Raw genomic sequence first — 57,671 nt, forward strand, 5'->3', positions numbered from 1 at the left:
TTCAGGTTGTTTTTTTCATGTTATAATAATTAATAGCTGTCATTTCGAAGGAGTGTGCGACTGAGAAACCGCAAGGTTCAGTAGCGATATCGAGAACTACTCCAGCGTCAAAGTCCTAAATTCTCGATACAAATTATGCTCTTTTCAATCGCAAAATTCACTCGAATTGACAATTTGCGTCATTTCGAACTGAAGTGGAACGGAAGTGAGAAATCTCAAGGTTCAGCGGAGCTAAATCTTTTAGTTGGTGGTTAGGAGCTTTAAAGGGTAGTAGTTACTCCTATTGAAGAGATTCCTCCTCCTTTGTCGTTCGGAATGACGTTTAGGTTGTTTTTTTCATGTTATAATAATTAATAGCTGTCATTTCGAAGGAGTGTGCGACTGAGAAACCGCAAGGTTCAGTAGCGATATCGAGAACTATTCCAGCGTCTAAGTCCTAAATTCTCGATATAAATTATGCTCTTTTCAATCGCAAAATTCACTCGAATTGACAATTTGCGTCATTTCGAACTGAAGTGGAACGGAAGTGAGAAATCTCAAGGTTCAGCAGCGCTAAATCTTATGGTTGGGTGTTAGGAATTTTCAATAGTGTTTGTAACTAGAATTAAACAGATTTCTCGCTATCGCTCGAAATGACGTTTATCTATTATAGTAATGACATGAAATACGGAATGATATTTAGCAATGCTTACAAATCGTAATTAGGCGTATCGGGTGATTGGTGCATGAAGTGCATGTCTAAATCAGTAAGGGTGTCGGAAAAAGAGTACAAGTTTTCTTTTTTAGTGAGTAAGGCATCAATAATTGTAACTGCTTTTTTCAAACGAGTTTCTTTATCTCCTTTTAACAACACATACGGACGGTTGTATTTTTTCAACGCATTTTCAAACGCTTTAAACATTTCCAAACGTTGCTCGGGTCTGTCGCGTAAATCATCGGCCTCCCAAGGCGTATCGATATAGGTCAAGAAATAAATATCGTAGGTGTTTGCAATAGCAGCTTCATCTAATTTCGGATCTACGAATCCGCCATAATACGCTTCAGAATATACTTTGGTTTCTAACAAATCGGTATCGCAGATGAGTACTTTATCCGCTTTTTTAGCCAATTCATTTTCCAAGCCCATTTGTCCTTCAGCAATCGGAATTAAATCGTGTTGTTCACAAGTTTTACGTTCGTTGTTCCACTTGTCTTGCAAGTATTCACGCGCAAATTCGGGAGCCCAAACGGTATTGTAATGACGTGCTAACTGACCAGAAAGTGTAGTTTTTCCTGTGCTTTCAGGTCCAAATAATACCACCTTTACAAGGTTGATGGGGTGTTGTGTAAGTGCTTTTTCCATGCTAAATATCCTGCAATTGCTATAAAGGTAAATAATAAATATTGAAAACTGGTAAAGGTAAATCCTTTGTAAAAGTACAGTGGAACGGAGATAATATCGCCAATAATCCAATAAATCCAGTTTTCTATTTTTCGTTTTGCCATAAGCCACATTCCTACAAAGAAAATGGCAGTGGTAACCGTGTCTACATAAGCTGTCCAGCTTGTCCATTTATCAAAAACGGTATACACAGCATAGACGAAAACTAAGGTGGTTATAAATATGGCTACGCTTTGTTTTTTTTCTTTAAGTGTGGTTCTGGAGATAGGAGTTACATGGGTGGCGTCTACTTTGCGTGTCCAGATATACCAACCGTATACACTCATAATAAAGTAGTACCCGTTGATCATCATATCGCCTAATAATTCCCATTTTAATAGGAGGTATACAAAAATAGCGGTGCTTATCATCCCCGTTGGGAATACCCAAATTTTATTCTGTTTTGAATACCAAACGGATAAAAAACCAAAGATTACGGCAACAATTTCCAGCCAAACATCAATAGGGTTGTACTCAGCATACTGCCCAAAAAGGAAATCAAAAAGTTGGCTCATAATCGCTACGATCGGTTTTTACGATTTTCATGAATAGCAATCCGTTATCAATCAATTCAAAGGCATTTTTCAATTCAGAAGTAACCAAACGCATCACGGTATCATAATCTCCATACACTTGTGTGCTTAACGGATTTTCTAAAACGGTTAATCCCGAGGCTCTTAGTTTTTTGATGAAATTGATAATGGGTTCTTCAAATTCGTTCTGAAGCGGACTTAAGGTCAATTCTACGGATATTTTCATGGTTGTTCCTAATTAGAAAGATGCAAAGTTACTAAAGTTAAGTTGTTGTTGCGTGGGAAAGGTTTTGGGAGTTTTTTTAAGTTTCAAAGATGCAGATTGTTGTTGTGTGGGAAAGGTTTTGGGAGTTTTTTTAAGTTTCAAAGATGCAGAGTTTTTGGGTTGCAGAGTTTTGGAGTAGTAGGGTATGATGCCTTTTTTAACAGGCACACACGCAAGTAAAACCTTCTATTTCCAAGAACTGAATGCCGTATTCAAAAGTTTCTCCTTCGTATAGAATTTTTCCAGTTGTCACGTTCGTTTCAAAAGAAAAATCTTCAATATAGATGTTCTCTAAGAAGCGGAGTTTTTTCTTTCCGTAGATTTTATACAAGCTTTCTTTGGCTCCCCAAACAATGGTGAGTTTGCTTACCAAAGCATCGTGATTGGCAATGGATTTGTATTCTTCTATCGGAGTAAACTTATGTGCTATTTTTACAATTTTGTCGCGTTGCATTTCAATATCAATCCCAACAGGTTGTGTATCAGAAATAATAATTGCTGAAAAGATAAACGAATGGGTTATTGAAATGAATTTGCCGTCTTTTAAGTGTGGTTTTCCGTAGCCATCATACAGTAAATCGTCATCGGTATACCCAACTTCTTTAAGTAAGTGACGTACACTCATGAAGCCTCTTTGGTGTAAATCGGACTTCATGCCGTTTACTCTTTGTTGATTTCCGCTTGTTAAAGAAACACCGTTAGAAAGTTGCTCAAAAGATTCTTCAATCTTCCAAATCAATGCTTTAGCATGGTTGTTTACCGTTAATGTTTTGTAAAGAGGCATATTTTAGAAAGTTATTTCGTAATTTTGCGACTCAAATTTAAGATATATAAATATACAAAAATATGAGCACAAAAACTGCAACATATATTCCTTACAAAGTTAAAGATATTTCTTTAGCTGATTGGGGAAGAAAAGAGATTGAATTGGCAGAAGCTGAAATGCCAGGGTTAATGAGTTTACGCGAAGAGTATAAAGATGAGCAACCTTTAAAGGGTGCAAGAATTGCAGGATGTTTACACATGACGATTCAAACTGCGGTTTTAATTGAAACGTTACAAGCTTTAGGGGCTGAGGTTACTTGGAGTTCTTGTAATATCTTCTCTACACAAGATCAAGCTGCTGCTGCTATTGCTGCTGCTGGAACTCCAGTGTATGCTTGGAAGGGACTTACAGATGAAGAGTTTGATTGGTGTATAGAACAGACGTTATTTTTTGGAGAAGATAAGAAGCCATTAAACATGATTTTAGATGATGGTGGAGATTTAACCAATATGGTTTTAGATAAATATCCTGAGTTAGCTCCTGGAATTAAAGGTTTATCTGAAGAAACAACTACGGGTGTGCACCGTTTATACGAGCGTATGAAAAACGGAACGTTACCAATGCCTGCTATCAACGTAAATGATTCGGTTACTAAATCGAAATTTGACAATAAGTATGGATGTAAAGAATCTGCTGTAGATGCGATTCGTCGTGCAACAGATATTATGTTAGCTGGTAAGCGTGTAACTGTTTGTGGTTATGGAGATGTTGGTAAAGGTACTGCTGCTTCTTTTAAAGGAGCTGGTTCTATCGTTACTGTTACAGAAATTGACCCTATTTGTGCGTTACAAGCGGCTATGGATGGTTTTGAAGTAAAAAAACTAGAAACGGTTGTTGGTAATTCTGATATTGTAATCACTACAACAGGAAACAAAGATATCGTAAGAGCTGAGCATTTTGAAGCAATGAAAGACAAAACAATTGTTTGTAACATTGGTCACTTTGATAACGAAATCCAAATGGGTTGGTTAAACGAAAAGTATGGTAGTACCAAAGATACTATTAAACCTCAAGTTGATAAATATAACCTTAACGGAAAAGACATCATTGTTTTAGCTGAAGGACGTTTAGTAAACTTAGGTTGTGCTACGGGTCACCCAAGTTTTGTAATGTCTAACTCATTTACAAACCAAACCTTAGCACAAATCGAGTTATGGAATAATGCTGATGCGTATAAAAATGAGGTGTATATGTTACCAAAACATTTAGATGAAAAAGTAGCAAAATTACACTTAGCTAAGATTGGTGTTGAGTTAACTGAGTTACGTGAAGACCAAGCGAAATATATTGGTGTAACTGTTGAAGGTCCATATAAACCAGAACACTATAGATACTAAATTCTTAGAATCAAGAGTCAAGAATCAAGACTTAAAAAATCCCGCAACTATGTTGCGGGATTTTTTTATACTGTTTATAAAAGTCTTATTCAGTAGGAATACGCTCATCAATCATTTTTAATGGCATATCTTCCATTAAACCAATTAGGTCTAAGATATCTCTTACTTTTTCTTCTTCTTCCGCTTGTTCTGTTACAAACCATTGTAAAAAGATTTCAGAAGTAAAGTCCCCTACTTTTCTTGCGGTTTTAAATACGTGGTGAATTGATTTGGTAACTTCTATTTCTGCATCTAAAGAAGCTTCAAAAATAGCTCGTAAGCTTTCAAATTCGTGAGCAACTTCAGTAGCTACAGGTGACATTGCACTACCACCATTATCGTTAACAAATTTAAAAATCTTCATCATGTGCTCTCTTTCTTCTTCCGCTTGCTTATAGAAGTATGAAGCGCTATTTCTAAGCTCTCTTTGATCGCACCACGATGCCATGGCTAAATATTTAGAAGATGCTTGTTGCTCCATTGTTATTTGGTGGTTTAGCAAATCAACTACTTCCACATCTAAAATCATGTCTCTTCTTATTGCTGTTTCCATAATATTTTGTTTAGTTTTAATAGTATAAAGATACAGATTATAAGGCTCTAAAAAGAATAGAGAACCTAATTTAAAGCTAGTCTTAGTAAACGGAATTTCTACTTAAAAACAGCTAAAAGAAGTTCTCTGAGCTCTATAAGTTGAGGTACATCTAAGAATAATACATGCTTATTGTCTGCTGCAAAAAGAAGTATGAAGTTGTCACCGTTAATAATGGTTTCTAACGATTCGTAAGAAGTGTGTTGCAGTACTTTTTTTCTGAAGGCTAATAGTTGGCAAAAAGTAAAATCAATTACTTTATAGCCTAAATCTAGTTGATAACAGTTTCTGCTACCACAAGATAATTTAAACGATAATTCTTCAACTAAAAAATTCATTCGGCAAATATAATTATTTTTAATGAATCTAAAGAAGAATAATTTAAAGCAATAAAAAAGCTCGCAAATTTGCGAGCCTTGATATTATAAACGTCTTTTAATACTAAGATATTAAATATTCAATGATTTGAATAACTCAACTAATTTAGGATTAGAAGGTCTTGGAGCATTAGAATCTACAATGTTTCCTTCTGGATCTAATAAAATAAATCTTGGGATTCCTGATACTCTGTAGGCATCCATAAAAGCTTTATCTTCTTTAGCGTATAACTGAACTCCTGATAATTCTTTATCAACAATCATTTTCTTCCAAGCTTCGTAATCTTTTTGTCTGTCAACAGAGATACTTACAAACTCAATATTTTTGTTGTGGTATTTTTCTTCTACTTTCTTTAAGAAAGGAATTTCGTTTTTACATGGTTGACACCAAGTAGCCCACAAGTCGATATAAACATATTTACCTTTTAAGTCATCTAAAGAAGTAGTACCACCAGCATTGTTTTCGTAATCAACAAACTTAGGAGACTCCATACCTTTAGCTAATTTTTTCGCTAAATATTGTTTGTCGTTATATACTTTTGTTAGATAGTTTTCAAGGCCTAAAATATTTTGCTTTTGACTTACTACGAACGCAGAGTCTAACGAAGTTCCTTCAAATTTCTTATTAAAGTCATCAACAAAAGATGAAACTTTAGATCTGAAATCTAACTCTGGTAAGTCCATTAATTCTTTGTCTCCAAATATTTTTTCTTGCTCTAAAGAGGCTTTAGCCAAGAAAGCACTTTCTTCGAAACCTGTACCTGTATAAGTTATAGTTTCGTCAAATTCTTTGGCGTCAAGAGTCATGTTAATATCCGCTCCATTTTTTAAGTATAAAGTAGCATATTCCTTACCGTCAAAAAGTCTGTAGAACCCATCTTTTACATTCATAGTGTCTTTGAAAGTTCCGTTTTCATCAACTTTAATAACTCTATTAAACTTAAATTGAGGGCTAGAAATAACCACTGAATCAGAGTTTTTGTTGGTGATTTTTCCAGAAAAAGTTACATAATCTTTTTGCTCCTTTTTACATGAAACTAAGGCAATAGAAATTGCCAATAAGTAAATTAGTTTTTTCATTAGGGTGTATGTTAAATTTTGCTATCCAGCATTTTTATAAACGCCTAAATTAGTGATTTTATATGAAAATACAATTTTTTAACGTTTCTCTAACTGTTTTCATAGTTGGCTATTTAATAACACTATGACTCAATAATTAAGTTTTAATTTTAACCTAACCAACCTTCACGATCTAAACTTCTATATTGAATTGCTTCAGTAATATGTTCAGACTGTATGTTTTTTGAGGAAGCTAAATCGGCAATGGTACGAGATACTTTTAAAATCCTATCATAGGCTCTAGCGGATAAGTTTAGTTTTTCCATGGCAATTTTTAACAAGTTTTTACTTTCTTCTGATAGCTTACAAAATTCTCGAATTTGTTTTACATTCATTTGAGCATTGTAATGAATGTTTTCAAAGTTTTTAAATCGATTTGTTTGAATTTCTCGGGCAAGCGTAACTCTTTTTCTAATATCTACACTGCTTTCTCCTTTTCGTTCATCAGATAGCTTGTCAAACGGAACTGGGGTTACTTCAATATGAATGTCAATTCTATCTAACAATGGACCAGAAATTTTACTTAAGTAGCGTTGCATTTCGGCAGGGGAGGAGGTAACAGGTGAGTCCGGATTATTAAAATATCCTGAAGGACTAGGATTCATACTTGCTACCAACATAAAACTACTAGGGTAATTTACTGTAAAACGAGCTCGTGATATGGTAACTTCTCTATCTTCTAAGGGCTGACGCATGACTTCTAAAACCGTACGTTTAAATTCTGGAAGCTCATCTAAAAAAAGCACACCATTATGTGCCATAGAAATTTCTCCAGGTTGTGGGTATTGTCCACCGCCTACGAGTGCAACATCAGAGATAGTATGATGAGGGCTGCGGAAGGGACGTTGATACATTAAACCTGTATTCTTTACTTTTCCTACGACAGAATGTATTTTGGTAGTTTCTAGTGCTTCGTGCAAAGTCATAGGAGGTAAGATTGAAGGAAGACGTTTGGCTAACATTGTTTTTCCTGCCCCTGGTGGTCCTATAAGAATAATATTATGTCCACCAGCTGCTGCGATTTCCATACAGCGTTTTATAGATTCTTGTCCTTTTACATCAGCAAAATCAAACTCAGGGAAGTCAATATGTTTGTAAAACTCAGCTCGCGTATCAACGGTTGTAGGTTCAATTAGTTTGTTTCCATCAAAATGATTGATAACTTCCATAATGTTGTCTACTCCTAAAATATTTAAGTCATTTACAATGGCAGCTTCCTTGGCATTTTCTTTTGGGAGAATAAAGTGTTTGAAACCTTCTTCACGTGCTTTGACAGCTATAGGTAAAGCTCCTTTTATAGGTTGCAAACTACCGTCAAGAGAAAGTTCTCCCATAATGATATATTCGTCAATATGTTCTGATTTTATCTGGTTTGAGGCAGCTAAAATTCCTACAGCTAAGGTTAAGTCATATGCAGCACCTTCTTTACGTATGTCGGCAGGTGCCATGTTAATAATGATTTTCTTTCCTGGGAGTTTGTAACTGTTGTTCGCTAAGGCAGCAGAAATTCGATACGAGCTTTCACTTACTGCTTTATCGGGTAAACCAACTAAATGATATCCTATACCTTTATCAATATTTACTTCAACAGTAATTGTGGTTGCTTCAATACCAAAAACAGCACTTCCATAGACTTTTACTAGCATATTTTTCTCTTTTCGCTAAAGATAGAGAAAAAAATAAAATTTATTGTAATCGCATTTGTTTTGGGTTCCAATGAGTTGGATCATTCTTTTTTAAGAAACATTTTAAAAGGTTGTTATTCTGATAATCTGTATAATCATCATAAATTAACGACGTTGGCTTTTTACTTAGTTTATTAAAAGAAATGGAAAAAGAGTTGTTATCAATGTCTTGTTGACTTACGATAAAAAATGATAATCCATTTAAATCTAGATTTTTATTAACTGTTGATGAATCATAAAAAGTAGAAGAGGGGTTAGAAAAAGTATAAATACTTTTAGGTGCTTTCTCCTTTTTATCAACTTCTTGGGCTGTAGTAGAAAATATGACTGCTATTAGAAAAACGGTAGTAATACTATTTTTCATAAAGTTAGATTTATAAAAAATAGTACCAATAATTATGCCTCTTTTGATTTAGGGAAAATGTATTTATACATTTTACGGATACCAATAAATATTAAAACCACTAACATAACAGCCACTACAGGTAAAAAAATAGAAAAGAGAGACATTATGATAGAAGAGCTTGTTTCTACAGTAGAAATAACAGGGTTTGCAACACCAGCTGTTGTTGCGGTAGAGGTTAGTCGAGTAGAGGCGGCAGTTCCTTTAATAGCAGAGGCTGTTCCTCCACCAGCAATAATTGCTAAAGCCCAAGTGATTACTGGAGATAAATCAGTTATTGTTGAAGCCATAACTGCGGTACCAGCAATAGCTGCTAATGGAATTGCTATTGTATCGAGTAAATTATCAAACCAAGGAATATAATATGCAAATACTTCTAAAACAGTGGCTACTCCTAAGGTTATGATAGCTGTTGAGCTTGCTACCCAAGCCCAGTTTTCATTTAAAGGGATAATATTATAATATCCAGCAAGGCTCAAAGCAAACAATGGTAGAAAAACTCTAAAACCTACAGAAGCTGCTAAACCAATTCCTAAAAATATGCTGATAATTGTTTCTGGTGTCATGTGTTTTTTATTGAAAGATATAAAAAAAAGCCTCTTTTTTAAAAAAGAGGCTTTTAAATATATAATATTTATACCAAAATTAGTTAGAGTTAAATCTGTCTAAACCAGTTTTTAACCAATTGTAGTAAGTTGCATGATCTGTATATTGTTGAGGTGAGTTTAATACCTCTAATTCAGGGCTCATTAATACATAGAATGGCTGAGAAGCTGTTTTAAAGTTGGCTGCCTGTAATGTAGCCCATTTATCACCATAAGTTCTAATTCTTTTTACTTTTCCGTTAGATTTAATAAAGTCGAATTGTTGTTCTTCTGGTAATGTTCTTTGATGATCATCTACATATAATGAAATTAATACATAGTCATCATTAATTAAAGAGTAAATGTTTGGTTGACTCCAAATATTTTCTTCCATTTTACGACAGTTTACACAAGCCCATCCAGTAAAGTCTAGTAACACTGGTTTGTTAACTGACTTTGCATAAGCAACACCTTCATCAAAATCTTTGAAACAGTTTAGGTTAAGAGGACAGTGGTTGTCTTTTTGGTAAATACTATGGAATTTAGGAGGTGCAAAACCACTTAATAATTTATTTTGACTCCAAGCTGGTTTTTCCATAACTCCTGGAGCTAAATATACAGCTAAACCTAAAGAACCTAATCCTAATAACACTCTAAAAAGAGTTATTTTACCGTATTTTTTACCAATAAACCCAAATAAGTAAAGTGCTAATAAAAATGCAATTAAAGCCCATATTCCAATAAATATTTCTCTTTTTAATAATCCCCAATGACCTACTAAATCTGCATTTGATAAGAATTTAAAAGCAAAAGCTAATTCGATAAAACCTAAAACAACTTTAACAGTGTTTAACCACCCACCAGACTTTGGTAATGTGTTTAACCAGTTAGGGAACATTGCAAATAAAGCAAATGGTAACGCCAATGCTAAACCAAATCCAACCATACCTACTGATAATTGTGTTGCTCCTCCACTTAACGATCCTGCTAATAATGACCCTAAAATAGGGCCTGTACAAGAGAACGATACAATAGCTAAAGTTAGTGCCATAAAGAAGATTCCGAGTATTCCTCCAACATTAGAGGCGCTATCAGCTTTATTACTCCAAGAACTAGGTAATGTTAATTCATAAAAACCGAAGAATGAACCTGCGAAGAATATTAGAATAACAAAGAAAAATAAGTTTAACCAAATATTTGTTGAAATACTATTTAAAATTTCAGGATCTAATGTATCTAAGAAATGGAAAGGAAGACTTATTAATCCATAGATTAACACGATAAAGAAACCGTATAAAACAGCACTACCAACACCTTTTCCTTTTTTCTCTGTGCGTTTTGTAAAGAAAGATACAGTTAAAGGAACCATTGGGAATACACATGGAGTTAAAAAAGCTAACAATCCACCAACGAAACCTAATAAGAAAATGTTTAATAAGCTATTGTCTTCGTCTTCTCCTGAACTATTTGTATCAGTTGAACTTTTTAATAAAACAGTATTCTTTAAATCTAAATTTAAAGATTGAGACAGCTCCTTACTTTTATCATCTACTTCTGCAACAGTTTGTGCTACTTTTTCACCTGTTAATGAGAATGTGAAATCTTCATCAAAAGGCAAACAGTATTCTTTACAAACCTGTGCATCAAGATTTAATGTAATTTTTGTTAACGTAGAGTCAGAAACAGTGATTCTTTGTATTATTTTACCTTCGTCGACAAAAAATATTTCATCTTTTCCCCAGATTTCACTAAACTGAGTTTCTGTTTCGCTTTCTTTGGCTTTACCATTTAAGGTGTATCCAGATTGCCCTTCTGCTGGTGCAATTGTCATAGGTAGTGATGCGTCTTCTGGGTTATACTGAGAGTATAAGTGCCAGTCTTCAGCAATTAACACGTCAAAAATTAAGTCGTACTCAGTATCAGAGATTTTCTCTACTTTAGGAGTAACAACTACGGGATTATCGTCAGATTGAGAATATACCGCTAAACCTATGAATAATAAAAATAGAGTAAAGAATTTTTTCATTCTATTGTAGTTTGATGGGGTTAATTAAATACTAATTTTTAATAGTTTGGTTGTGTTTTCTGTTGGTAAAAAGCGTCTATCTTGTCGTTTTCCTACTATCCAAATAATCTCATTTTTACTGGAACAGAGCAACCAAATTTTATTTTTGTTTACAATTGATATTTTTTCGTCTTTAAAATACTTACTTACTTTTTTACGCCCTAACATTCCTTTAGGATAAAAAAAGTCACCGGATTTCCACCGTCTAAGTTTTAGCGGGAAGTTAAGCAGTTCATTATCAACGTAAATACTTTTATTGTCAGCATTAGTTTTTTTTTGAACCCTTTTTAGTAGCAGCTTGATTGGTGCTGTAATTTCTTTGTTTTCCTCCCTTATAATGAAATATTCGTCCTCAAAAGAACTTTTTTCATTAGTGCGTAAAAGTAATAAAAAATCTCTGTCTTTCAACAAAGTATAAAATTTTGTTAAAATCTGCTTACCAGACTGAGCGTAAACTAAGTTATAAACATCGTTCCATTCCGTGAATTTATAAGGCTTTAACAGCTGGTAGAGGTATGCTTTGGGATTGGATAACTTTAACAGTTTCTCGATATTTATTTTTAATAAATCACCTTCTTTTGAAACGATTTCATTGGTGATTTCTTCTATTTTATCAATAACAATTTGCTGAGATTCTTTTAAATAACCAATTGTTTTATTGAAGTTGTCTAAAAAACTGGGGTTCAGCTCTTTTAGTGCAGGTGTTATTTGATGACGAATCTTGTTTCTTACATATTTTGTTTCAGCATTACTTTTATCTTCACGCCATTCAATATTGTTCTGTTTTGCAAAATTTAGAATTTCTTCGCGTGAAAAAATAAGTAAAGGTCTAACAACATTTTTATTAACTGAAGGGATGCCTGTCAAGCCCTCTAAACCTGTGCCACGAGATAGGTTAATTATAAAGGTTTCTAAATTATCGTCAGCATGATGTGCTGTTAAGGTATAATCAAAAGTATTTTTTTGATTTAGTTTATCAAACCAATCGTAACGTAATTCTCTAGCTGCTAATTGTGTTGATAATTTATTTTTAGTAGCGTATTCATTGGTATTAAAGTTTGTTGTAAATGTTTGGATATTCAAGTTTTTTCCTAACCTTTTAACAAACACTTCATCTAAATCACTTTCTTCTCGTCTTAATTGAAAATTACAGTGTGCTAATGAAATATTAAATTGTAGTTTATGTAAAAGGTGTGTTAGTACTACACTGTCAACACCTCCAGAAATAGCTATGAGTAATTTTTTCTCTTTTAAAAAGGGAAATTGTTCGTTAATATGTGTTGCTAATTCTTGAAGCATATAGGTAAATAACTATTGTAATTGAGTGTTTAACCAGTTTACAACATCTTGTAACATTTCTTCTTTACATAAGTCATTTTGTAACTCATGATATCCGCCTTCATATAGTTTAATACTAGCTTTAGGTGTATTGTTAGCAAATGCTTCTGTTCCTTTATAATCAATGATTTTATCTCCTGTACCATGCAATAATAGCATTGGAGTTTTTAAAGAGGAAGCATTTTTAATAGCCCATTTACCAGCATCAATAAAAGATAAAGAGAAATTAGGGCTTATTTTATCGTGAACCAATGGGTCATTACTATATTTTTTAACTTCAATAGGGTCACGTGATACATCGTTTGCGTCTAATTCGTTACCTAAGGTAATTGAAGGAGCAATTTTTTGCATTACTTTTCCTAACGAAAGCTTCCATGCGGGTGGTTGAAAAGCCAAACGTAAAAACGGACTTGTAGCTATAACTCCTTTTAGGTTGTGTTCTTTTCTAAGTGTGTAATTAACGACAGTATTTCCTCCCATAGAATGCCCGTATAAAAAGATGGGTTTGTCGCCAAAAACCTCTTTGGCTTTATTAATTAATTTAGTTACACTTTCTAATACATAGTTGTAACCTGGATTATGTCCTCTTTTTCCTGTTGTCTTACCATGACCGAAGTGGTCAAAAGCAATTACACCAAAATTATTATCGGTTAGCTTTTGGGCAACGTGTTCATATCTACCAGAATGCTCGCCCATTCCGTGAATTAATACTACGACAGCTTTTACGCTTTCTGGTTGCCAATATTGACCGAAAAATTCAGTTTTTTGAAAGTTGAATGTAAATATATTGTGTGTCATCTAATCTCTCGTAATGTTTCCGTCTTCTAAAATATTAAAAATAATAGTAGAAGGGGTGTCAGAAATATACTCTACCAATTCAATACTATTTTTATTAAGAGTAGAAGTAGTTTTTAACATACCTTCTGCTATTTCATCATAAGCTAATACTTGACTATTGATAATATTAAATTTATCATCATAGTTTACTAACATAGAAATTAGTTCAGTGTTATTAGGATAAAAATAATATACTACTGATTGAAAGTTTTCTGATATTTTAGGAAGATAAGAAACCCCAATTTTAGCTTTTTCATTGTTTAATTGCTCTTCAAAAATAGAAGGAAGTTTTAAAAGTTCTTGTTGTGGCTTGGTTAATAATTTGCCTTCAGCATGATTACTAAAGTTTGTACTGTCAATTAAAGGAACAGTTTTAGTAGGGTAGTTGTTTAAAAATGAATACTTGTTAACTTTACAAGATGTCATTGATGCAATAATAGCAACGAAAAGTATAATTTTAATTGTGTTTTTCATTTTATGGGGATTTAGTTTTTTTAAGTTATGTGCTATAAATATAACTAACTTTTGTTTGTTAGTACAAACTTCATAGCCTTGGCTTTGAGTAAACATTCTTCATATTCTTTTTCTGGGGTAGATTTAGCTGTAATAGCTCCACCAACGGAGTATGAAACGTATTTGTTTTCTGCATTGTATAAAATACTTCGGATAACTACGTTAAAATCGAAGTCGCCATTTGGAGTAAAATAGCCGACTGTACCAGAATATAAACCGCGTTTGGTTTCTTCTAATTCTTCAATAATTTTCATTGCCGAAATTTTAGGGGCCCCAGTCATACTTCCCATTGGAAAAGTGTCTTTAATTACATCAACTGGGTGTGTGGTGTTTTCAATTTCTGAAACTACGGTAGAAATCATTTGGTGTACTTGTTTAAACGAGTATACTTTACATAGTTCTTCTACTTGAACACTTCCTTTTTTAGCTGTTCTTGATAAGTCGTTACGTACCAAATCTACAATCATAATATTTTCTGAGCGTTCTTTTTCATCACGAGCTAAATCAAAAGCAATTTTATTATCTTCAATAGGATCAATCAAACGTTTTGCTGTTCCTTTTATAGGTTGTGATATGATTTTTGATTCTTCTTTTCTAATATATCGCTCGGGAGTTGCGGATAGTAGGTAATGATTGTCGTTTCTAAAAAACGTTGCAAACGGTGGTTCTGATATTTTGTTTAGCTGTGTATATACTTTATATGGGTTTATAACTGTGTTTTCTGCATAGAATTCTTGACAGAAGTTAGCTTCATAAATGTCTCCTCTATGTATATGTTCTAGTACTTTTTCTACTTTTTGATGGTATTCATCTTTATGGATACGTAGTTTTATTTTTACGTCATCTGTTTCTTCTTGTTCGTGATTTTGAATAGTAGGATTCGTTTCAATGATGTCTTCAAAATCTTCTTCTAATTCATCATCAATCATTTGTAAGTAATGAAATTCAACTGTATCTCCTTTGATGAAAATTAACTTTTGAGGTTGAAAAAAATACAGATCAGGAAAATGAAGCCCGTCAAAGTTGTTTGAACTTAGTTTTTCAGTATCATTTTTAACATCATAGCTAATGTAGCCAAAGATATAGTCTTTGGTGAAAGATTGATATTCTTTTAGTTTATCAAAAGCATTATAGTAATCTGTTTTAATAGAAGTAAACTCTTCTACAGCTAAAGCACAATCAAAAGAGCTGTATTGTTGTTCATAGTTGTTAGAATCTAACCAAACAGCAGTTTCAAATTGTGTAGCCCAAACAAATAGTTTTTGTTTGAATAGCTCAGGGGTGTCTATAGAAAAAATACGGACGGTTCTTGACATCGCCACAAAAATAAGAAACCCGATAGAAATACTGCTATCGGGTTTGAGTTTTTATGAGGTGTGTGTTTAGCTTTTTATTTGTTTGCTTAGGGCTTCAATAAGTTGTGGTTGGTCTTCTAATGCTATGGATGCGACTGCGTAAAAGTCTCTCATCCAGTCTTCAATTTTAGCAAAGGCTTGGTCTTTGGTTTTGGTTGCATCTTGTGATTCTCCTTTTTCTTTAAGGTAGTTGGCTCTTGTGCTTTCTAAATTGTTTATTTGTGTTATAGTATTGGTTATTTCTTCTTGTGATATGTTTAGTGTTTGTAGCTGTTCTTGAATTTCTGCACTTGTGTTTGCTGTGCTATAGAATTTTTTTAAGGTTTCTAACCAGTTAATATACACTTGTGGTTTGGTTCCTGTAACGGCTAACTTTTCGAGTGTTACTGGTTTTTTTCGGAAAATTATTTTGGCTTTTTTACGGTGTAGGTTATAGGTTTGGGCTAATTGTTTTTTTTGATTGCTAAATATAGTATAGGCTTCGAAGGTTTCGTCGTCTTCGTTTTTGTTGGTGTTGTATGCGTTATTGGCGTGCTGCCATAGTTGGTTGCCTATTTCTATTTTAGTTGTGTCGTAGCCAAATTGTGCCATTTGATTGGCTATTTCTGTTTGGTTTAGAACGTTTGTTAAAGCAATACGATACTTTTCGAGTATTTGAGCTTCTGAGGTTTTTCTTTTTGCTGTCATAATTTTATTTTTATGGTTATTTATTTTTCATCGTTTTTGTATTCCTACGGGTTGTTTATGCTTTCCTTCTACTTGGTTTTCTTTTCCTACTAGTTATTTATTAGTTCCTACTGGTTGTTTGTGTGTTCCTTCTTGTTGGTTTTATTGTCCTACGGGTTCTTTTTGTGTTATTGTTTGTTGTTTGGCTGTTTTTTGCTCTTATTTTTCTTGTCCTACGGGTTGTTTGTGGTTTTTTAGTTTCAGAGTTTCAGAGTTTCAGAGTTTCAGAGTTTTAATTTTGCTTTGGTTTTTGATTAACATTGTAAAAGAGTACAAGAAGGAGAATAATGGTTTGTATAATATGGTCTATCTTTTCTAGTTAAGTTAATTCTTTCCAATAGTCACTATAAAAATTTGAGGTTTCTAATAATTGCTTATGATTTCCTTTTATGGTGGTTTCTCCTTTTTCTAATACATATATAGTGTCGGCATATTTTTTTAGGGTTTCTAAACGGTGGGAAATAAACAGCACGCCCATTTGCTCTTTTAATCTAGTAATTAATTGGATACTGAACTTTTCAGTTTTTCTATCCATAGCAGCAGTGGCCTCGTCTAAAATTAGTAGTTGTGGTTTTTTATATAAAACACGTGCTAGGGCTATGATTTGTTTTTGTCCTCCTGATAAATTCACTCCTTCTTCTCCTAGTATGGTAGTATATCCTTGTGGAAATTCTTTAATGAATTCTTCAAAACCGTGTTCTTGACAAAATTTTACAACATTTTCTGGAGTGTCTTCTTTTCCTAATAAAATATTGTCTAATACATTGCCGTTAAAAATGGTGATTTCTTGTGGAACAACTCCTACTAAGTTTCTCCAACTAGTTAGCTTAATATCGTTAAGAGCTTCTTTTTTATTGACAATTATTGTCCCGTTTTCAAAATCGTAGAATTTCTGTAGTATTTGTCCTAAGGTGCTTTTACCGCTTCCGCTTTCTCCAACAATTGCTGAGAGCTCTCCTTTTTTTATGGTAAGGTTTACTTTTTTTAGTAGTTGACTTCTGCCTGCAAAACGGAACGATAGGTCGTTTATTTGTAAGTGTTCAAAGTTTGTGAGTTCTATTGTTCCTTGTTTTTCTTTTTCTATCGATGTAAACTCAAACATACGGTTAAAAGCTATTTTTGCTTCGTTTATAGGTATGGTAATTAATGCTAAATTGGTTATTGACGGTAATAGCGAGCCTGCAATACCTAATATTGCCATTAGTTCTCCTAATTGCATTTGTTTTTGATATACTTGGTATGAGGTATATGATAAAATAGCCATTAAAAATAAGACTCCTGCAATACCTGAGAGTAGTGCTAAGCGTACATTTATTTTACCTAAATCAACAATTTTATTTTGCAGGTTGCCAAATACTAATTGATTTATCTTTTGAAAGAATGATTGCCTGTTGTAGTTTTTTATAGTGGCTATACCTTGCATTGAGCTGATGTAGTTGCTTTCGTTTAAGGCATAACTTTGCATGACTTCTTTTTGTGATTTGATAATTTTATGATTGAATCGGTATATTATGAAAAAGTAAATAGGCAAACTAACCAAGGCGATAATACCTACTTTCCATGAGTAGAAAAATAAAAAACCAAATGATACTAATACAACTAAAGCATCAATAACTACATTGCTGGCTATGAACTTGATTACTTTTTGCACTCTGTTTGTGTCGTTTAATCGCGCTACTAATTCTCCTATTTTACGGGTGTCAAAAAAAGGTTTTGGTAAATGGAGTAAAGAGGTGTAGAAAGAGTCAATTATTCGGTTATTAAAGTCTTTTGATTGTCGTATTAATAATAATTCTCTTAAGGTAGTAAAGCCCACTCTTACCAGTAACAAAAAGGTTAGAAGCCCAATGCCTGATATTAATTTTTTGGTGTTTTGTGATGGTAAAATATCATCGATTAGTTTTTGAGAAAATACTGACATTGCCATTCCTAATACGGCAATTCCTACTCCTAGTACGATACTTATAGTTAATAATTGCTTGTCTTCTTGTAATAGTTGTAAAAACCATTGTTTTTTTGATTTTTTTGTTTCTTCTGCTTTTATAAATTTTTCGTTAGGGCTTAGGGTTAAGCAGGTTTTAGAAATCCATATTTTTTCTAGTTCTTCTTTAGTAAGGGTTGAAATTCCTTTTCCTGGGTCGCCTATGATGAATTGGTTATTTTTAAACCCATAACAAACCACGTAGTGTTGTAATTTGTTTTCTAGAAGTACGTGTAGTATTAATGGGGCATCATGATCTATCAATGCTTGTATGTCTGCTTCGTTACCTTGTGAAGTAAAGCCTATTTGGTTGGCAGTTTGATATAGCCCTAATAAGGTAGTTCCTTGGCGTGTTGTACCGCTTAATTCTCTTAATTTTTCTATGGAGTTTGCTCCTCCATAATATTGAATTAACGATAATAAACAGGCAACTCCACAATCGGATTGGTCATGTTGTAGTACATGGGTTTTATGAATGTGTTTTTTGTTCATAGCTCTTTTATTTTCTGGTTAAGTAGATTATACAATTTTAAAACATCGCCTTTTTCAATAGAAGCAATATTAAAACTTAACGGTTCTTTTATTCTTCTTTTATAAATAATGAGAGAGTTTTCTGTTAGCTCAACTTTAGCTAGTTCGCTAAAATTGATTTGTTTACCAGTGAATGATTGTATTTTAATCAACATACCTAGCTTGTTATAGCGAACATAGTTTTTGTACCAGAAAACTTTTGAGAAATATATGGCGAGACTAAAATTTAATAAAGCTAAAAGACCACTACTCCATTTACTGTTTTCAGTAGTTAGAAAAGTAAAAAATCCTAAAACTATTAATAAAAGAGCAAAGCTTAATACAGTTAACCGATTAATATTGCCGATATAATCAAAATGAATTTTTTCTTTCATTATAATTTTTTGATAGTAAGGTTTCTGGTTACACAGGAATGGTTTTTCTGTTACGGAATGACTTTTAAAATATCTTCTATTTTTGTAGCTCCTTTAAACCTTTGTACTAGTTGTTGGTTTTTGTTGTAAACAACAATATAGGGTATAGAGTTTACATCGAAAATAGTAGCAAACTTAGCCTTGGTATCTTCTAAGAAAGTAACATTTTTTTGATTATCTAATTTATAGCTTTTAGAAAACTGCAATATTTGTTCTTTTTTTCAAAAGAAACGAATACTAATTGTGTGTGTTTAAAATCTTGTAAACGTTTTTGAATTTTTGTAGCTTCTGATTGACAATAATCACACTCGGAATTAAAGTATACAAAAACCGTGGGTTTGTTTTGTAAGTTGTTTTGCGTAAAAATTTCTCCGTTTAGGGTTGTAAAGGAAAAGTTAGGGATGGTTTTAATACGCTCAGCAACTTCTTTTTTATGGTTGAGCTTGGTAGTTATTTTATAGCCTAAAAAAGTAACAATTGCTACCAATACAATTCCTATAACTAATTTGAGTTTTTTCTTCATAATACTATTTTTTACTGAAATTTTTATCATTTCGGCTATGCTTAAGGAGCGCTTTTAAATAACCTAGGTTAAGTTTAAGGTTAAAAACATTACTAACCCTAACCAAATGACTAAACCTGTGCCATAACTAGCTGCGGTGATTTCAAAACTTTTCCAATAGTTGTTTTTTAGTAGTTTGTGTACTCCATATACCAGTACAAAAAAGTAGGCTATTTCAAATAAGTTAATGGTTTGTAAAGGGTATATAAGCCAAGGTTCTATATTTTCAATATCTAAAAAATTAATATAGCTTAGAGGATAAAACTGTTGAATGTCTTGTAAGGTATAGTCTGTTTTTATAAATAAAAAGTATAGTAGTTTTACAAAACCTACGAATACTAGGACAAACTCTCCTAACAAGGCAACTTTAAATAGCTGCTTAAATTTTATCTTATTTTCTGTGTCGTAGAAAAATAAACCTATGTTTAAGCATAAGGCAACTAAGCTTGTTCTTATTAAAATTAGTATTGGAGCTATGGAATAGGTAAGCCATGATAGCTTTTTTTGACTATCAATTAAATTATAAATTTCTTTTTCCGTAAACTGTTCAGAATAATATTTAAAGATTATTTCTTCTGTATTTAATAAGTTAACCGAAATAAACGTTGTAAAATATGTTAGTATTAATACTAATATGAATCTATATTTCATTAACATTTTATATCTTCTTTTTGTTATTGTAAAGATTAAAAATGAAGATTATGATTAAAACTGCATAAATAATTTTTAGTAAAAAATCATTTAGTTTAAACAGAGAGAAAAAGTCTAGAATAATTAAAACTAAGATAAAAATCAAAATAAAAAACTGAAACTTATTTTTCATTTTCATAAAATAAAATTTTGTTTATATTGGGTATCTTTAAAGATACCCAATAATATTAAATTAAAATACATGCAGCAGATACACTGACTAAGGCTACTAAACCTGCTTGACCAGCAGGGTTCCAAATATTAGCTAAAACTCCAGCTTCATAGACTACAGCTCCTGCTGCAAATCCTTTACAAAAAGATCCCCAAAAATCACCACCTTCAATTAACTCCATTTGATTTAATTCTATTGTTCTCATAATATAGGTTTAATTATTTCCACAAACTCCAACTGCTGAGCCAAATAAAGCTGTAGCTCCTAATATGGCTAATCCAAATCCTGCTCCTGCTCCACTGGCTGTTAAAACAATACCTACAGTATAAAGTCCAGCAGAAAACCCTAAACTGTCTTCACAGCTTAAACCTCCTTGAAGGCTTTCCATTTGATTTAATTCTAATGTTTTCATAATAACATAATTTTTAATATAAATGCTATTATAAGTAGTATAATTTTAACCATTTGAATAGCATTTAATAATTATAACTTTTCCATGATTTCTTTTAAGTCACTCATAGCTTTATGACCATTTTTGCGCAAAAATATTTTTTAGCACCTTTACGGTAATAACTTTTAGGTTTGTTAAGAAATAATGTAGAATTTCGGTAATCAGCAATTTCGGTAATCAGCAATTTCGGTAATCAGCAATTTCGGTAATCAGCAATTTCGGTAATCAGCAATTCTTTTTTTTTATTTCTTTAGCAAGGCTAATTTAAAAACATATTTTTATAAAACAAACATTTTTTAAATTTTGTGTTGTTTTTTAATATTTAATTTAGTGTTTTGTTTGTTTTTTGGGGTTTTATTGTTGAGTAATGTGTGGTGTGGGGGTATAGAAAAATAAGAAACCCGATAGCAGTATTGCTATCGGGTTTGAGTGTTTATGAGGTGTGTTTAGCTTTTTATTTGTTTTCGTACTCTTTTATTTTATTTTCAACCTCTTCTAAGGTACCTTCAAAAGTTTTTTCTTCAGTTGTTTCTTCACCGTTTTTAATAATTGTAGTAGTAATAGTAGCTTTAGCAGTACCATCATCATTCTTTTCAATAGTTACTTTAACGATGTTTTCCATTTTATTTTCTGTAGTGAATTCAGCATCAGTAGAAAGTTTTACCTCATGCTTTTCTCCATTCTTGTCAATCCAGACTTTACTATTTTCTGTGTCTTCATGAATTTTAGAAGAAGTATGTCCACCTAATATTGGAGCAATTACTAATCCTACTAAACACGTAAGTTTAATTAAAATATTCATTGATGGTCCAGAGGTATCTTTAAAAGGATCACCTACAGTATCTCCTGTCACAGCAGCTTTATGTGCATCAGAACCTTTGTAAGTCATTTCTCCATTGATTTCAACACCAGCTTCAAATGATTTTTTAGCATTGTCCCAAGCACCACCAGCATTGTTTTGGAAAATGGCCCACATTACACCAGAAACACAAACACCAGCCATATAACCACCTAAAGGTTCAGCGCCAAACAATAACCCGATAAGAATAGGGGTGATTATGGTAATTAACCCAGGTAAAATCATTTCTTTTAAGGCAGCTTTGGTTGAAATATCTACACATTTTGCATATTCAGGAGTACCCGTTCCTTCCATGATTCCTGGAATTTCTTTAAACTGACGACGTACTTCGTGTACCATTTCCATAGCAGCTTTTCCTACGGATTGCATTGCTAAGGCAGAAAATATTACTGGAATCATTCCACCAACAAATAACATGGCTAATACATCTGCTTTAAAAATGTTAATTCCGTCAATTCCTGTAAAAGTAACATAGGCAGCAAACAACGCTAAAGCAGTTAAGGCAGCGGAAGCAATGGCAAACCCCTTACCGACAGCAGCAGTGGTATTTCCTACTGAATCTAAAATATCGGTACGCTCACGAACGTGATCTTCTAGTTCACTCATTTCAGCAACTCCACCAGCATTATCGGCAATAGGTCCGAAAGCATCAATAGCTAATTGCATAGCGGTTGTAGCCATCATTGCTGAAGCTGCTAAAGCAACTCCGTAAAATCCAGCGAAATAATATGAGCCATAAATGGCAGCAGCAAATAATAAAACAGATAAAAAAGTAGATTTCATGCCTACCGCTAAACCTGCAATAATATTGGTTCCAGCACCTGTAGCACTGTTTTGTACGATAGCTAACACTGGTTTTTTACCTAAACTGGTATAATAAGCTGTAACCATTGAGATTAATGCTCCTACAGCTAAACCAATACAGGCAGCCCAAAACACATTGATAGCTGCTACTTCTTTAAAGCCTTCTCCGAAGAACTTCATTTGCATTGTTTCAGGAAGCATCCATTTAATCAAAAAGAAACTAGCTATTAATGTTAAAATAATAGCAACCCAGTTTCCAGTATCTAGTGCTTTTTGTACTTGTGCTTCTTTTGCTGTATTGTCTTTGATTCCTACTAAAAAAGTTCCGATGATTGATGCTACGATACCGACTCCTGCAATTACTAAAGGGAGTAATATTGGTCCCATTCCGTTAAAGGCATCAGAAAAAGGTGAGGTTATGGACATGTCTCTAATAACATAATTTCCTAGCACCATAGCTGCTAATACGGTTGCTACGTACGAACCAAATAAATCGGCTCCCATACCTGCAACATCACCAACATTATCACCAACGTTATCAGCAATGGTTGCTGGATTACGAGGATCATCTTCGGGGATTCCTGCTTCTACTTTTCCTACTAAATCGGCACCAACATCCGCAGCCTTGGTATAAATACCTCCACCAACACGAGCAAATAAAGCAATTGATTCAGCTCCTAAAGAAAACCCAGCTAAGGCTTCTAAAACAACAGTCATTTCATTATAAAAATTACCTCCATTTGTAATAAATTGACCGACGAAGATTAGAAAGAATAGACTTAACCCTAAAACGGCTAAACCTGCTACTCCTAATCCCATTACGGTTCCACCACCAAAAGACACTTTTAGTGCTTGAGGTAAACTAGTTTTGGCAGCTTCTGCGGTTCGTGCATTGGCATCGGTTGCTATACGCATTCCTATATTTCCTGCTAAAGCAGAAAAAATTGCTCCTATAATAAAAGCAGGAACAATCATGATACTTGTAGTTTCTACTAATTGAGAGATTCCAAATAAAGCTAATGAAGCAATAACTACAAAGATTAATAGTAGTCGATACTCGGCAGCTAAAAAAGCAAGAGCTCCTTCTTTAATGCTTTTAGAAATGGATTGCATTTTTTCATTTCCAGGATCTTGCTTTTTTACCCAGACCATTTTTATGTACATAAAAATGAGCCCTAAAATTGCCAATGCTATTGGCACATATATCATGTTTTGTTTCATGTTATTGTTATTTGATTAGTTATAAGTGTTCGTAAATATAACAAAATCAATAATTAAACAAAAAACCTCTCAGTTGTAACTGAGAGGTTTTTTGTTTTATATAAGATGAATTTTACATATTAAATGATAAAATCTCCATTTGTTTTATGTTCGCTATTTTCATAACGCTCTAAACATTTATCTAAAATTTCGTATGCTTCATCTGCATCACCCCAGTCTCCAATATCAACTTTTTTCTTTTCTAAGTCTTTGTATACTTGGAAAAAGTGTGTGATTTCTTTTTGACGGTGTGGGTTTAAGTCAGTGATGTTGTTATATCTGTTCCAAATTGGATCAGATACTGGTACACAAACAATTTTTTCGTCTGGTCCTTTTTCGTCTGCCATATGGAAAACACCAATTGGTTTTACTTCCATAACACACATTGGAAAAGTTGGTTCAGCACCTAAAACTAAAACATCTAAAGGATCTCCGTCTAATGCTAAAGTTTGAGGAATAAATCCATAGTCTCCAGGATACATCATTGATGAGAATAACATTCTATCAAAACGGATTTTTCCTAAATCAAAATCGTATTCGTACTTGTTTCTACTTCCTTTTGGTATTTCAATTAAAACATCAACTGTCTTTCTTTCTTTTGCGGTCATATATTCTAAACTTTTCTTCGTTTTCTAAAATCGGTTTGCAAAAGTAGTGATTTATTAGTTTTTTTAAAGAAAAAATAAAGGTAATTTATGGTTAAATGTATGATTATAAGCCGGGTTTAATACCTATACGGATTGCGAACTTAGGTGTTGGAGCAACAATTGAGCCAGTAGGTGGTGTATAATTACTTCTCCAAATAGCGTCAATCCTTAGAAAACGCAAGTTACCATATCCAATATTTTCTAATCCAACACTGTATTCATAATATAGTTTGTTTGGAGCATTGTAGTTAACGTTAGGTGCTCCACTACTATTAACTAATCCATCGTTTATAGCTCTATTTTGTTGAGAAATGTTTCCGTAAGCAGCTCTAAAAGAAACTAAACTTCTTAGTTTTAATTTTTTTAATAGCGGTATTCTGTTCAAAATATAACCATTAAAATGGTGTTCAAAATGTCCTGCTAAATATTCATCGGCAACAAAATCGTAATAATTAAGTAAAGCAAAAGTGTCTTTAACTAATGAGAATGTTTGGTTGGCAGGAATTGGACTTAATAAGGCAACTGGAACTGTACCAAATGTTTTTCCCGCTTCAAAACTAGCGTCTAAAGTACCAAACTTACTTAGTAAAATTGGTTGACTATATTTGAATTGGATTTTATCATAACTATGGGTTCCATTAAAAGGCCCTTTATAACCTCTTCGGTAGTTTAGTACAAAAGTAGGGAACACGTTTTTTCCAAAACGTCTTTCTACACCTAATCCGTATACAAACCTCCCTGGAGTGAATGAAACATAAATATCGGAAGCAACATCGGTTACTTGTGATTGAACGTTTCCGTTTTCATCTCTATAATTCATAGAGAAATCTTTCTCAGAAGCTGAAGTTATTTTTGAATGAGAAAAATTAAATCCTAAATGTAGGTTTTGTTGAATTTGATAATCGAAGTTCGTAGCTATTTTTTCAATATCTGATAAAAAGAAATTGTCTCCTCTTGAAAATAATGCAGTTGTTCCAAAGCTTCTTCCTAAAAGTTGCGTTGTGTTTAGTAGAGTACTACCCAATTGTTCAATGTCATTTTGGTAAGCAACTCCAACAGCAATTCTAGGTTTGTAAGATAAAAGGTAACGTGCTTCTGCACCATATTTTACACGTTTATCTTTAAAGCCGTAAGCAACATGACCACCTAAACGAAAACGATCGTCTTTAGTTATGAAAGTTCTAAATCCCATTTTGGTTCTAAAACCCTCTACTTGATTGTTGGCAAAAGCAGTCCATAGAGGCCCAATTTGAACACCAATTTTTGTGTTTATATAACCACTAGCTACTGTGTTTATTAATCCTGTTAGGTTTTTTATTTGTTTCTTTTCTTTAACACTTTCAATTAGTTTGTGTGTTTTTTTACTTTCATCGGTTTGAATATTCTCCCAGTATGAATCTTCTTTTTCATATTGATCAGGTCTAATCTTTTCAATAGTTTGTTCGTAAAAATTTTTAGGAAGAGCTTTGTTTAAGACGTAATTCTTAAAAGTAATATCTTTTTTAATCGTTAATCCTTTGTTGCTTTCGTTTTTATCAATGAATGTAAAATCACCTTCATAGGCATTTTTAGTGGGAATGTAAATACTGTCATTTTGTACTTCAAATTCTTTTTCAAAACTAAGTCCTCTTACAAAGTTCAAGTTAATACTTTTATGAACTTTCATTTTTAGTTTTTTGATAGAAAAGTTTTTATCGGCTACCCAAAAATTTCCTTGAAAGGCTAAATCTCCATCTCTTCTTGGGAAGAAATATATGTTGTATAGTTTTTTATTGTTGTTAACAATACTATCGTACAGAACATAGTCATATGTAGAAAATCCATCAGTGGATAAAGGGCTGATGAAGGGTTTTTGAAGCAGTGTTATGTTGTTTTTAAAAACATCAATATTTTGAAAAGTGTTAGCCATTCGGTCAAAAATAAAACCTTGAGCACCTAGTCCTTCAGATTTCTCAGCTTCTATATCTTCTCTAACATTCTTATTTTTATTATCGCCATACACATTGGCAACTTGTTCATTTAAATAAATAGGAATATAGTAGTTTATTCCATCGCTATCATATTTTATTTCTTGAAGGGCTTGTTTGTATTCTTTCTTGAATATTTTTTTCAAAAACAAAGTGTCTAAGTTGTTGAGACCAATTTCTATAGATGTATTTTTCTTATATTGATAGTGGTCAACTAAGTCAAGTCCATTTTTTCGTTTACGCTTCCATATTTCTTTTAAAATTCTATAAGCAGGATTTTCTTTTTTCTTTAAACGTTTTTTAGGTTTGGTAACAATAACGACTTCTGCTAACTCATTACTTTCTTCTTTTAAAACGATGCTTAAAAACTTTGTTTTTTGGCTGACTTTTATGGTTTGGGTTTGAAATCCTACAAAAGATATTTCAAGTACGCCTCTGTATTTATTTGTCTTTAAATAAAACTTACCATTATCATCAGTAGTGGTTCCGTGTGTGGTGTTTTTTAGAATGACATTAACAAAAGGCATTGGAGTATCAAACTCGTCAACTACTTTACCTTGTATTGTTAGTTGTGCGCTTAAAACGCTGGTAGTTAGTAGTAATAGTAGGCTAAGAAGATGTTTCATTATTTTTTTACTACAAAATCCTTTTGACGTGAGTCAAAAGGATTTTAATTTATTTTCAATTTCTTTTTTCTTGAATTATTTGCGGTACATTACCTCTTTTACGGCTGAAACAACATCACTTGCATTTGGTAACCATTCTTCTAATAATACAGGAGAATATGGTGCAGGAGTATCAGCAGTATTAATTCTTTTTATAGGAGCATCTAAGTAGTCAAACGCTTCATCTTGTACTCTAAAAGTTATTTCTGATGAAACATTTCCAAAAGGCCATGCTTCTTCTAAAATAACTAATCTATTTGTTTTTTTAACAGATTTTAAAATAGCTTTATGATCCATTGGACGAACTGTACGTAAATCAATAATTTCAACTGAAATTCCTTCCTTAGCTAATTCGTCTGCAGCTTTGTAAGCTTCTTTGATGATTTTACCAAAAGATACTACTGTTACATCAGTACCTTCTCTTTTAATATCTGCAACTCCAATAGGAATGATATATTCTCCCTCAGGAATTTCCATTTTATCACCATACATTTGTTCAGATTCCATGAAAATTACAGGATCGTCATCGCGAATAGCTGCTTTTAATAAACCTTTTGCGTCGTAAGGATTAGAAGGAACAATTACTTTTAATCCAGGACAGTTAGCATACCAACTTTCAAAAGCTTGTGAGTGTGTTGCTGCTAATTGACCTGCAGAAGCTGTGGGGCCACGGAAAACAATAGGACAGTTAAACTGTCCACCACTCATTTGACGGATTTTCGCAGCATTGTTAATAATTTGGTCAATTCCTACTAATGAGAAATTGAAAGTCATATACTCAACAATAGGGCGGTTACCGTTCATTGCTGATCCTACAGCAATACCACCAAAGCCCAATTCGGCAATAGGAGCATCAATAACGCGTTTATCACCAAACTCGTCTAGCATGCCTTTGCTGGCTTTATATGCACCATTATACTCAGCAACTTCTTCTCCAATTAAGTAAATGCTTTCATCTCTACGCATTTCCTCGGTCATTGCTTCGCAAACGGCTTCTCTAAATTGTACTGTTTTCATACGTTTTATAAGTAGTTGTTTATCAAGAGTGCAAAAATAATAAAAATAGGGGTAATATTGTAGCTTTAAAACCAACAAATGATTATGTAATAATAATATCTTAATTTTGAGGTTGATTAATGTTGAGGAAAAAATTTATTATGCACGCATAGTAAATTAAAAAAAATCCTTAACTTCGTCGCACAAAATTAAGTTTCTTTAAAACAACGATATATGAAAATATTAGTTTGTATCAGTCACGTACCTGATACTACTTCAAAAATCAACTTTACTGATAACGATACAAAGTTTGATACTAACGGGGTTCAATATGTTATAAACCCATACGATGAGTTTAGTTTAACTCGTGCAATGTGGTTTAAAGAAAAGCAAGGAGCAAGTGTAACTGTAGTGAATGTTGGAGGAGCTTCTACAGAGCCTACTTTACGTAAAGCTTTAGCAATTGGTGCAGATGATGCAATTCGTGTAAATGCTGAGCCAACTGACGGATTTATGGTGGCTAAAGAATTAGCCGAGGTTGTAAAAAACGGAGGATATGATTTAGTGTTAGCAGGAAAAGAGTCTGCTGATTATAATGGACAAATGGTTCCTGGAATGTTAGCTTCTTTGTTAGATTTTAACTTTGTTAATGGATGTGTTGGTGTTGAAATAGACGGAACGAATGCTACTTTAAATAGAGAGATTGATGGAGGTGAAGAAAAAGTGTCTTCAACGCTGCCAATGGTAGTTGCAGGCCAAAAAGGAATTGTAGAAGAAAAAGATTTACGTATTCCTAATATGAGAGGTATTATGATGGCGCGTAAAAAGCCATTAAATGTAGTTGAACCTACAGGAGCAACAGCAGCAACAGCTACTCAAAATTTTGAAAAACCAGCACCAAAAGGAGCGGTTAAATTGGTTGATAATGTTGATGATTTAGTTGATTTGTTACATAACGAAGCTAAGGTGATTTAATAGGTTAAATTGTTTTAATAGAGTTCAAAAAATAAAATAAAAATATTTGTTAGTGTTTAAGACTAAGAAACTAACCACTAACGACTAAAAAAATAAATAGATATGTCTGTATTAGTTTTTGCCGATTCATCGGAAGGAAAATTCAAAAAAACAGCTTTTGAGGTTGTTTCATACGGAAAGAAAGTAGCAGAGCAATTAGGAAATGATTTAGTAGTATTAACTATTAATGGAGGAGATGCATCTGAATTATATACTTACGGAGCAGAAAAAGTAGTAGAAGTAAAAAATGATTTAACTTCTTTTAATGCTAAAGGGTATGCTTCAATTATTAAACAAGTAGCAGAAGCAAAAGGAGCAACTACAGTAATTATTGATTCTAGTGTTGATGGATTAACATTAGCACCATTAGTAGCAGTTGCTTTAGAGGCAGGATATGCTTCAAATGCTGTAGCGTTACCAAGCAGTACAAGTCCTTTTGTTGTTAAGAGAAAAGCATTCTCAAATAAAGGATTTAACAACACTGAAGTTTCAACAGATAAAAAAGTAATAGGTGTTGCTAAAAACTCTTACGGAGCACATGAAAATGCAGTAAGTGGTTCTGCTGAAGGTTTTGATGCTACATTACCTGAATTAGGAGTAAAATCTGAAAACATTAATAGAGCAACAGGTAAAGTTACTATTGCTGATGCTGATATTGTTGTTTCTGCAGGAAGAGGTTTAAAAGGACCTGAAAACTGGGGGATGATTGAAGAGTTAGCTGATGTTTTAGGTGCAGCAACTGCATGTTCTAAGCCAGTATCTGATTTAGGATGGCGTCCTCACAGTGAACACGTTGGTCAAACAGGTAAACCAGTAGCTTCTAACTTATATATTGCTATAGGTATTTCTGGAGCAATTCAGCATTTAGCAGGAATTAATGCTTCAAAAGTAAAAGTAGTAATCAATACAGATCCTGAAGCACCTTTCTTTAAGGCTGCTGATTATGGTATTGTTGGGGATGCTTTTGAAGTTGTACCTCAGCTAGTGGAAAAATTAAAAGTTTTTAAACAAGCATAAAATAGTGGTAATTTATTCTTTTTCTAGAAATTAGAGTTCAACTCATAATTTTTAGTAAATTGTGCCCACCTTAGAAGGCTGTCTAAAATTTTAAGCATAAGGCCTAAATTTAGACAGTTTTTTTGTATTTTATGATGATTGATTGTACATGAGTTTAATTAAACTAACTATAAAAGGAATTTCGTATAGCCAAACGCAAAGTGGGGCATATGCTTTAGTGCTGAGTGAAATGGAAGGAACCAGAACACTTCCTATAATCATAGGAGCGTTTGAAGCACAATCAATAGCAATAGCCTTGGAAAAGGAAATTCGTCCGCCAAGACCGCTTACTCACGATTTATTTAAAACGTTTTCTGATAGGTTCTCTATCACTGTTAAGCAAGTAATTATACATAAACTAGTTGATGGTGTATTTTATTCAAGTTTGATTTGCGAACGAGAAGGAGTAGAAGAGGTTATTGATACTAGAACATCAGATGCAATAGCGTTAGCAGTTCGATTTGAAGCTCCAATTTTTACCTATGAAAACATTTTAGATAAGGCAGGTATTTATCTAAAATTAGATGAAGAACTAACAATTGAAGAAGACTTAGAATCAGATGAAGACGAAATCGAGTTTTCAATAGAGGAAGAAGAAGGGGAAGGGAGCTACTCAAACTTATCACTTAAAGAATTACACGAACAACTTAACGATGCTGTAGCCAATGAAAACTACGAGTTGGCAGCTAGAATTCGTGATGAAATCAGCAAACGTTCTTAATTTAAAATATTAAAAATGAAGAAACTATTTACCTTCATAATGCTTTGCGTTACGATGATAACTTTTAGCCAAAGCATTGAAAAAAAGTGGAATTTTTCATCAATTACAACAACAGAAGGAGACTCTATTGTTTCTATAGATCCTACAGACGTTTTTACTTTATCAGAAGGGAACTTTACATACTCATTAGTAGAAAAAGATAGTTTACAAGCTTCAGGAAACTATATTCATCAAAACAACTTATTAATTTTTAACTACAAACAACCTAACGATACAGTTCGTTATTACAATGTGGTTGAGTTAACAGATGAAGTACTAACACTCTCAGAAAAAAATATACTTTATAATTTTACAACAGAACCAATAGTAGTTTTAGTAAAAGGTTCTGAAGAAGTAGTAGAAAGTAAAAATGAAATAATTCCAAGCCAAGGTTTCTCAATGCAAAGTTTATGGAGAGGAGCTTTAGGAATGATAACGTTACTAATTGTTGCTTTTTTATTTAGTGCAAACCGAAGAGGTATTGATTGGAAAACGGTAGGATTAGGATTGGCTTTTCAATTACTAATAGCTATTGGAGTTTTAAAAGTTCCTTTTGTACAAAAAACGTTTGAGTTAGTAGGAGGTTTATTTGTAAGTGTATTAGATTTTACAAGAGCAGGAAGTGAGTTTTTATTCAGCGGTTTAGTAGCTGATATGGATTCTTTTGGATTTATTTTTGCATTTCAAGTATTACCTACAATTATATTTTTCTCAGCACTAACGTCAGTATTGTTTTACCTAGGGCTAATTCAAAAAATAGTAAAAGGGTTGGCTTGGTTACTGTCTAAATTTTTAAAAATTTCTGGAGCTGAGAGTTTATCAGTAGCAGGAAATATTTTCTTAGGTCAAACAGAAGCACCTTTGTTAATTAAGGCGTATTTAGAAAAAATGAACCGTTCTGAAATTCTATTAGTAATGATAGGAGGAATGGCTACTGTAGCAGGAGCAGTTTTAGCGGCTTATATTGGATTTTTAGGAGGGGATGATGAAGTGTTACGTTTACTATATGCAAAACACTTGTTAGCAGCGTCAGTAATGGCAGCGCCAGGAGCAATTATAATTTCAAAAATATTATATCCACAAACCGAAGAAGTAAACACAGATGTACAAGTTTCATCAGAAAAAATAGGTTCAAATATTTTGGACGCTATTGCTAATGGAACAACTGAAGGTTTACAGTTGGCAATGAATGTAGCAGCAATGTTATTAGTATTTATTGCATTCATAGCCATGATAAATGGTATTTTAGGAAGCTTAGGAGGTTTTGATGGAATTGAATATTTCAGTTGGAAGTTTACTTCTTTAAACGAATTGATTGCAGGAGTAACACCTTATGAGTCATTATCATTAGAATTTATTTTAGGATATGCTTTTGCGCCCTTAATGTGGTTAATTGGAGTAGCTAAAGAAGATATGGCATTGATGGGGCAGTTATTAGGTATTAAATTAGCTGCGAGTGAGTTTGTAGGGTATATTCAATTAGCAGAATTAAAGGATGTAGCAAGTGCTACACACTTAACTTATAGTAAGTCAGTAATTATGGCTACTTATATGTTGTGTGGTTTTGCAAATTTTGCTTCTATCGGAATTCAAATTGGAGGAATTGGTTCATTAGCTCCAGGACAACGTAAAAATTTATCTGAATTTGGTATGAAGGCTTTAATTGGAGGTACGATAGCTTCGTTAATGTCGGCAACCATTGCAGGAATGATAATAGGTTAGTATATTTTACAAAGACAATGTTTTTGTTAATTGCTTGTTTTTTAAGGTGATAGTTTTGTTTGTTCACTTTTTTTGATATATTTATACCAATATTAACCCCCAAAATTAAATCTATCATGAAAAAACTGAAAAGTTTAAAAGGAATTAAAACGTTATCAAGAAACGAGCAAAACGAAATTAATGGAGGTCGTTATACCTACTGTAAAGGACCTCGTATGTGTTGTACTAGGTTTGCAAACGGTCAAGAGTTTTGTGACTACGGTTACTGTCAAAGTAATGGAACTTGTGTTTGGGCATAAGTATAGTTGATAACTAATTAATATAATTTTATAAAAGCATCTACAAAAAAGTAGATGCTTTTTGTTTTTGTAATGTTTTTGGTTTAATCATTGTCGCTAAAATGTTCTTTTATTTGCTTGTATAAATAAATCTGATTGGCTTTATTATTACTTATTTGTTCAGTAAAATTAATATAATTGAGGCTAGCTCTTTTGAGCTCTGTTTGTATTTCGTTTTTATTAAGTTTTTTATTTCTAGTCAAATGTAATAAGTAATGAACAGTACGTTTTAATATGTTTTCGGCTTCTTCCATTTGTTCTAGCTCTTTATAAGTATTTGCTAAGTTGTTGCATGAAATAATATATACTTGAATAAAAGGAATTTTTAGACGTATGCACTCTTGAAGGTGATTGTTTAGTACTTCTGCTCTGTATAATGCATTTTTATAGTTGTTCAGGGCTAGTTTATAATTCTTCTTATTGAAAAAATCATTCGCTAAATTAGTTAGTGTTTTCCAATGGTTTTCTACGTTGTTTATGCAAAAATCACTCATGTTATTTTAAATTTGTATTGGCAAAATCCCAGTTTATAATTTCCCAAAAAGCTTCTATAAATTTTGGACGAGCATTTCGATAATCTATATAATACGCATGCTCCCATACATCAAGCGTTAGTATCGGTTTTTTGTCTTTAGTCAAAGGAGTATGAGCCTCTTTCATAGGAATAATTTCCAATTTACCCTCTTTATTTTGCGCTAACCATGTCCAGCCACAACCAAAAAGTTTGGCAGCTGTAGTAGAAAACTGTTCTTTGAAATGTTCGAAACTACCAAAATCTCTTATAATAAGTTCTGCAATTTTACCATAAGGCAATGCTCCACCATTTGGGGATAACGAATTCCAAAAAAAGGTATGATTCCAGTGTTGAGCAGCGTTATTAAACAACGGGAAGTTATTTTCTTTATATCCTTGTAGAATTATTGTTTCAATGTTAGAGTTTTGAAAAGAGGTGTCTTTTATTAAATTTTTAAGATTGTTAACATAAGCCGCATGATGTTTTCCGTAATGATACTCAAAAGTTTCTTCAGAAAGAATAGAGTTAAAAGCGTTTTTGCTGTAAGGTAAATCTGGAAGTTTTAGTGATATTTTCATTGGTTTTTGCTTTTATGTTTTAAAAATTTAATTGCTTTTTTGAGTGATGTTATTTTATGTAGTTCTTGTGTTGCCTTATCCATGTTTGTACGCATTAACCCCGTTTTTTTAATATGCCGTTCTAAGTACTTTTTGTTCTTTTCTAATAGTTTTATAGCATAATTCATAATCGACAACAGTTTTTTGTTTTGCTTACAAAATTAAAAAGTTAGTATAATCTAACAAATTTATTTTGTGTTTAATTTTCAGTTTATCAAGAAAAATAGTTTAATTGTTATATTTGCTGCATGGATTCATTAGTAGAAGAAAATTATCTTAAAGCGTTATTTTACCTCTCTAACGAGAAAAGAGAAGTAAGTGTAAATGAACTTTCTAAACAATTGGATATAAAAATGCCAACAGTAACGAGTATGATGAAAAAGTTGGCAGGAAAAAAATTAGTAAGCTATGAAAAATATAAACCCATTCGTTTAACAGTTTTAGGACAGAATAAAGCTGTTGCTATTATTAGAAAACATCGTTTAACAGAAATGTTTTTGGTAGAAGTTATGAGCTTTGGGTGGGAAGAAGTGCATGATATTGCTGAACAGATTGAACATGTTGATTCTCCTATCTTTTTTAAAAAGATGGATGAAATATTAGGATATCCTTCTTTTGATCCACATGGTTCACCAATTCCTGATGTTAATGGAAAAATACCGGTTAAAACCTACTATAAATTAAGTGAATATAAAGGAGGAGATGTAGTAAAGTTGAAAGCTGTTGCTAACTCCTCTGCTGATTTTTTACGTTTTTTAAATAGTAAAGGTTTATCGTTAGAAACAATAATTGAGGTACTTTTGGTAGAGTCTTTTGATGGAACTATGACTCTTGCTTATAAAGACAAAAAAGAAGAAGTGCTAAGTAAAGTAGTTTGTGATAGATTATTGGTTGAGAAAAATTAGAAAACAGTTGATAACTTATTAATATAATTTTAAAAGCATTTACATTTTTTGTAGATGCTTTTTTATTTTTACGTTGTTAAACAATTCAATAATTTTAACGGTTAAACGCAGAAGGATGAAGCAGTATCATGATTTAGTAAAGCATGTTTTAGATAACGGAAACGAAAAAGGAGATAGAACAGGAACAGGAACAAAAAGTGTTTTTGGATATCAAATGCGATTTGATTTAAGTGAAGGATTTCCTATGGTAACAACTAAGAAGTTACACCTAAAATCAATTATATATGAATTGTTATGGTTTATAAAAGGGGATACTAATATTAAGTACTTACAAGAAAATGGTGTACGCATTTGGAATGAATGGGCTGATGATAATGGAGATTTAGGCCCGGTGTATGGACATCAATGGCGTAACTGGAATAGTGACGAGATAGATCAGTTGAAAGAAGTGATTGAAACGTTAAAAAGCAATCCAAATAGCCGTAGAATGTTAGTGTCTGCATGGAACCCTTCAGTTTTACCAGATACTTCAAAATCGTTTGCAGAAAATGTAGCGAATGGAAAAGCAGCGCTTCCTCCATGTCATGCATTTTTTCAGTTTTATGTAGCAGATGGAAAACTTTCATGCCAATTGTATCAACGTAGTGCAGATATATTTTTAGGAGTTCCTTTTAATATAGCATCGTATGCGTTATTCACTATGATGGTTGCACAAGTTTGCGGTTACGAAGCAGGAGAGTTTGTCCACACATTTGGAGATGCACATATTTATAATAATCACATGGATCAGTTAGAGTTGCAATTATCACGTGAACCTAGACCTCTTCCGAAGATGAAAATTAATCCAGCAATAAAAAATATTGAAGATTTTACTTTTGAAGATTTCGAATTAGTTGGTTACGACCCTCATCCACACATAAAAGGAATTGTAGCGGTATAATTTAACTTTATTTTATACATATTGTTTAGTAGCTTTGTAAGAAACCACCTAAAAAGTTATAAAATGAATACAGACGTTGATGTTTTAAAAGAAGATCTCTACGACAAAATAGCTGAAATTAATGATGAAAATGTATTAAGAGCAATTCATACGTTGGTTGACAATATGAGAAATGAAACTTTTGAAGAAGCTACTACAGAAAAAAGAGATCTTACAGGATATATTAAAGAATGGGTGAAAAACATGTAAGCCACACAAACTAAATTTATGATTACACTCATAGCCGCAATTGCAAAAAATAATGCTTTAGGGAAAGATAATGACTTAATTTGGTATTTACCAGCCGACTTAAAACGTTTTAAAAAAGTTACTACAGGACATGCTATTTTAATGGGACGTAACACTTTTGAAAGTATTGGTAAACCTTTGCCAAACCGTACATCAATAATTATTACCCGAAATAATAACTACTTTGTAAACGGATGCTTAATAGCTAATAGTATTGAGCAGGCTATTGAGTTAACTGAAGAAAAGGATGCATTTATCATTGGGGGAGCACAAATTTATAAGGAAGCTTTGGAGCAAAACTTAGTTGATAGGCTAGATATTACTGTTTTACATCACGAGTTTGAAGCAGACGCTTTTTTTCCTGAAATTGATAAAACTATATGGAAAGAAGTAGCTCGAGAAGATTTTAAAGCAGACGAGAAAAATAAATACGACTATAGTTTCGTTTCTTATGAGAAACATTAATTATTGTCATTCTGAATTTATTTCAGAATCTCATCATTATACTTAGAAAGACCAAAATGTCAATAGAACTTACTTCAATAACAAAAACATACGGAGCACAAAAAGCAGTTAATAATATTTCTTTTTCAGCACAAAAAGGAGAAATAGTAGGTTTTTTAGGTCCAAATGGAGCAGGGAAATCTACAACAATGAAAATCTTAACGGGGTTTATTCAACCTTCAGAAGGAACTGTATTGGTGAGTGGAATTGATGTAATAACAAATCCTATTGAAGCACAAAAAAAAATAGGTTATTTACCAGAACATAATCCGTTGTATTTAGATATGTATGTGCGAGAATATTTACAGTTTCAAGGATCTTTACATAAGACAAAAAAGTCTAAGATAAATGAAATTATTGAAAAAATAGGACTAACGGTTGAGGCACATAAAAAAATCAATCAATTATCAAAAGGATACCGTCAACGAGTAGGTTTAGCAGCCGCTATTTTACACAATCCTGAAGTCTTAATTCTAGATGAACCAACAACAGGATTAGACCCAAATCAATTAGTTGAAATACGTCAATTAATAAAAGAACTAGGAAAAGATAAAACAGTGTTGTTGTCAACACACATTATGCAAGAAGTAGAAGCAATGTGTGACCGAGTTATAATTATTGACAAAGGTGAAATAGTAATTAATAAACCTATTTCAGAGCTTAAAACGGATAATGAGCAAGTAATTAAAGTAACGTTTGATTATAAATTAGAAGAGCAATTTATCAAACGCTTACCTAACATAGCATCTTATAAAAACACCTTAGAAAACAACTGGACACTCGTTTTTAATTCAGAAGAAGATATGCGTCCGGTAATTTTTGATTTTGCACAAGAAAACGGTTTGAAAATACTTGGATTAAATGCAGAAAACAAAAACTTAGAAAGCCTATTTAGGGAGTTAACTCAATAAAAATTGATAGAAAAAGAAAAACTAAATAAACAAGTATAAGCTCTTTAATAATAATTATAGAATAAAAACCTCTTTACATACTGTGCGTAAAGAGGTTTTTGTTTGGTTTTCGTTAAATTTAAAACTTCCTATTTAAAAAAGTAAGGGTGATTTCCCCCTTTTTAACACCTGTAATTCTATTTAAAAATTTTTAGGAGAAACTACTTTTATAAAAGAGCTTTTCATTGCGGTTACTCTTCGTAAGAGAGGTTAATTTTACAATGTCTGATTGCTAACCCTTCAATCTACAAGCAAAAACTAACCAAACTTACTATCAAATGATTTTTGAAATATTACAAATCATTACCGAGGAATTAAACACCTATTTCGACGAAAAATCCGTAGACTTATCAAATATAGCTATGGCTGAAGGAGATGGGAATTCTCCAGGAAATAACCCAGATATTTCATTAACATTAATTAATACACAAGAAGAGTTTGCACTAAAAAACACTTCTAACAATCGTGTAGAAGGAACTTCAGTTAGTTATAGAAATCCAAAAGTGTACCTAAACTTATATGTCTTATTTAGTGTAGATAAATCTAGTTATGCTGAATCTTTAAAGAGTTTAACAAAAATATTAGCCTTTTTTCAAGGGAAAAAAGTATTCACTCATCAAAACACTGACTTTGAAGGGATAGATGGATTAGGAGACTTAAAGACTTTTAAGTTTATTACACAATTATATACGCCTTCGTTTGAGGAATTGAATTATATATGGGGAACCTTAGGAGGTAAACAATATCCATCTGTACTTTATAAAATAACATTACTAGAAATAGAAAGGGACATCGTAACTAAAGAAGGAACAGTAATCTCTGGTATTGAACAACAATCAATAATTAAAAATTAAAAGGTTATGTATAAAACATTGTTCAATATCAATATATATCACGCATACTTTCTAAATGAAGGAGAACGAACTTTTTTCGAGTTAAATGGAGGGAATAATGGGGCAATACCCCTTACAGATGAAGAAAAAAAACGTTTAGAAGAACAATATGATATTAGCAATTTTTTATCAATTCAGCCTACAAAAGAGACCAAAAAAAGTTTAAAAAACCATAGACTATTACTTAGAAACCATAAAAAAGGAATTCGAATAGTATCAGAAACTTTAGAAGTAATTGCAGAAGAAGGAAACCAAGAGGTAAAAAGATATAGTCCAATTATTACATTATCTGATTCGCTAACGTTAACTTTTTACTTAAAAGTAGATCATCCTTATTTTGAAAACTTTTCTAACATAATTGAAAAAAAAGAACAGCAACTATATTACTTATCAAACAAAAGCTCTTCAGCAATCAATTTATTTGAAACAATTTCAGAAATAAAAAAATGGAGTTCATTTTTGATTTCAGATAATGAAACAAGAAAGCTATTACATCAACTTGAAAGTGAAAAGGAGTTAGATACAGTTACACCAAACTTAGTAACCATAGCAAACATCGAAGCTTTAGAATTAGATGTTATAGAGTCTAAAATAACCAATGCTATTCCTTTAAATGAAGAAGAACAAAAGGTGATAGATACTATCAATTCTTTTGTGAAAAGAATTAAAAATAGCGGGGTAATAGGTATTGTTCAAATCCAGATATCAGGAGATAACAACACAAACCTAACAGAAGAAGTACTAGTTAAGAATGAGCAAACACAATTGTTTGATGTACCAAAACAATGTTTGTTAAAGGAATTTCCTCAGTTTGCTATTTGTATTGAAAATAGATCCACTTTTTGGCGTTACACAAAAAGAAGTGAAAACCTCGTAATGACTACATCAGAAGAAAAACCTTTGACACTTAATGGACGTGTAGAGATAGATAAACAAGATGTCTCACCACAACCACAAAATGATTATTATTTCCCTAATCCCACTCCAGAAAGTATTAAGAAAGAGTCGCAAGATTATTATTCGGAAGTATTTATATAAATAAAAATTAAAATTTAAAACAAGTAATTATGTCAGCGTACAAAACACCAGGAGTCTACGTAGAGGAAATTGTAAAGTTTCCGCCTTCGGTAGCTCAAGTAGAAACAGCAATTCCAGCTTTTATTGGTTATACCGAGAAAGCTAAAAAGAAAGAGGATAATGATTTATTGTTAGAACCTAAGAGAATTACTTCAATGTTGGAATATGAAACATATTTTGGCTTTTCTGAAAAAGAAACAACGATTGGAATTAATGTAACAAATGCCAATCAAGCAAACGAAGAAGTTTTAGTAACACAACCAAGTAATCCATCTCCTTTTAAAATGTATTATAATATGCAAATGTACTTTGCAAATGGAGGAGGACCATGTTATGTAACTTCAGTAGGAACTTATACTTCAGCAAGAACCAATAATAATACGAATCCCGTACTTCTTGAAGAGGTAGGAAATAATGGATTTAAAGGGTTAAAAGAAGGTTTAGAAGCAATAGAATATATAGACGAAGTAACCTTGCTTGTGTTTTCTGATGCAACTTCACTAACATCAGACACAGATTTTTATAGTTTATATTCATTAGCGCTTACTCAGTGTAATAAACTACAAGACCGTTTTGCAATTATTGATACCTATTCAGATAAAGAATATGATGATGGAGGAGGAGATGTAGATCCGGTAGAAGCTCTTAGAAGTAAACTTTCTTTAGGAAAAGATTATTTAAAATATGGAGCAGCATATTTTCCGTATTTAAATACAATTTTAGATTTTTCTTACGATGAAGATAGTATTGATATCCAAGGGTTAGAAGAAAGCTTGTCAGTACAAGCGGATAATGTAATCGATGGAATAAATTTAACAGAACTAGATGGGTTATTGACTGTATTAGTTGATACAAAAAATGCTATTGATGGGGCAGGTAATGAAGTAGCATTAACGTTTAAAAATGATGCAATTTCTAGCGTTAAGAACATTATTAGCTATTTAGAAGACATTACTACATCAATTAATGACTTGGTTTCTGAAGCGGAAGACTCAGGAGAAGCCTCTTTAACAGCACCAAGTACAAGTATGACAACTTGGATGGACAGTAATCTAGAAGCTATTCTAGCCGACTTACACGGTAAAGTATTTAAACTACAACAAGATGATACCGAAGGAAAATTAATAGGAAGTTTAACTTCTAATGCGACAAATGTTTTTGGATTATTAGATATTACTGATGAGGTAGATATGACTAATAACGGAATTTATACAAGTTTGGAAGATCAAACAACAACAAATGAGTTATTTGCTTTAAAAGGAGCAATAGATGGTTTAGGAGGTGTTACGACATTACCTTCATTGTCTGATTTAAAAGTTGATAACAACGCGTTGTATAACAAAATAAAATCAGAAATAGGGTTGTTGCCTGTTAAACTAGCGCCAAGTGCAACAATGGCAGGGATTTATGCTAAAGTAGATTCAGATAGAGGGGTATGGAAAGCACCAGCGAATGTTGGGTTAAATTATGTATATGCTCCATCTGTTAATATATCGCATGATGCACAAAAAGATTTAAATGTAGATACAGTAGCAGGAAAATCAATCAATGCTATTAGATCATTCGTTGGAAAAGGAAACTTAGTTTGGGGAGCAAGAACCCTTGCAGGAAATGATAACGAGTGGAGATATGTATCAGTAAGACGTTTCTTCAATATGGCAGAAGAATCAATTAAAAAAGCCTCTGAACAATTTGTTTTTGAACCTAATGATAAAAATACTTGGGTACGTGTAAAAGCAATGATTGATAATTTCTTAACACAACAATGGAGAGCTGGAGCACTTGCAGGGCCTACGCCAGAAAAAGCGTTTTATGTAAGTGTTGGTTTAGGAGAAACTATGACAGCTCAAGATGTTTTAGAAGGGAATATGATAATAGAAATTGGTATGGCAGTAGTACGTCCAGCTGAATTTATCATCCTTAAATTCTCTCACAAAATGCAAGAAGCATAAGTAAATTAACTAACCAAAAATTATAAATAAAAAAATAAAGAGTCATGGCAGAGTCATATCCAATGCCAAAGTTTTCCTTTGAGGTAACCTTTGGAGACACGAAATTTAATTGTACAGAAGTATCAGGGTTAAGTTTCGATAATAAAGTAATAGAATATCGTGGAGGAGCAGATAAAGAATATCACAAATCAAAACAACCTGGGTTGTTCGAGTATAGTAATATTACTATGAAGCGAGGAACCTTTGTAGATGAAAGCAAGCAATTTTATAAGCAATGGGCTAAAACTGTTTATTTCCAAGAAGGAGGAGAGCAGTTTAGAGGAGATTTAACCATTAAATTATTAGATGAAAATGGAGACCCAGCAGTAGTATGGGAAGCTCAGAATGCATACATCACTAAAGTACAGCCTACAGATTTAAAAGCTGATGGTAATGAAATAGCTATCGAAACTGCTGAGTGGGCTATTGAGAAATTAAAAATGTCATCGTAATGAACTATCATCCGCCAGTAGGTTTTAGTTTTAAAGTAGAGTTTGAAGATATTTCAACTTCACAAGGAGACAATTCATTTCAATCAGTTTCAGGTCTTTCAGTAGACCTTGAAACTGAAGAAATAACCGAAGGAGGAGAAAATAGGTTCAAGCATACAATACCTGTACGTTCTAAATATCCAAATTTAGTATTAAAAAGAGGAATGCTTGTGGATTCGGAAGTGATTAAGTGGTGTAAAGACGCTCTAGGAAACTTCGAAATACAACCTGTAAATATCAATGTAATGTTATTGGGTGAAGATGAGCAAACCATACAAACTTGGAATGTAAAGCATGCATACCCTGTAAAATGGAATGTAGGTGATTTTAATGCTGAAGAAAGCAAACTAGTTATTGAAACACTTGAATTAAGCTACAATTATTTTAAAATAGTATAAAATGCCTATTACTATCAAAGAGTTACATATTAAGATTAATGTGGATGAAAAATCAGTATCACAAGGAAAAATGAGTGGATCAAAAAATGGAAATACTGCAGCTATTGTTACAGCCTGTGTTGAAGAAGTAATGGACATTTTGGAAAGACAAAAACAACGATAATGAGTCAAGGAGAGTTAAAAAAACTAGTCATAAAAGCGTATAAGGATATAGGCTTTACCGATGAGGTTGCAGATGGAGAGTTTACAACATTAGTAAACCCAGAAAAATATATGATTGCCTATAAACCTGAGTATGATGAAGAACAAGGGCAAGGTACAAGCGCAACACAGCCGAGTTTTACGAGAATTGCTCCACAAGAACTAGACTTAGATTTATTATTTGACAGTAGTGGAGTCATAGATGGTAACCCAGATTTAAAAGATGGGATTATTGATAAAATAGAGGCATTTAAAAAAATCGTATTCGATTATAGCGGAGAAGAACACAAACCTTATTATTTAATGATTAAATGGGGAGCTTTACTCTTTAAAGGCTCTTTAGTTGACCTTTCCATTGAATATAGATTGTTTGCACCAGACGGAACCCCTTTACGCGCTAATGCGAAATTAAAAGTAAAAGGAACTGTTGATGATGATTTACGAGTAGCAAGAGAAAACAACCAATCGCCAGACTTAACACACTATCGTAAAGTAAAATCAGGAGACACCTTACCGCTAATGTGTCATCGTATTTATGGAGACTCCAAGTATTATTTAGAAGTAGCTCGGGTTAATAAAATAATGCAGTTTAGAAAATTACAACCAGGACAAGAATTTTTTTTTCCACCCTTACAAAAATTCGCATAAATGAATAACACAGGAACCATACAAACTTCAAAAAGTGCCGATTTAGTCACCTTTAAAATCTTAATTGAAGGAGAAGAACTCTCAAAACAATACGAGGTAAAAAATATAACTGTAGCTAAAGAAGTAAATAAAATACCTACAGCTCAGCTAGTTTTACTAGATGGAGATGCTTCTCAAAGAGATTTTAAGTTAAGTAACGAAGAGTTGTTAATTCCAGGAAAAGAAATTGAGATTACTTCAGGGTACCATTCAGATGAAGAAACCATTTTCAAAGGAATTGTTATTAAGCATAATCTAAGAATTAGAGGAAACTCAGCACAATTAATAGTTGAGTGTAAAGACGAAGCGGTGAAAATGACGGTAGGTAGAAAAAGCAAGTATTTCTATGAAAGTACCGATAGCGACATTTTTGAAGAAATTATAGGGAATTATAGCTTGTCTAAAGAGGTAGAAGCTACCAATTATAATCATGCAGAATTAGTACAATACAATGCGTCAGATTGGGATTTTGTAGTTTCAAGAGCCCAAGCAAATGGGAAATTGTGTTTTGTTGATGATGGAACCATTACCATAGCGAAACCGAATGTGAGTCAATCAGAAATTGAAACTGTAACCTTCGGAGGTTCCTTATTAGATTTTGATGCAGAAATAGATGCACGTCATCAAGTTAAAAAAGTAGCAGCTTATAGTTGGAATCATGCCGACCAAGAAGTAGTCGAAATTGAAGGAAAAGACCCAAATGTAAGTTTAAACGGAAACTTATCGGTTTCAGACTTAAACAAAACCATAGGCTTAGAAAGTATGGAGTTACGACACGGAGGTGTTGTTACGGATACTGAATTACAAGACTGGGCAGATGCCAAATGGTTATTTCAACAATTAGCGAAAGTAAGAGGACGTGTAAAGTTTCAAGGAATTCCGTCAGTGAAACCAAACACTATTTTAAAACTAGAAGGTGTAGGAGATCGATTCAACGGAAATGTATATGTAACAGGAGTTCAACATGTAATTTCAGAAGGAAATTGGGTGGTCAATGCACAGTTTGGATTATCAACAGAATGGTTTTCAGAAACTTTTGAAATCTCAGCAAAACCAGCATCAGGATTATTACCAGCCATTCAAGGCCTACAAGTAGGGATAGTTTCTCAATTAGAAGAAGATCCTGACGGAGAAGACAGGATTCTAGTACAAATTCCAATTGTAAATAATGAAGAAGAAGGTATTTGGTGTAGAGTAGCTTCACCAGACGCAGGAGATAGTAGAGGTATTTTCTTTCGTCCAGAAATAGGAGACGAAGTTATTGTAGGATTTATCAATGAAGACCCTAACGATGCCATTGTTTTAGGTATGTTGCATAGTAGCGCAAAACCTTCACCGATTACTGCAACAGACGACAATCATGAAAAAGGAATCATTACAAGAAGTGAGATGAAAGTGTTGTTTGATGATGATAAAAAAATAATCACGATTGAAACACCTGCAGGGAAAATTATTTCGCTGGATGAAGATGAAGGAGCCATAACGATTGAAGATGATAATTCTAATGTAATTACGATAAACAGCGACGGAATATCAATGGAAAGTGCAGGAGATATCTCATTAAAAGCATCAGGAGATGTAAACATTGAAGGAACCAATGTGAGTATAGCAGCAAATGCAGAATTTAAAGCAGAAGGCAGTGCTGGAGCGGAAGTTTCAACAAGTGCTATAGCTGTTTTAAAAGGTTCATTAGTTCAAATAAATTAATCTTTAGGAGACAGGAGACAGGAGACAGGAGACAGGAGACAGGAGACAGGAGACAGGAGACAGGAGACAGGAGACAGGAGACAAAAAGAAAACGTCATTCCGAGAAGGTACGACGAAGGAATTTTTTAAAAGGAGGTTACTTTATGCTATTCTTAATGACAATCAAAAAAACAAAAAAATGGGAAATCCAGCAGCAAGAATAACAGATATGCATGTATGCCCGATGGTTACAGGGGTTGTACCTCACGTTGGAGGGCCAATTTTACCCGCAGGAGAGCCTACAGTATTAATTGGAGGTTTGCCAGCTGCGAGGGTGGGAGATATGGCAACTTGTACAGGACCACCAGATAGTATAGTAGCTGGTTCAGGAACAGTATTAATCGGCGGAATGCCAGCAGCAAGAATGGGAGATAGTACCTCACATGGAGGAACTATTGTACTAGGAGAGGCAAGAGTTTTAATAGGATAACAATGGAAAATAAAAAAGCATTTTTAGGAATAGGTTGGGATTTTCCACCAGAGTTTTCAAAAGATTTAAGTGAAGTGGTTATGATTTCTGAAGAAGAAGACATTAAAAGTAGCTTAGAAATACTGTTAACTACTCGATTAGGAGAACGCGTAATGCTGCCTAATTATGGTTGTAATTTACAAGAACTTCTTTTTGAAAAACTGGATAGAACACTAATTACTTACGCTAAAGAATTAATAGAAACAGCAATTTTATATCACGAGCCAAGAATCGATGTGATTCATATTGATGTTTCTGAAACAGATCCTTTAGAAGGAATGTTAGTGATAAAAATAGAATACAGAGTTAGAGCTACCAATAGTAGAACGAATGTTGTTTTCCCTTTCTATAAAGGAGAAGGAACCGATATAAATTAAGATACATCATGAGTAAAATCATTTCTAGCATATTACAACGAAACGGAACAGGACAAGAGCTGCGTTATATTGACGCGTTAGATCCTGACAATTTCGAACTTCACGATTTTACTATAGAAGATTGGATTTTGTTTGCCTATAATTTTGCTGAAAAACTAAATTATTTTCCTACAGAAAATCATAAAGTAGCATCAGGAGATTGGCAAGATTTTTTTAAAAAATTAACTACGTCAACTATTCCTTTTAGAGGAACCAGAGAATATCAAAAATTAAAAGAAAATATTAACTCAACTCTTAATAGATATACGGAGGAAGGAAAGTTGAGTCCGCATTTAACCTTATTTGTTTGCTTCTTAGAGTTATTAGAATTTTCAAAAGAACGATTTAATAATTTAACCAAACGTCATTTAGATTTTTACTACAAAGAAATATTACAAGTTCAAAAGCGAGAACCCATTTCAGATCATGCGCACATAATTTTTGAATTAGCAAAAAAAATTACAGACGAACGAATTGAAGAAGGTACTTTATTAGATGCGAAAAAAGATAGCTTAGGAAATCCGTTGGTTTACGAAACAACAGAAGAGTTAATTGTAAACAAAGCCTCAGTAGGTGCTATAAAAACGATTTACAATAACAATTCAGAAGGTTTAAAAAAAATAAAAGCGAGCGCGGTAGCTAATACAAAAGACGGTTTTGAAGAACCATTACCAGAGGATGCTCCATATTGGTATCCCTTCGGATACCCTGCAAGTAAAAAAAATGCTACTGAATTACCAGATGCAGTAGTAGGTTTTTCAATTGCCTCACCAATGTTATTATTGCAAGAAGGGGATAGAACAGTAACAGTTACGATTAAGTTTAAAAACAATTTTGAAGAAAATTCTTTTGATGTAAGCGAATTGCTTCAAGCCGTTCAAATTTTTGGAAGTGGTAAAGAAACATGGATTGAACCAACTTTGATTGCTATTAATGATACGAATGATGGAACTCTAGTAGCTACAAATCAAATAAGTTTCAAGTTTACCTTGGGGTATGATTCAGGTGCATTAGTAGGATATAACGAAGAGTTTTTACTAACAAAATATAACACTTCACATCCGTTAGTGCGTTTTGAATTTGATGTTTCAACAGCTGTAGGATATGATTTTTACAGGTTTTTAGCAGGAAATACACTTGAAAAAGTAACTATAAAAACAGATGTTAAAGGAGTAAAATCAGCAACTGTTGAAAATGATAATGGAGCAGTAAGAACTAAAAAACCATTTCATCCTTTTACAACTCGTCCCATTGAGAGGTCGAATTTTAGTGTGAGTTATGACGAAGCTTTTTCAAAAAAATGGAAAAATTTCACGATAAACCTACATTGGAAAAATACGCCAGAAGACTTTAAAGAGTGGTATCAAGCATATGTAACATCACCAAACTATTCATCAATCAATAAATATATTGAGGTACTCAAAAAAGATATAGATGAAAGAGCTTTATTGGTGAATAATGAAACGCATTTTAAAGTAGAAAAACGATTATTACACGCCGCGGGAGAAGCCAATGAAACAGTAGGGGAAATAAAAAACCTCTTTATAAAAGAGATAGATGAAGAGACTGATAAAGTAAGCTATATGTCAGAGTTTGAAGTGAAAAATACTGCAAATGCTTATGAAATAGAAAAAGCAGAAGCCTTACAACTTAGTTTAGAGCAATCTTTTTTACACGAATTATATTCTAAATTGTATGCATTAGCAGTAAGTGCAGATGATAAAGATATTATTTTTCCTAATGAGCCTTACACTCCTTTGGTTGAGTCAATTTCTGTAAATTATTCAGCAGAAGAAACCATGCTTCTGGAAGAAATGGATTTGGAAGGAAATCGTATTCAACTTTTTCATGAACATCCTTTTGGTCAGCATGAAGAAAATTACGCAGAAAAAAAGTATTTACAAGAAGAAAAAGGAATTGTAGATATTTTTGATAAAGATGTTATTCAAACCACACTAGTACCAAAATACTGTATAGGAGGTCATTTGTTTTTAGGAATAGAAAACTTAGCACCTCAGCAAAACCTTTCATTGTTAATTCAAGTATTAGAAGGAAGTGAAAATCCAGAAGTAGAAAGCTTCGGAGAAAACGAAAAGATAAACTGGTCGATATTATGTAATAATAAGTGGAAAACGTTAGAAAACAATATCATTTCTAATAACACAGATAACTTCTTAAAATCAGGAATTGTTAAGTTTTCAATACCTAAAGAAGCTACTTCAAATAATACATTATTACCATCAGGATATACTTGGATAAAAGCACAAACGAGTAAATCGTTTGAAGCAGTATGTAAAGTGATAGGTATTCATGCGCAAGCAGTGGAAGCGTCGTTTGTAAATAACGATAATGAGGTAAATCATTTAAAAAACGGATTGCCCAGTGGCACCATCAAAAAAATGGTGACACGTATACCACAAATTAAATCAGTATCACAGCCTTACAGCTCTTTTGGAGGAAGCCCTGAAGAATCAGATGATAATTTTTACAGAAGAATAAGTGAACGCTTACGTCATAAAAACAGAGCGATAACTTTGTGGGATTACGAACATTTAATTCTTCAAGAATTTCCAGAGATTTATAAAGTAAAATGTTTAAACCATACCTCAAAAACACGTTTTACAGCAGCAGGTCATGTAACACTCGTAGTAGTACCAGACACTGTTAATAAGAACGTGTTTGATTTGTATCAACCACGAGTAAGTAAAGCGACTTTAAATAGTGTAACACGCTACATCAACGCATTAAATACACTACATATAAATGCAGAAGTTATCAATCCTAATTACGAAGAAGTAAGTATTGGATTAGAAGTAAGTTTTTATGATGGATATGATGAGAATTTCTATACCGAACAACTAAAAACAGACATTACAAAGTTTTTATCTCCTTGGGCTTTTGATGAAACCAAAGAAGTAACCTTCGGAATTATGTTACATAAAAGTGTCTTAATTGATTACCTAGAAAAACTACCCTATGTAGATTATTTGCAAAATGTAACGATGAATGAGGATGCTAATGTGTATAAGATAGAACCAAGCGACCCAAAATCAATATTAGTATCCGCAAAGAAACATAATGTAAGCACTGTGTTAACCACTTGTAAAGGAACCAAAAAAATCATAGAACAAACATGTCAGCTATAAACGAACATATCAATATTCCTAAGAATATATCTACCAAAGACGATTTAGATTTTTCTTTTTTAAGAAAAGAAGGAATTTCTTATTTGGAAGCATTTGGAGGGAAGTTATGGACTGACTTCAATTCGCATGATCCTGGAGTAACCATTTTAGAAATGTTGTGTTATGCCATTACCGATTTAGGGATGCGTATTAATACACCACTAGAAGATTTATTAGCATCTAAAGATCCAAATTTATCACTGCAAGCACAGTTTTATAAAGCATCAGAAATTTTTCCAACGAAACCAGTCAATGAATTAGATTATAGAAAACTATTTATTGATTTAAAAGGAGTGAAAAACTGTTGGCTACGAATTTATGATAAACAAGTATTTGTTGATTGTAAGAATAACAAATTAGGATATCAAAAGTTTGAAGAGATTCTACCAGAATTTCAAAAAGATTTTAAGTTAAAAGGACTGTATTCTTTGTTGATAGATTTGGAGGAAGGCTATACAAAAGAGCAAGTGCTTCCACATATTAAAAAAACATATCACAAGAATAGAAATTTATGTGAAGATTTAATAGAGGTAAACGAAGTAGATACGCAGCCTATTGCCATTTGTGCCAATGTTGATGTTGTGCCAGAAGCCGATGAAGAATGGGTGTATGCTACTATTTTATTTGAAATAGAAAACTACTTATCACCGTCATTAAAATTCTATTCAATTCAACAAATGCTAGATAAGGGGTATACTACTGATGCCGTATTTGATGGACCAGTATTAGAAAACGGATTTATAGATATTGAAGAGCTTAAAAAAGCAGAATTAAGAAAAGAAGTACGCCTTTCAGATGTGATGAAAATCATCATGAATGTAGAAGGAGTTAAGTTGATTAAAGATATTTCTGTAGGGTTTTGTGATGAAAATATCGTTCAAGAAAACAAATGGGTGGTTTGTATTGATTCAGATAAAAAACCAGTATTGTGTGAAAAAAGCACGTTTAATTTTAGTAAAGGATTTCTTCCGCTGAACTTAAATTATGATAGAGTAGATGAATATCTTAAACAATTAAAAGAAGATGAAATTGCTTTACAACAAATTACAGCTGAGGAGAAGGTTTTATCACTACCAAAAGGCAGTTCAATAGGAGCTGGAGAGTACACTACTATTCAAAACGATTTTCCTGATACCTACGGAATTGGTCAAGAAGGGCTAGCAGTACACGTAACTAATGAAAGGAAAGCCAAAGCAAAACAACTAAAAGGATATTTAACGTTTTTCGATCAAATCTTAGCAACCTATTTCAAACATCTATCAGAAGTAAGCACATTATTGTCTGTTAATGGAGAAGAGACACGTACATTTTTTACGCAGGCAGTTAAAGATATTAAAGATTTTGATGAGCTTGTAAGTGAATATCCACAATCAAACGATGATGAATTAACAAAGCTATTGTTCAATCAGTTTGATAATAATGTAGAACGTAGAAATTCCGTTTTAGATCATTTATTGGCACGTTTTGCAGAACGATTTGGAGAATACACGTTTATTATGAAAGCGTTGTATGGAACGGCAACCGATGAAATTGTACTATCGAACAAAGAAGCCTTTTTAAAAGACTATAAAGTAATTAGTAGTGAAAGAGGACTTGCTTTTAACTATTATAAACAAACCCAAGAAAATCTATGGGATACGAATAATGTATCTGGATTTCAAAAACGGATAGCACGTTTAATGGGAATTACCAATGAAAAAAGAAGACATTTAACCGAAACAAATGTAGAAATATATGAAGTAAAAGAAGGTAGCAATACATACAGATGGAGATTAAGAGATAATGATGAAAATATATTGCTATCAGCAACTGAAAACTATGCTAAAAAAAACTTTGCTATTGAAGAATTATACTTTGCAGTTTTACAAATCGCACAAACAAAAGAAAAAGACATAGAAAAAGCTTTTGAAGAAGGCATTACTAATAATATGCAAGTAGGGTTTATAAGAATTCATGAATCTACACCATCAAAACCTTCTATTCCAGTAAAGTATTCTTTTGATGTCATCAATCCAGAAAAACCTGAGAGCAGTACCGATTACATCATTGCAAAACAATACAAATACTATACTGATATCAATGATTTAAAAGAAGCATTGTTAAACACAATTTCTTTTCTGAAAAAAGATTTTACAGAAGAAGGAATGTTTTTAGTAGAACACATGCTATTGCGTCCAGATGTTACCAATAATGAAGTAACAAACTTCTTACCTATTTGTGCAAAAGACTGTGAAGACTGTGGAACGATTGATCCTTATTCTTACAGAGTAAGTATCGTTTTACCAGGATATACCTATCGTTTTTCAAACCCAGATTTTAGACGTTATATGGAAGATGTAATCCGACAAGAACTTCCATCACATATTTTACCGAGAATTTGTTGGGTAGGAGAACGAAAAGGAACTATTGCAGATGAAGAAAACGATTTGTTACAGTTCGAAAACGCATACAAAACATACTTGTTTGCAAAAACAAACCTAGAACAAGAACAACCTACAGAAAATAACGAGTTGCCAAACCTAATACAAGCTGTGCAGCAATTAAACACGATTTATCCTGTAGGAAGATTAACCGATTGTAACGCAGAAGATGAAGCATTAGATGGAAGAATTATACTAAATCAATCTAGTATAGGAAACATACAATCAGAAAAGGAAAATACAAACGAAGAAAACTCATAAAAATAGTACGTGTTTATTCATTAACACAGCCAAAACATAATACGTATGGAAACGACCAACTTGAAACTAAAAGAAATTACAACCGAATATAGCAAGTTTAACGCTAATCAGGTATTAACAGAAACACAACTCAATACATTTATCGATTATTTTGATGATCAAAATCGTTTGTCAAGGCTTGGTTTAAGTGGTGTTGGGATAGCCTGTGGGTTTGAAGTAACTCCTAATTTCAATATAGATAAAACAGCAATAACGAGTATTGATATTACCCAAGGAACAGCGGTAACTACTGATGGAGATTTGGTTCAGTTTTTTGAATTAATAGAAGAAAACTTACAATCAAAAACGTTTTCATTCTACAAAAAATTTGAAGATACCGATGGCAAATATGAACGATTTAGAAACGCTCAAGAAACCCAGTATAATTTATGGGAGTTACATAGTGAGGAAGATGAGTCGCATACCTCTTTAGTTGAGTTTCCAGAGATACAAAAAATGGCTGTTCTGTTGTACCTCGAACAATATCCAAATGAAGACGTATTGTGTAATAAACTAACATGTGACAATCAGGGTATTGAGCAAATTAATAATTTACGCGTATTATTTGTAAGTATTGAAGATTTAGAAGCTATTGCAGCTAAAGATGTTATCTATTTAAAGCACAATTGGTATAAAATAAATAATGAACTACCTGTTGTAGAAGCAAAAAGAGTGGTGTTAAATGAGAAAAACACCCAAACATTTTCAGAATTAAAGGCTCAGTTTAGTAGTGTGGTTAAAGATGAAAGTATTGGTGTAGATTTAATTGAAGGCTTTGATACGATATTCTCAAAATTTCAAAAACCATCAATAACTACTAAAATAAAAGAATTATTTAATTTTAGTCCGTTAGCAGTTCCGTTAGATTTTCAATACAGGTATGATGTCATAAAAGATTTAGTGGATACTTACAATGAAATTAAAGAATTATTACTCCATATTAATGTAAACTGTTGTCCAGATATTGGAGCTTTCCCAAAGCATATTATGTTAGGAAAGTTGAAAGAAGAAACAGCATATCCAGAATTACGTCACCGATTTTATAAATCAACTATTGTAGGTCATGAAAATGAAAATCTTCAAAAACTACAGTTATTAATTGACAGAGCAATTGCCATTTCGAGTAATTATATAGGAAAAACAAAATCAAAAGATGTGGTAATAACCCCATCACAAGCGCATACACCATTAAGTGATAAAGCAATTCCGTTTTATTACAATGTTTCTTCAGAACTATTGAAGAGGTGGGATTTTAACAAAACAAAAAACTATAGAGCGAATCAAAATTTAAGTTACCATAAAGAAAACCTAAAAAAGTCAGTAGCAATTCAAAACCCACTATCATACAATATTGATAAAAATGATTTCTATAGAATTGAAGGGCATCAAGGTAAAATGTATAGAGAAGCCTTAGCAAAAATAATAAAGCTTAAAGAAGATAACGGGTTGAGTTTTGATGTCAAAACACTTTCAATTAATGCAGCTGAACAAACAATTAATATAAACAATTACGAATGTGAGTTTGAAGACTTAAAAATGTTGTTAAACGCATGGAGAGCAGAGCAAAATTGCATTTTATCAGAAGTAAGTAAAACATTTTCAGCGTTCAAACTAACCAATCCAAAGGTTAATACAGTAGTAGATAAGTTAATTCCATCAAAAGGTAAAAGAATAATTGCAACTGAAGAAATAGCAGTTGACACTGCTTTTATGGACAAGGAAGTAATGAATAAAATAAAGTTTCTTTCTAAGGAGGCAACTAAAAATCAAGAAACAGTATATAGATACAATGAAACTGTTTCAAACAAATACCAAGATTATCTACTTAATAAAGAAAATATAGTTAAAGAAAGTTTAACGAAAGAGGAAGACTCTATAGGTTATTTAATAGGTCGTGTAATAGATAAAAACAAAGAAGGATCAGCAAGTGATATTATTATAGAGTTGAACAAAGAAACGGAAGCTTTAAAGGAAAAAGAAGTATGGAAAGAAGAACCAACGCTTAGTGATTTTATATTAACAGACCTTACAGAAACTTTAGTTCATACGTATGTTTTAGATACAAAAATCCCATTAAATATAAGAGATATAGATAACCTTGTATTAACAAGCTATAAATTAACAATAGCGGAGCTATGTAAGAGAGTAAAAAACCTACAAGCAAAGTACAACAGTACCTCATTAGAACTATCAACCAAACAAATTTTAGGATTGTTAATAAACCAATTATCAATTGTTTGTTGTTCAGGAAAAAAGTTAGAAACACTGCTTGCAGAAATAGAAAAAAGAAAGAAAAAGATTTTAGAAAAAATACAACTGTCAGAGTTTGTAAAACAACATCCAGGTCTTGAACATAAAGCAGGAGTTATTCCAGGAGGAACTTTTGTAATGGTTTATGTTACCGAAAATGCAGCAGATAAAAATACATTTGATGATGTAGTGTTAAACATTGTATTTAAAAATCAACCAATAACTTCGGATAAAGAATTAGGTGTTAAAAATAAGTTTACAAACTCTAAAGATTTAGTATTTGGTAAAGATGAGATTATTTATAGAAATGGAGGAATAATAAAGCTATGGGATAAAAGTTCAACCGTAGAATTTTCATTTGTGGATGGATATTATTTTAATTTTAAAGGAAAAAGGTTTTTTGATCAAGATGTAGTTTTGGTAGGTAAAACATTAGCAGAAACAGTAAGTAATTTTTCAGCTTTTTTAAATAGAACTTGGTCTAGAGCAGGAATGTCTAAATTGCTCAATGCAGAAGAAATGGTTATGTACAAAGACGGTTCTGTAGGAATGCGTATTACTGTTAAAGACACCTTGGTGCCTAAGAGTAAATACTTCTTTCAAATTTACAATCCCATTGTTTTAGAAACCAACAAGCGATTGTATTTCGACGAAAACGATGTAATTAAAGAAAATGAAACATTAAAAAATACCGTAGTAGCAGATTTTTCTTTACCGTATATGTGCTGTTCAGATTGTGCTCCAGTGAATTTCATAATACCTAAAGAACCACCATTTTTAAGCTTACCAGTGAGTACTATTTGTTTGAAAAAAGATATAGAAATTGATCCTTTACTATTTACAGTAAGACCATTAGATGGAGAAGTAAAAGCAAATGTGCCCGAAGGTGTGGAGTCAGGGGTTTATCTAGACCCTGAAGACAAAAAATGGAAAATTGATGTTACAAAAATAGATAAGAGCCTATTAGGGAAATCAATACCATTTATGGTTAATGATGAACCTACAGATTGTGAATTTATTGTATATCCAACATTAGAATTATTGGTGGAAGTAGAACAACCTATCGAATATAATGAGGATAAATCGAAAGCTAGAGTAACCTATGTGCTACATTGGAAAGACACTGATTTTGTAAATGCTGATTTCTTTAACAATATTAAATATGAGTGGGATTTTATGGGAGATGGCACCAAGGTAGAACGTACACCTATAAATAACAAAGTTTTCCAAAATTATATACTACCAATTGATGATATAAACAATGAGATAAATCCAGGATTAGAAATTTCATTAGGTCCATGTAAGAAAACGATTGCTATAAAATCAATAGTTTTTGACACATTAACACCATCAGAGTTAGCCATTCAACCATCATATTGTATCGATTTTGCTAAAGAAAAAACAGCAAGAATACCATTTACAAATGTTAATGGAACCATAACTATTGAAGGTGGAACTATAAAAGGCGTTACAATTGAGAACAATGAATTAGTTATTGATGTAGCCACTTTTGAAAATTATGATCAAATTATTGAGTTTTTAGAAGATGGACAAACAACCAATGCAAGAATCACAATTCATGAAGTTAAGCAAATAAGTATTTCAGAGCGAAGTGAATCGAGATTTGTGTGGAAAGACGGACAGTTATTTTACGAAGCAGCTTTCGAAGCAATACTTCCAGAAGGTGTAAAACCAGAAGGATTAAAATTCAATTGGAGTGTAAACGATATTGAGTCAGGAACTGAACTTTTTAATCCTAAATTATTGGTTAAAGAAGGAACAGAAAATACATATACAGTAGCACTTACAATTACTGATGGTAATAGCTGTTTTTCAACCGCAGAGTTTACAAAAACTATTGCGTTTCCAGAGTTTATAATAAATTTACCCACTACTTTTTGTTTAAGTGATAAAGAGCCTTATTCAGTTATTGTGAGACCACAATTTGAAGGAGTCCAACTCACAGGTGGAAAAGTAAAATTTAATAAAGAAACAAATAATTGGGAGTTTGTACCTGCTAATTCTGGACTAACTAATTCAGGAACTGTAAGTATTGGTATTGTAGGAACATTTGTAACACAAACAATTAATTTAACAGCAACACCACAAGCAAGCTTTACACATAGTTTTGATTCAAAAACTAGAATATTATCATTAACAAATACTTCAGAAAAAGGAGACGAGTATGTTTGGGTAATTAATGGAGCTGAAAGAGAACCTCAAATAAAAAGAACAACAATAACAGAAGACCTGAGCAATTTTGATGGAGATTCAGTAAAAGTCTCTTTAACGGTAGCAAGTAAGTGCGGAGAGAATACATCAACAGAAGTTATAGAAATAGGAAAAATACAAGATAAAACTTGTGAGGAAATAACAAAAGGAGAAATTGACAATTACTATAGATTGAATAAATTTAGTATGAATGATGGAATTGTTGGAAGTAAGGTTAACATGACTGTAGTAGTTCCTACAAATGATGTATATACAAAAATAATAGACGATGAAAGTAATTCTTATTTAACAGGAAAAAACAACAATCAATTAACTGAACTGTTTTTAGATTTATTAAATAATACGTGGATGCTTTCTTTACAGAACGCTGATAACAGAACGTTACTTGTAAAATATTATAAAGCACAGGTAAGATTATTCTTTAATATTCTTCATTGTCAAAAGCAAACAGTTTTAGAGTCAGATGAAATCAAACAAGACCTTCAAGATTTGTTAATTGAAATTAACACAGGGTTTACGGAAGGACAAATAAAAAAAGATGAAGCTTTTTTAGAGTTTTTAAGAAAATGTTCAGTAGAAATTAAAGCCGAAGACATTTCTAAGTTTATAAAAGAAAACTTAATACAAACCGTATAATGGCTGCCCAAGAACATACCATACAAAAAGTATTTGTTGAGGTAAATACGAAAAGTAAAAAAGTAGCAGAAGAGTGTAAAAATACTATCGAAAACTTTTTACAGAAAGAAGTATTTCCAGAAATAGAAAAATATTTTAACTCTCAAGAAATCGAGTATGAAGCATACATTCAACAAATAGAAAATTTAAATATTGAGGTTAATATATCTAATAGCAATGTATCTATAAACGATAGCAGCACAAAGCGAGAAATAAAAGAACAACTCATAACGAAGTTAAAAACAATTTTTAAAGAGCCAGAATTACATGAGGTAGCTATAAAAACTAGTACTGTATCAGAATCTAAATTAGATACTTTTTTTCATTTTTTACAACACGGTATAACTGGTTGGAGGAGTCAAAACAAAGAAAAAAACTTCACGAAAAAAGTATTATTTGAAATAACCGAAAATCAAAGTTTTGAAGAACGTTTTTTAAAATCATTAAGAGACCCGGTTCAAAAAAAACGATTAATTCAACAGTTTAAGGCTGAAGAGTTACAAATATTATTTCTAAGTATTTTTAATAAACCCAAAGGATATGAATCATTTTTAACAACCATTAAAAAATTTGGTTTTAAAAACCACAAAACAAAAAATAAAGTATGGGATTTTTTCATT

At 32.4% G+C, this 57,671-nt stretch carries 54 protein-coding genes (1 of these 54 only partly in view); 25 read left to right on the forward strand and 29 right to left on the reverse strand.

Features of this window, described 5'->3' with window-relative positions; translation table 11 throughout:
* Nucleotides 1–688 precede the first annotated feature (688 nt).
* The 4 genes from C7448_RS12920 to C7448_RS12935 all read right to left on the reverse strand — a co-directional run bounded on the left by C7448_RS12920 (nt 689) and on the right by C7448_RS12935 (nt 3,002).
* Complete coding sequence (locus C7448_RS12920; RefSeq protein ID WP_115901805.1) at nt 689–1,342, reverse strand: AAA family ATPase; 654 nt, start codon at nt 1,340–1,342, stop codon at nt 689–691.
* Nucleotides 1,303–1,935, reverse strand: a complete 633-nt coding sequence (gene pnuC / locus C7448_RS12925) for a nicotinamide riboside transporter PnuC (protein ID WP_115901806.1) — start codon at nt 1,933–1,935, stop codon at nt 1,303–1,305. The genes C7448_RS12920 and pnuC overlap by 40 nt, the downstream gene beginning before the upstream one ends.
* Nucleotides 1,919–2,179 (reverse strand): hypothetical protein, encoded by a 261-nt coding sequence (locus C7448_RS12930; protein WP_073182558.1) that lies wholly within the window; start codon nt 2,177–2,179, stop codon nt 1,919–1,921. Before C7448_RS12930 ends, pnuC begins: the two co-directional genes overlap by 17 nt.
* Before the next feature lie 196 nt (nt 2,180–2,375).
* Nucleotides 2,376–3,002 (reverse strand): 4'-phosphopantetheinyl transferase family protein, encoded by a 627-nt coding sequence (locus tag C7448_RS12935; RefSeq protein ID WP_115901807.1) that lies wholly within the window; start codon nt 3,000–3,002, stop codon nt 2,376–2,378.
* Nucleotides 3,003–3,064: 62 nt separating this feature from the next.
* Between C7448_RS12935 and ahcY the strand changes: the two genes are divergently transcribed.
* A complete protein-coding gene (gene ahcY, locus C7448_RS12940) occupies nt 3,065–4,381 on the forward strand; it encodes an adenosylhomocysteinase (RefSeq protein WP_115901808.1) in 1,317 nt (438 codons plus the stop codon).
* 85 nt (nt 4,382–4,466) lie between these two features.
* Here ahcY and C7448_RS12945 read toward each other — a convergent pair whose 3' ends face one another.
* The 23 genes from C7448_RS12945 to C7448_RS13055 all read right to left on the reverse strand — a co-directional run bounded on the left by C7448_RS12945 (nt 4,467) and on the right by C7448_RS13055 (nt 28,033).
* A complete protein-coding gene (locus C7448_RS12945) occupies nt 4,467–4,973 on the reverse strand; it encodes a ferritin (protein ID WP_115901809.1) in 507 nt (168 codons plus the stop codon).
* 98 nt (nt 4,974–5,071) lie between these two features.
* Entirely contained in the window at nt 5,072–5,350 is a 279-nt protein-coding gene (locus tag C7448_RS12950; protein ID WP_245939480.1) for a hypothetical protein, read from the reverse strand.
* Between the two features lie 111 nt (nt 5,351–5,461).
* On the reverse strand, nt 5,462–6,469 hold the full coding sequence (locus tag C7448_RS12955; protein WP_115901810.1) for a TlpA family protein disulfide reductase: 1,008 nt from the start codon (nt 6,467–6,469) through the stop codon (nt 5,462–5,464).
* A 149-nt stretch (nt 6,470–6,618) separates the two neighbouring features.
* Nucleotides 6,619–8,154 (reverse strand): YifB family Mg chelatase-like AAA ATPase, encoded by a 1,536-nt coding sequence (locus C7448_RS12960; protein WP_115901811.1) that lies wholly within the window; start codon nt 8,152–8,154, stop codon nt 6,619–6,621.
* Between the two features lie 40 nt (nt 8,155–8,194).
* The gene (locus C7448_RS12965) at nt 8,195–8,557 is read right to left on the reverse strand and encodes a hypothetical protein (protein ID WP_115901812.1); all 363 of its coding nucleotides are present in this window, start codon (nt 8,555–8,557) and stop codon (nt 8,195–8,197) included.
* A 32-nt stretch (nt 8,558–8,589) separates the two neighbouring features.
* Nucleotides 8,590–9,162, reverse strand: coding sequence for a DUF4126 domain-containing protein (locus C7448_RS12970; RefSeq protein WP_115901813.1), 573 nt, complete (start codon nt 9,160–9,162; stop codon nt 8,590–8,592).
* 79 nt (nt 9,163–9,241) lie between these two features.
* On the reverse strand, nt 9,242–11,206 hold the full coding sequence (locus C7448_RS12975) for a protein-disulfide reductase DsbD family protein (RefSeq protein ID WP_115901814.1): 1,965 nt from the start codon (nt 11,204–11,206) through the stop codon (nt 9,242–9,244).
* A gap of 24 nt (nt 11,207–11,230) precedes the next feature.
* Complete coding sequence (gene tilS / locus C7448_RS12980) at nt 11,231–12,544, reverse strand: tRNA lysidine(34) synthetase TilS (protein WP_115901815.1); 1,314 nt, start codon at nt 12,542–12,544, stop codon at nt 11,231–11,233.
* Nucleotides 12,545–12,556: 12 nt separating this feature from the next.
* The gene (locus tag C7448_RS12985) at nt 12,557–13,381 is read right to left on the reverse strand and encodes an alpha/beta hydrolase (protein ID WP_115901816.1); all 825 of its coding nucleotides are present in this window, start codon (nt 13,379–13,381) and stop codon (nt 12,557–12,559) included.
* On the reverse strand, nt 13,382–13,894 hold the full coding sequence (locus tag C7448_RS12990) for a hypothetical protein (protein WP_115901817.1): 513 nt from the start codon (nt 13,892–13,894) through the stop codon (nt 13,382–13,384).
* A 44-nt stretch (nt 13,895–13,938) separates the two neighbouring features.
* Nucleotides 13,939–15,249, reverse strand: coding sequence for an aminodeoxychorismate synthase component I (gene pabB, locus C7448_RS12995; RefSeq protein WP_115901818.1), 1,311 nt, complete (start codon nt 15,247–15,249; stop codon nt 13,939–13,941).
* Between the two features lie 66 nt (nt 15,250–15,315).
* Nucleotides 15,316–15,975, reverse strand: a complete 660-nt coding sequence (locus C7448_RS13000; RefSeq protein ID WP_115901819.1) for a hypothetical protein — start codon at nt 15,973–15,975, stop codon at nt 15,316–15,318.
* 358 nt (nt 15,976–16,333) lie between these two features.
* Nucleotides 16,334–18,487, reverse strand: a complete 2,154-nt coding sequence (locus tag C7448_RS13005) for a peptidase domain-containing ABC transporter (RefSeq protein ID WP_115901820.1) — start codon at nt 18,485–18,487, stop codon at nt 16,334–16,336.
* Nucleotides 18,484–18,900, reverse strand: coding sequence for a hypothetical protein (locus C7448_RS13010; protein WP_115901821.1), 417 nt, complete (start codon nt 18,898–18,900; stop codon nt 18,484–18,486). Before C7448_RS13010 ends, C7448_RS13005 begins: the two co-directional genes overlap by 4 nt.
* A gap of 50 nt (nt 18,901–18,950) precedes the next feature.
* Nucleotides 18,951–19,145, reverse strand: a complete 195-nt coding sequence (locus C7448_RS13015) for a hypothetical protein (protein ID WP_115901822.1) — start codon at nt 19,143–19,145, stop codon at nt 18,951–18,953.
* The gene (locus C7448_RS13020) at nt 19,118–19,462 is read right to left on the reverse strand and encodes a TlpA family protein disulfide reductase (RefSeq protein ID WP_170137041.1); all 345 of its coding nucleotides are present in this window, start codon (nt 19,460–19,462) and stop codon (nt 19,118–19,120) included. The genes C7448_RS13015 and C7448_RS13020 overlap by 28 nt, the downstream gene beginning before the upstream one ends.
* A gap of 63 nt (nt 19,463–19,525) precedes the next feature.
* Nucleotides 19,526–20,152 (reverse strand): hypothetical protein, encoded by a 627-nt coding sequence (locus tag C7448_RS13025; protein WP_147300537.1) that lies wholly within the window; start codon nt 20,150–20,152, stop codon nt 19,526–19,528.
* 227 nt (nt 20,153–20,379) lie between these two features.
* The gene (locus C7448_RS13030; RefSeq protein WP_115901825.1) at nt 20,380–20,568 is read right to left on the reverse strand and encodes a hypothetical protein; all 189 of its coding nucleotides are present in this window, start codon (nt 20,566–20,568) and stop codon (nt 20,380–20,382) included.
* Nucleotides 20,569–20,577: 9 nt separating this feature from the next.
* Complete coding sequence (locus C7448_RS13035; RefSeq protein ID WP_115901826.1) at nt 20,578–20,775, reverse strand: hypothetical protein; 198 nt, start codon at nt 20,773–20,775, stop codon at nt 20,578–20,580.
* A 493-nt stretch (nt 20,776–21,268) separates the two neighbouring features.
* A complete protein-coding gene (locus tag C7448_RS13040; protein WP_115901827.1) occupies nt 21,269–23,698 on the reverse strand; it encodes a sodium-translocating pyrophosphatase in 2,430 nt (809 codons plus the stop codon).
* Nucleotides 23,699–23,817: 119 nt separating this feature from the next.
* Nucleotides 23,818–24,345: an inorganic diphosphatase gene (locus C7448_RS13045; RefSeq protein ID WP_115901828.1), complete on the reverse strand. Its 528-nt coding sequence runs from the start codon at nt 24,343–24,345 to the stop codon at nt 23,818–23,820.
* Nucleotides 24,346–24,448: 103 nt separating this feature from the next.
* On the reverse strand, nt 24,449–26,977 hold the full coding sequence (locus tag C7448_RS13050) for a DUF5686 family protein (RefSeq protein WP_115901829.1): 2,529 nt from the start codon (nt 26,975–26,977) through the stop codon (nt 24,449–24,451).
* Nucleotides 26,978–27,052: 75 nt separating this feature from the next.
* Nucleotides 27,053–28,033 (reverse strand): pyruvate dehydrogenase complex E1 component subunit beta, encoded by a 981-nt coding sequence (locus tag C7448_RS13055; protein WP_115901830.1) that lies wholly within the window; start codon nt 28,031–28,033, stop codon nt 27,053–27,055.
* 213 nt (nt 28,034–28,246) lie between these two features.
* Here C7448_RS13055 and C7448_RS13060 point away from each other — a divergent pair, with 213 nt between their 5' ends.
* The 5 genes from C7448_RS13060 (at nt 28,247) to C7448_RS13080 (ending at nt 32,863) form a co-directional block, all read left to right on the forward strand.
* Nucleotides 28,247–28,987, forward strand: a complete 741-nt coding sequence (locus C7448_RS13060) for an electron transfer flavoprotein subunit beta/FixA family protein (RefSeq protein WP_115901831.1) — start codon at nt 28,247–28,249, stop codon at nt 28,985–28,987.
* 102 nt (nt 28,988–29,089) lie between these two features.
* Nucleotides 29,090–30,043, forward strand: a complete 954-nt coding sequence (locus tag C7448_RS13065) for an electron transfer flavoprotein subunit alpha/FixB family protein (protein WP_115901832.1) — start codon at nt 29,090–29,092, stop codon at nt 30,041–30,043.
* A gap of 148 nt (nt 30,044–30,191) precedes the next feature.
* Nucleotides 30,192–30,803 (forward strand): bifunctional nuclease family protein, encoded by a 612-nt coding sequence (locus C7448_RS13070; RefSeq protein ID WP_115901833.1) that lies wholly within the window; start codon nt 30,192–30,194, stop codon nt 30,801–30,803.
* A 15-nt stretch (nt 30,804–30,818) separates the two neighbouring features.
* A complete protein-coding gene (locus tag C7448_RS13075) occupies nt 30,819–32,564 on the forward strand; it encodes a NupC/NupG family nucleoside CNT transporter (protein ID WP_115901834.1) in 1,746 nt (581 codons plus the stop codon).
* Between the two features lie 116 nt (nt 32,565–32,680).
* Nucleotides 32,681–32,863 (forward strand): hypothetical protein, encoded by a 183-nt coding sequence (locus C7448_RS13080; RefSeq protein WP_115901835.1) that lies wholly within the window; start codon nt 32,681–32,683, stop codon nt 32,861–32,863.
* A gap of 83 nt (nt 32,864–32,946) precedes the next feature.
* Here the strand turns inward: C7448_RS13080 and C7448_RS13085 are convergent, their stop codons facing one another.
* On the reverse strand, nt 32,947–33,396 hold the full coding sequence (locus tag C7448_RS13085) for a tetratricopeptide repeat protein (protein WP_115901836.1): 450 nt from the start codon (nt 33,394–33,396) through the stop codon (nt 32,947–32,949).
* 1 nt (nt 33,397) lies between these two features.
* Nucleotides 33,398–33,994, reverse strand: coding sequence for a superoxide dismutase (locus C7448_RS13090; RefSeq protein ID WP_115901837.1), 597 nt, complete (start codon nt 33,992–33,994; stop codon nt 33,398–33,400).
* 287 nt (nt 33,995–34,281) lie between these two features.
* Here C7448_RS13090 and C7448_RS13095 point away from each other — a divergent pair, with 287 nt between their 5' ends.
* From C7448_RS13095 to C7448_RS13180, 19 genes are all read left to right on the forward strand, one after another.
* Nucleotides 34,282–34,938, forward strand: coding sequence for a metal-dependent transcriptional regulator (locus C7448_RS13095; protein WP_115901838.1), 657 nt, complete (start codon nt 34,282–34,284; stop codon nt 34,936–34,938).
* A gap of 115 nt (nt 34,939–35,053) precedes the next feature.
* Nucleotides 35,054–35,878 carry a thymidylate synthase gene (locus C7448_RS13100; RefSeq protein WP_115901839.1) on the forward strand — a complete coding sequence of 275 codons (825 nt, stop codon included), beginning with the start codon at nt 35,054–35,056 and terminating at the stop codon, nt 35,876–35,878.
* Nucleotides 35,879–35,941: 63 nt separating this feature from the next.
* Nucleotides 35,942–36,127 (forward strand): hypothetical protein, encoded by a 186-nt coding sequence (locus tag C7448_RS13105; protein WP_115901840.1) that lies wholly within the window; start codon nt 35,942–35,944, stop codon nt 36,125–36,127.
* An 18-nt stretch (nt 36,128–36,145) separates the two neighbouring features.
* Entirely contained in the window at nt 36,146–36,631 is a 486-nt protein-coding gene (locus C7448_RS13110; protein ID WP_115901841.1) for a dihydrofolate reductase, read from the forward strand.
* Between the two features lie 56 nt (nt 36,632–36,687).
* Nucleotides 36,688–37,581, forward strand: a complete 894-nt coding sequence (gene gldA, locus C7448_RS13115; RefSeq protein ID WP_115901842.1) for a gliding motility-associated ABC transporter ATP-binding subunit GldA — start codon at nt 36,688–36,690, stop codon at nt 37,579–37,581.
* A 317-nt stretch (nt 37,582–37,898) separates the two neighbouring features.
* Nucleotides 37,899–38,474: a DUF4255 domain-containing protein gene (locus C7448_RS13120; protein WP_115901843.1), complete on the forward strand. Its 576-nt coding sequence runs from the start codon at nt 37,899–37,901 to the stop codon at nt 38,472–38,474.
* A 6-nt stretch (nt 38,475–38,480) separates the two neighbouring features.
* The gene (locus C7448_RS13125; RefSeq protein ID WP_115901844.1) at nt 38,481–39,551 is read left to right on the forward strand and encodes a hypothetical protein; all 1,071 of its coding nucleotides are present in this window, start codon (nt 38,481–38,483) and stop codon (nt 39,549–39,551) included.
* Between the two features lie 29 nt (nt 39,552–39,580).
* The gene (locus tag C7448_RS13130; RefSeq protein ID WP_245939481.1) at nt 39,581–41,542 is read left to right on the forward strand and encodes a phage tail sheath family protein; all 1,962 of its coding nucleotides are present in this window, start codon (nt 39,581–39,583) and stop codon (nt 41,540–41,542) included.
* A gap of 44 nt (nt 41,543–41,586) precedes the next feature.
* Nucleotides 41,587–42,033, forward strand: a complete 447-nt coding sequence (locus C7448_RS13135) for a phage tail protein (protein ID WP_115901846.1) — start codon at nt 41,587–41,589, stop codon at nt 42,031–42,033.
* Entirely contained in the window at nt 42,033–42,470 is a 438-nt protein-coding gene (locus C7448_RS13140; protein ID WP_115901847.1) for a phage tail protein, read from the forward strand. Before C7448_RS13135 ends, C7448_RS13140 begins: the two co-directional genes overlap by 1 nt.
* 1 nt (nt 42,471) lies before the next feature.
* Entirely contained in the window at nt 42,472–42,633 is a 162-nt protein-coding gene (locus C7448_RS15875) for a DUF5908 family protein (protein ID WP_170137042.1), read from the forward strand.
* The gene (locus C7448_RS13145; protein ID WP_115901848.1) at nt 42,633–43,319 is read left to right on the forward strand and encodes a CIS tube protein; all 687 of its coding nucleotides are present in this window, start codon (nt 42,633–42,635) and stop codon (nt 43,317–43,319) included. The genes C7448_RS15875 and C7448_RS13145 overlap by 1 nt, the downstream gene beginning before the upstream one ends.
* Complete coding sequence (gene vgrG / locus C7448_RS13150) at nt 43,320–45,065, forward strand: type VI secretion system tip protein VgrG (protein WP_115901849.1); 1,746 nt, start codon at nt 43,320–43,322, stop codon at nt 45,063–45,065.
* Nucleotides 45,066–45,243: 178 nt separating this feature from the next.
* On the forward strand, nt 45,244–45,534 hold the full coding sequence (locus tag C7448_RS13155) for a PAAR domain-containing protein (RefSeq protein ID WP_115901850.1): 291 nt from the start codon (nt 45,244–45,246) through the stop codon (nt 45,532–45,534).
* Nucleotides 45,535–45,536: 2 nt separating this feature from the next.
* A complete protein-coding gene (locus C7448_RS13160; protein WP_115901851.1) occupies nt 45,537–45,950 on the forward strand; it encodes a GPW/gp25 family protein in 414 nt (137 codons plus the stop codon).
* A gap of 8 nt (nt 45,951–45,958) precedes the next feature.
* Nucleotides 45,959–49,135 carry a baseplate J/gp47 family protein gene (locus C7448_RS13165; RefSeq protein ID WP_115901852.1) on the forward strand — a complete coding sequence of 1,059 codons (3,177 nt, stop codon included), beginning with the start codon at nt 45,959–45,961 and terminating at the stop codon, nt 49,133–49,135.
* Nucleotides 49,123–51,855: a hypothetical protein gene (locus C7448_RS13170; protein WP_115901853.1), complete on the forward strand. Its 2,733-nt coding sequence runs from the start codon at nt 49,123–49,125 to the stop codon at nt 51,853–51,855. Before C7448_RS13165 ends, C7448_RS13170 begins: the two co-directional genes overlap by 13 nt.
* A 45-nt stretch (nt 51,856–51,900) precedes the next feature.
* Entirely contained in the window at nt 51,901–57,012 is a 5,112-nt protein-coding gene (locus tag C7448_RS13175) for a hypothetical protein (protein WP_115901854.1), read from the forward strand.
* Nucleotides 57,012–57,671: the 5' portion of a contractile injection system tape measure protein gene (locus C7448_RS13180; RefSeq protein ID WP_115901855.1), read on the forward strand. The gene runs 1,206 nt beyond the window's last position; only the first 660 of its 1,866 coding nucleotides appear in the window; it begins with the start codon at nt 57,012–57,014; the stop codon falls past the right edge of the window. The genes C7448_RS13175 and C7448_RS13180 overlap by 1 nt, the downstream gene beginning before the upstream one ends.

This window comes from Tenacibaculum gallaicum (assembly GCF_003387615.1).
Lineage (GTDB): Bacteria > Bacteroidota > Bacteroidia > Flavobacteriales > Flavobacteriaceae > Polaribacter > Polaribacter gallaicus.

Bases quoted from the DNA above. Each gene is read 5' to 3' on its own strand.
- C7448_RS12920 (WP_115901805.1), bottom strand. From the start codon at position 1,342: ATGGAAAAAGCACTTACACAACACCCCATCAACCTTGTAAAGGTGGTA.
- pnuC (WP_115901806.1), bottom strand. From the start codon at position 1,935: ATGAGCCAACTTTTTGATTTCCTTTTTGGGCAGTATGCTGAGTACAAC.
- C7448_RS12930 (WP_073182558.1), bottom strand. From the start codon at position 2,179: ATGAAAATATCCGTAGAATTGACCTTAAGTCCGCTTCAGAACGAATTT.
- C7448_RS12935 (WP_115901807.1), bottom strand. From the start codon at position 3,002: ATGCCTCTTTACAAAACATTAACGGTAAACAACCATGCTAAAGCATTG.
- ahcY (WP_115901808.1), top strand. From the start codon at position 3,065: ATGAGCACAAAAACTGCAACATATATTCCTTACAAAGTTAAAGATATT.
- C7448_RS12945 (WP_115901809.1), bottom strand. From the start codon at position 4,973: ATGGAAACAGCAATAAGAAGAGACATGATTTTAGATGTGGAAGTAGTT.
- C7448_RS12950 (WP_245939480.1), bottom strand. From the start codon at position 5,350: ATGAATTTTTTAGTTGAAGAATTATCGTTTAAATTATCTTGTGGTAGC.
- C7448_RS12955 (WP_115901810.1), bottom strand. From the start codon at position 6,469: ATGAAAAAACTAATTTACTTATTGGCAATTTCTATTGCCTTAGTTTCA.
- C7448_RS12960 (WP_115901811.1), bottom strand. From the start codon at position 8,154: ATGCTAGTAAAAGTCTATGGAAGTGCTGTTTTTGGTATTGAAGCAACC.
- C7448_RS12965 (WP_115901812.1), bottom strand. From the start codon at position 8,557: ATGAAAAATAGTATTACTACCGTTTTTCTAATAGCAGTCATATTTTCT.
- C7448_RS12970 (WP_115901813.1), bottom strand. From the start codon at position 9,162: ATGACACCAGAAACAATTATCAGCATATTTTTAGGAATTGGTTTAGCA.
- C7448_RS12975 (WP_115901814.1), bottom strand. From the start codon at position 11,206: ATGAAAAAATTCTTTACTCTATTTTTATTATTCATAGGTTTAGCGGTA.
- tilS (WP_115901815.1), bottom strand. From the start codon at position 12,544: ATGCTTCAAGAATTAGCAACACATATTAACGAACAATTTCCCTTTTTA.
- C7448_RS12985 (WP_115901816.1), bottom strand. From the start codon at position 13,381: ATGACACACAATATATTTACATTCAACTTTCAAAAAACTGAATTTTTC.
- C7448_RS12990 (WP_115901817.1), bottom strand. From the start codon at position 13,894: ATGAAAAACACAATTAAAATTATACTTTTCGTTGCTATTATTGCATCA.
- pabB (WP_115901818.1), bottom strand. From the start codon at position 15,249: ATGTCAAGAACCGTCCGTATTTTTTCTATAGACACCCCTGAGCTATTC.
- C7448_RS13000 (WP_115901819.1), bottom strand. From the start codon at position 15,975: ATGACAGCAAAAAGAAAAACCTCAGAAGCTCAAATACTCGAAAAGTAT.
- C7448_RS13005 (WP_115901820.1), bottom strand. From the start codon at position 18,487: ATGAACAAAAAACACATTCATAAAACCCATGTACTACAACATGACCAA.
- C7448_RS13010 (WP_115901821.1), bottom strand. From the start codon at position 18,900: ATGAAAGAAAAAATTCATTTTGATTATATCGGCAATATTAATCGGTTA.
- C7448_RS13020 (WP_170137041.1), bottom strand. From the start codon at position 19,462: ATGAAGAAAAAACTCAAATTAGTTATAGGAATTGTATTGGTAGCAATT.
- C7448_RS13025 (WP_147300537.1), bottom strand. From the start codon at position 20,152: ATGAAATATAGATTCATATTAGTATTAATACTAACATATTTTACAACG.
- C7448_RS13030 (WP_115901825.1), bottom strand. From the start codon at position 20,568: ATGAGAACAATAGAATTAAATCAAATGGAGTTAATTGAAGGTGGTGAT.
- C7448_RS13035 (WP_115901826.1), bottom strand. From the start codon at position 20,775: ATGAAAACATTAGAATTAAATCAAATGGAAAGCCTTCAAGGAGGTTTA.
- C7448_RS13040 (WP_115901827.1), bottom strand. From the start codon at position 23,698: ATGAAACAAAACATGATATATGTGCCAATAGCATTGGCAATTTTAGGG.
- C7448_RS13045 (WP_115901828.1), bottom strand. From the start codon at position 24,345: ATGACCGCAAAAGAAAGAAAGACAGTTGATGTTTTAATTGAAATACCA.
- C7448_RS13050 (WP_115901829.1), bottom strand. From the start codon at position 26,977: ATGAAACATCTTCTTAGCCTACTATTACTACTAACTACCAGCGTTTTA.
- C7448_RS13055 (WP_115901830.1), bottom strand. From the start codon at position 28,033: ATGAAAACAGTACAATTTAGAGAAGCCGTTTGCGAAGCAATGACCGAG.
- C7448_RS13060 (WP_115901831.1), top strand. From the start codon at position 28,247: ATGAAAATATTAGTTTGTATCAGTCACGTACCTGATACTACTTCAAAA.
- C7448_RS13065 (WP_115901832.1), top strand. From the start codon at position 29,090: ATGTCTGTATTAGTTTTTGCCGATTCATCGGAAGGAAAATTCAAAAAA.
- C7448_RS13070 (WP_115901833.1), top strand. From the start codon at position 30,192: ATGAGTTTAATTAAACTAACTATAAAAGGAATTTCGTATAGCCAAACG.
- C7448_RS13075 (WP_115901834.1), top strand. From the start codon at position 30,819: ATGAAGAAACTATTTACCTTCATAATGCTTTGCGTTACGATGATAACT.
- C7448_RS13080 (WP_115901835.1), top strand. From the start codon at position 32,681: ATGAAAAAACTGAAAAGTTTAAAAGGAATTAAAACGTTATCAAGAAAC.
- C7448_RS13085 (WP_115901836.1), bottom strand. From the start codon at position 33,396: ATGAGTGATTTTTGCATAAACAACGTAGAAAACCATTGGAAAACACTA.
- C7448_RS13090 (WP_115901837.1), bottom strand. From the start codon at position 33,994: ATGAAAATATCACTAAAACTTCCAGATTTACCTTACAGCAAAAACGCT.
- C7448_RS13095 (WP_115901838.1), top strand. From the start codon at position 34,282: ATGGATTCATTAGTAGAAGAAAATTATCTTAAAGCGTTATTTTACCTC.
- C7448_RS13100 (WP_115901839.1), top strand. From the start codon at position 35,054: ATGAAGCAGTATCATGATTTAGTAAAGCATGTTTTAGATAACGGAAAC.
- C7448_RS13105 (WP_115901840.1), top strand. From the start codon at position 35,942: ATGAATACAGACGTTGATGTTTTAAAAGAAGATCTCTACGACAAAATA.
- C7448_RS13110 (WP_115901841.1), top strand. From the start codon at position 36,146: ATGATTACACTCATAGCCGCAATTGCAAAAAATAATGCTTTAGGGAAA.
- gldA (WP_115901842.1), top strand. From the start codon at position 36,688: ATGTCAATAGAACTTACTTCAATAACAAAAACATACGGAGCACAAAAA.
- C7448_RS13120 (WP_115901843.1), top strand. From the start codon at position 37,899: ATGATTTTTGAAATATTACAAATCATTACCGAGGAATTAAACACCTAT.
- C7448_RS13125 (WP_115901844.1), top strand. From the start codon at position 38,481: ATGTATAAAACATTGTTCAATATCAATATATATCACGCATACTTTCTA.
- C7448_RS13130 (WP_245939481.1), top strand. From the start codon at position 39,581: ATGTCAGCGTACAAAACACCAGGAGTCTACGTAGAGGAAATTGTAAAG.
- C7448_RS13135 (WP_115901846.1), top strand. From the start codon at position 41,587: ATGGCAGAGTCATATCCAATGCCAAAGTTTTCCTTTGAGGTAACCTTT.
- C7448_RS13140 (WP_115901847.1), top strand. From the start codon at position 42,033: ATGAACTATCATCCGCCAGTAGGTTTTAGTTTTAAAGTAGAGTTTGAA.
- C7448_RS15875 (WP_170137042.1), top strand. From the start codon at position 42,472: ATGCCTATTACTATCAAAGAGTTACATATTAAGATTAATGTGGATGAA.
- C7448_RS13145 (WP_115901848.1), top strand. From the start codon at position 42,633: ATGAGTCAAGGAGAGTTAAAAAAACTAGTCATAAAAGCGTATAAGGAT.
- vgrG (WP_115901849.1), top strand. From the start codon at position 43,320: ATGAATAACACAGGAACCATACAAACTTCAAAAAGTGCCGATTTAGTC.
- C7448_RS13155 (WP_115901850.1), top strand. From the start codon at position 45,244: ATGGGAAATCCAGCAGCAAGAATAACAGATATGCATGTATGCCCGATG.
- C7448_RS13160 (WP_115901851.1), top strand. From the start codon at position 45,537: ATGGAAAATAAAAAAGCATTTTTAGGAATAGGTTGGGATTTTCCACCA.
- C7448_RS13165 (WP_115901852.1), top strand. From the start codon at position 45,959: ATGAGTAAAATCATTTCTAGCATATTACAACGAAACGGAACAGGACAA.
- C7448_RS13170 (WP_115901853.1), top strand. From the start codon at position 49,123: ATGTCAGCTATAAACGAACATATCAATATTCCTAAGAATATATCTACC.
- C7448_RS13175 (WP_115901854.1), top strand. From the start codon at position 51,901: ATGGAAACGACCAACTTGAAACTAAAAGAAATTACAACCGAATATAGC.